General features: G+C 68.8%; 36 protein-coding genes and 1 pseudogene (1 of these 37 only partly in view). 18 read left to right on the forward strand and 19 right to left on the reverse strand.

What is annotated here, in order from left to right; all coding sequences use genetic code 11:
- Both FLL47_RS35650 and FLL47_RS35655 read left to right on the forward strand, forming a co-directional pair.
- Nucleotides 1-234 carry the 3' portion of an aldehyde dehydrogenase family protein gene (locus FLL47_RS35650; protein WP_144127066.1) on the forward strand. It extends 1,263 nt beyond the left edge of the window, so only the last 234 of its 1,497 coding nucleotides appear in the window; the start codon falls outside the window, past its left edge; it ends in the stop codon at nt 232-234.
- Nucleotides 235-747: 513 nt separating this feature from the next.
- The gene (locus tag FLL47_RS35655; protein WP_222106355.1) at nt 748-4,998 is read left to right on the forward strand and encodes a LamG-like jellyroll fold domain-containing protein; all 4,251 of its coding nucleotides are present in this window, start codon (nt 748-750) and stop codon (nt 4,996-4,998) included.
- 161 nt (nt 4,999-5,159) lie between these two features.
- Here the strand turns inward: FLL47_RS35655 and FLL47_RS35660 are convergent, their stop codons facing one another.
- From FLL47_RS35660 to FLL47_RS35685, 6 genes are all read right to left on the reverse strand, one after another.
- Nucleotides 5,160-6,272: an SLC5/6 family protein gene (locus tag FLL47_RS35660; RefSeq protein ID WP_144127068.1), complete on the reverse strand. Its 1,113-nt coding sequence runs from the start codon at nt 6,270-6,272 to the stop codon at nt 5,160-5,162.
- A gap of 95 nt (nt 6,273-6,367) precedes the next feature.
- A complete protein-coding gene (locus tag FLL47_RS35665) occupies nt 6,368-7,156 on the reverse strand; it encodes an ABC transporter ATP-binding protein (protein WP_144127069.1) in 789 nt (262 codons plus the stop codon).
- Between the two features lie 4 nt (nt 7,157-7,160).
- Nucleotides 7,161-8,159: an ABC transporter substrate-binding protein gene (locus FLL47_RS35670; protein WP_144127070.1), complete on the reverse strand. Its 999-nt coding sequence runs from the start codon at nt 8,157-8,159 to the stop codon at nt 7,161-7,163.
- Between the two features lie 42 nt (nt 8,160-8,201).
- Complete coding sequence (locus FLL47_RS35675; RefSeq protein ID WP_246159086.1) at nt 8,202-9,089, reverse strand: ABC transporter permease; 888 nt, start codon at nt 9,087-9,089, stop codon at nt 8,202-8,204.
- A gap of 164 nt (nt 9,090-9,253) precedes the next feature.
- A complete protein-coding gene (locus FLL47_RS35680; protein ID WP_144127071.1) occupies nt 9,254-10,033 on the reverse strand; it encodes a cupin domain-containing protein in 780 nt (259 codons plus the stop codon).
- A complete protein-coding gene (locus FLL47_RS35685) occupies nt 10,017-10,370 on the reverse strand; it encodes a cupin domain-containing protein (RefSeq protein WP_144127072.1) in 354 nt (117 codons plus the stop codon). The genes FLL47_RS35680 and FLL47_RS35685 overlap by 17 nt, the downstream gene beginning before the upstream one ends.
- Before the next feature lie 479 nt (nt 10,371-10,849).
- Here FLL47_RS35685 and FLL47_RS35690 point away from each other — a divergent pair, with 479 nt between their 5' ends.
- Nucleotides 10,850-13,882: a 3-keto-alpha-glucoside-1,2-lyase-like domain-containing protein gene (locus FLL47_RS35690; RefSeq protein ID WP_144127073.1), complete on the forward strand. Its 3,033-nt coding sequence runs from the start codon at nt 10,850-10,852 to the stop codon at nt 13,880-13,882.
- Between the two features lie 199 nt (nt 13,883-14,081).
- On the opposite strand, the gene FLL47_RS35695 is transcribed toward FLL47_RS35690, so the two are convergent.
- Nucleotides 14,082-14,810, reverse strand: a complete 729-nt coding sequence (locus FLL47_RS35695; protein ID WP_144127074.1) for a class I SAM-dependent methyltransferase — start codon at nt 14,808-14,810, stop codon at nt 14,082-14,084.
- A gap of 667 nt (nt 14,811-15,477) precedes the next feature.
- On the opposite strand from FLL47_RS35695, the gene FLL47_RS43310 reads away from it, so the two are divergent.
- Nucleotides 15,478-15,750 (forward strand): hypothetical protein, encoded by a 273-nt coding sequence (locus tag FLL47_RS43310; protein WP_186316108.1) that lies wholly within the window; start codon nt 15,478-15,480, stop codon nt 15,748-15,750.
- Nucleotides 15,751-16,586: 836 nt separating this feature from the next.
- On the opposite strand, the gene FLL47_RS35710 is transcribed toward FLL47_RS43310, so the two are convergent.
- Complete coding sequence (locus FLL47_RS35710; RefSeq protein ID WP_144127076.1) at nt 16,587-17,297, reverse strand: DUF6333 family protein; 711 nt, start codon at nt 17,295-17,297, stop codon at nt 16,587-16,589.
- A gap of 413 nt (nt 17,298-17,710) precedes the next feature.
- Between FLL47_RS35710 and FLL47_RS35715 the strand changes: the two genes are divergently transcribed.
- Complete coding sequence (locus FLL47_RS35715) at nt 17,711-19,798, forward strand: DUF6892 domain-containing protein (protein WP_144127077.1); 2,088 nt, start codon at nt 17,711-17,713, stop codon at nt 19,796-19,798.
- 15 nt (nt 19,799-19,813) lie between these two features.
- On the opposite strand, the gene FLL47_RS35720 is transcribed toward FLL47_RS35715, so the two are convergent.
- Nucleotides 19,814-20,995, reverse strand: coding sequence for a zinc ribbon domain-containing protein (locus FLL47_RS35720; RefSeq protein ID WP_186316109.1), 1,182 nt, complete (start codon nt 20,993-20,995; stop codon nt 19,814-19,816).
- A gap of 73 nt (nt 20,996-21,068) precedes the next feature.
- Between FLL47_RS35720 and FLL47_RS35725 the strand changes: the two genes are divergently transcribed.
- The 6 genes from FLL47_RS35725 to FLL47_RS35750 all read left to right on the forward strand — a co-directional run bounded on the left by FLL47_RS35725 (nt 21,069) and on the right by FLL47_RS35750 (nt 26,350).
- Nucleotides 21,069-22,037: a tetratricopeptide repeat protein gene (locus FLL47_RS35725; RefSeq protein ID WP_144127079.1), complete on the forward strand. Its 969-nt coding sequence runs from the start codon at nt 21,069-21,071 to the stop codon at nt 22,035-22,037.
- A gap of 91 nt (nt 22,038-22,128) precedes the next feature.
- Nucleotides 22,129-22,530, forward strand: a complete 402-nt coding sequence (locus FLL47_RS35730; RefSeq protein WP_246159097.1) for a PRC-barrel domain containing protein — start codon at nt 22,129-22,131, stop codon at nt 22,528-22,530.
- A gap of 544 nt (nt 22,531-23,074) precedes the next feature.
- Entirely contained in the window at nt 23,075-23,728 is a 654-nt protein-coding gene (locus FLL47_RS35735) for a DUF6357 family protein (protein ID WP_144127080.1), read from the forward strand.
- A gap of 94 nt (nt 23,729-23,822) precedes the next feature.
- Nucleotides 23,823-25,085 (forward strand): DUF6357 family protein, encoded by a 1,263-nt coding sequence (locus FLL47_RS35740; RefSeq protein WP_186316110.1) that lies wholly within the window; start codon nt 23,823-23,825, stop codon nt 25,083-25,085.
- Nucleotides 25,086-25,475: 390 nt separating this feature from the next.
- On the forward strand, nt 25,476-25,820 hold the full coding sequence (locus FLL47_RS35745; protein ID WP_144127081.1) for a hypothetical protein: 345 nt from the start codon (nt 25,476-25,478) through the stop codon (nt 25,818-25,820).
- Nucleotides 25,799-26,350 carry a YdeI/OmpD-associated family protein gene (locus FLL47_RS35750; protein WP_144127082.1) on the forward strand — a complete coding sequence of 184 codons (552 nt, stop codon included), beginning with the start codon at nt 25,799-25,801 and terminating at the stop codon, nt 26,348-26,350. Before FLL47_RS35745 ends, FLL47_RS35750 begins: the two co-directional genes overlap by 22 nt.
- A 246-nt stretch (nt 26,351-26,596) precedes the next feature.
- Here FLL47_RS35750 and FLL47_RS35755 read toward each other — a convergent pair whose 3' ends face one another.
- Complete coding sequence (locus FLL47_RS35755; RefSeq protein ID WP_144127083.1) at nt 26,597-29,275, reverse strand: COG1470 family protein; 2,679 nt, start codon at nt 29,273-29,275, stop codon at nt 26,597-26,599.
- A gap of 303 nt (nt 29,276-29,578) precedes the next feature.
- The gene (locus FLL47_RS43315) at nt 29,579-29,734 is read right to left on the reverse strand and encodes a hypothetical protein (protein ID WP_186316111.1); all 156 of its coding nucleotides are present in this window, start codon (nt 29,732-29,734) and stop codon (nt 29,579-29,581) included.
- A gap of 374 nt (nt 29,735-30,108) precedes the next feature.
- Between FLL47_RS43315 and FLL47_RS35760 the strand changes: the two genes are divergently transcribed.
- Nucleotides 30,109-30,771, forward strand: coding sequence for a hypothetical protein (locus tag FLL47_RS35760; protein WP_144127084.1), 663 nt, complete (start codon nt 30,109-30,111; stop codon nt 30,769-30,771).
- 254 nt (nt 30,772-31,025) lie between these two features.
- On the opposite strand, the gene FLL47_RS35765 is transcribed toward FLL47_RS35760, so the two are convergent.
- The 3 genes from FLL47_RS35765 to FLL47_RS35775 form a co-directional block, all read right to left on the reverse strand.
- Nucleotides 31,026-32,177: a lytic polysaccharide monooxygenase gene (locus tag FLL47_RS35765; RefSeq protein WP_144127085.1), complete on the reverse strand. Its 1,152-nt coding sequence runs from the start codon at nt 32,175-32,177 to the stop codon at nt 31,026-31,028.
- 235 nt (nt 32,178-32,412) lie between these two features.
- Nucleotides 32,413-32,934, reverse strand: coding sequence for a hypothetical protein (locus FLL47_RS35770; RefSeq protein ID WP_144127086.1), 522 nt, complete (start codon nt 32,932-32,934; stop codon nt 32,413-32,415).
- Nucleotides 32,935-33,188: 254 nt separating this feature from the next.
- Nucleotides 33,189-34,403, reverse strand: a complete 1,215-nt coding sequence (locus tag FLL47_RS35775; RefSeq protein ID WP_144127087.1) for an MFS transporter — start codon at nt 34,401-34,403, stop codon at nt 33,189-33,191.
- A gap of 92 nt (nt 34,404-34,495) precedes the next feature.
- Between FLL47_RS35775 and FLL47_RS35780 the strand changes: the two genes are divergently transcribed.
- Complete coding sequence (locus tag FLL47_RS35780; RefSeq protein ID WP_186316112.1) at nt 34,496-35,116, forward strand: CGNR zinc finger domain-containing protein; 621 nt, start codon at nt 34,496-34,498, stop codon at nt 35,114-35,116.
- 209 nt (nt 35,117-35,325) lie between these two features.
- On the opposite strand, the gene FLL47_RS35785 is transcribed toward FLL47_RS35780, so the two are convergent.
- The gene (locus tag FLL47_RS35785; protein WP_144127089.1) at nt 35,326-36,228 is read right to left on the reverse strand and encodes a nucleoside hydrolase; all 903 of its coding nucleotides are present in this window, start codon (nt 36,226-36,228) and stop codon (nt 35,326-35,328) included.
- 403 nt (nt 36,229-36,631) lie between these two features.
- Between FLL47_RS35785 and FLL47_RS35790 the strand changes: the two genes are divergently transcribed.
- The 3 genes from FLL47_RS35790 to FLL47_RS35800 all read left to right on the forward strand — a co-directional run bounded on the left by FLL47_RS35790 (nt 36,632) and on the right by FLL47_RS35800 (nt 39,091).
- Nucleotides 36,632-37,363 carry a hypothetical protein gene (locus FLL47_RS35790; protein ID WP_144127090.1) on the forward strand — a complete coding sequence of 244 codons (732 nt, stop codon included), beginning with the start codon at nt 36,632-36,634 and terminating at the stop codon, nt 37,361-37,363.
- 24 nt (nt 37,364-37,387) lie between these two features.
- Complete coding sequence (locus FLL47_RS35795; protein ID WP_144127091.1) at nt 37,388-38,011, forward strand: hypothetical protein; 624 nt, start codon at nt 37,388-37,390, stop codon at nt 38,009-38,011.
- A gap of 255 nt (nt 38,012-38,266) precedes the next feature.
- The gene (locus FLL47_RS35800; protein WP_144127092.1) at nt 38,267-39,091 is read left to right on the forward strand and encodes an alpha/beta fold hydrolase; all 825 of its coding nucleotides are present in this window, start codon (nt 38,267-38,269) and stop codon (nt 39,089-39,091) included.
- Between the two features lie 303 nt (nt 39,092-39,394).
- Here the strand turns inward: FLL47_RS35800 and FLL47_RS35805 are convergent, their stop codons facing one another.
- Nucleotides 39,395-40,030, reverse strand: a complete 636-nt coding sequence (locus FLL47_RS35805; RefSeq protein WP_144127093.1) for a DUF4304 domain-containing protein — start codon at nt 40,028-40,030, stop codon at nt 39,395-39,397.
- 84 nt (nt 40,031-40,114) lie between these two features.
- Here FLL47_RS35805 and FLL47_RS35810 point away from each other — a divergent pair, with 84 nt between their 5' ends.
- The gene (locus tag FLL47_RS35810; protein WP_144127094.1) at nt 40,115-40,315 is read left to right on the forward strand and encodes a hypothetical protein; all 201 of its coding nucleotides are present in this window, start codon (nt 40,115-40,117) and stop codon (nt 40,313-40,315) included.
- 46 nt (nt 40,316-40,361) lie between these two features.
- Here the strand turns inward: FLL47_RS35810 and FLL47_RS35815 are convergent, their stop codons facing one another.
- Nucleotides 40,362-41,024, reverse strand: a complete 663-nt coding sequence (locus tag FLL47_RS35815) for a hypothetical protein (RefSeq protein ID WP_222106356.1) — start codon at nt 41,022-41,024, stop codon at nt 40,362-40,364.
- On the reverse strand, nt 41,008-41,370 hold the full coding sequence (locus FLL47_RS45265; protein ID WP_425457792.1) for a beta-ketoacyl synthase N-terminal-like domain-containing protein: 363 nt from the start codon (nt 41,368-41,370) through the stop codon (nt 41,008-41,010). The genes FLL47_RS35815 and FLL47_RS45265 overlap by 17 nt, the downstream gene beginning before the upstream one ends.
- Nucleotides 41,371-41,962: 592 nt before the next feature.
- On the opposite strand from FLL47_RS45265, the gene FLL47_RS35825 reads away from it, so the two are divergent.
- A complete protein-coding gene (locus FLL47_RS35825) occupies nt 41,963-42,997 on the forward strand; it encodes a hypothetical protein (protein WP_144127097.1) in 1,035 nt (344 codons plus the stop codon).
- Nucleotides 42,998-43,434: 437 nt separating this feature from the next.
- Here the strand turns inward: FLL47_RS35825 and FLL47_RS44460 are convergent.
- A pseudogene (locus FLL47_RS44460) lies at nt 43,435-43,580 on the reverse strand (non-reducing end alpha-L-arabinofuranosidase family hydrolase); the annotation flags it as partial.

Genomic DNA, 43,580 nt, shown 5'->3' on the forward strand with positions numbered 1-43,580 from the left:
GCGAACAACACGGTGTACGGGCTTGCCGCGGGTGTCTGGTCGCAGAACATCGGCACCGCGCACCGCGTCGGTGCCCGCCTGCGGGCCGGCACGGTGTGGCTCAACACGTGGCACGCCGACGACGTCACACTGCCGCGCGGCGGCTTCAAGCAGTCGGGCTGGGGGCGCGAGCTCGGGTCGTTCGGCCTGGACGACTACACCCAGCTCAAGACCGTTATCGCGGAGCTGCGATGAGCATCGCCGGTGCTCGTGGGGACGGGTGCGGGTGAACAGTGCTCCGGTGGACGGCCCGCGCCCACGGGGCGCGGGGTCGATCTGATGCCGGTGGCGGCTGGCCGGTGAAGCGACGTCGGTCGGCGGTCGGCTCACCGTCGAGGCGAGCAATGTGACTGGTCTGACGAGGTAGGCCCCCGGAATGCTTCCGGCGGGCCTACCTGACGTGTCGGCGCTCGCCTGAACGGCGTCGGAGAGTGCGCCTGATTCCTGCGGCGCCACTGTGGCAGGCGTCGGTCGAGGTGCGAACGACGGATGATCGAGTATCGAGTTGCAGTTCGCATATGAGAACTCAAGCGCCTCTAGATTCATATATGCGTATTCGATTCTTGACAGCGTATTCACGTGTGTCTTACCTTCAGGCTTCCGTGGTGGTGTCCGTCCTCGCCGCCACGCCCGCCGAACCTCAAGGGATCTCTTATGAAAGTGCCCCGCAGGTCTGCCCGCTCTCACCTCTTTGCTCAGCTCGATCGAATGTTCGGGGGGCTGTCCGGTCGGGCCGCCGCAACGTTCGCAGCGTTGTCGCTGGTCGCCGGGCTGTTGGCCCCCATCGCGGCGCACGCCGCGGCGCCCGCCGATGACGGCCGGCTCAACGTGCTGTTGTTCTACAAGTCCAATTTCCACGCCTCTCACGTGCAGGCGCGGCAGGCTGTGCGTGACCTGGTCACCCAGCTCGGCACGCAGTACGGCCAGCCGGTGGAGATCCAGGAGACCGAGGACCCGGCGGTGTTCAACACCGCGAACCTCGCCAACCGCGACACGGTGGTCTTCGCACAGACCGGTGGTGTCCTGTTCAACGCGCCACAGCGCAGCGCGCTGGAGGCCTACATCCGCGGCGGCGGCGGCTTCATGGGCATGCACTACACCGGCTGGTCGGCCGGTGAGAGCGAGCACGACGTCAACCCGTTCTACGCCCGCCTCATCGGCGCCGCTTCCGAAGGGCACCCGGAGAACCCCGGTGTGCGGCCGGGCCGCGTGTTCGTGACGAACACCAGCCACCCGCTGACGCAGGGCGTGACGGCGAGCATCACCCGCAGCGACGAGTGGTACGACTGGGTCGTCAACCCGGCGCCCTGGGTGCGCACCCTGATCCAGGCCGACGAGTCCTCGTACGGCATGGGCCGTCAGGGCTCCATGCACCCGCTCACCTGGTGCCAGCAGATCGACTCCGGCCGGTCCTGGTACACCTCCATGGGACACGAGGGCACCGCGTACGCCGAGTCGTACATGCGCGCCCAGATGAAGAACGGCCTCGCCTACGCCGCCAAACTGCTGCCCGCGGACTGCTCACCGCCGACGAAGGACCAGGCCGGCGCATGGAGCGGCGTCACCCCGTGGCCGCTGGTCCCGATCAACATGGCACTGACCTCCGACGGCCGGGTGCAGTCGTTCGGCAGCGTCGGCGGCTGGGGCAACGACACCACGCCGTACGACTGGACCGGCAACGACTCGGTCACCCAGGGCGGCCAGATGGAGGTCGACGTCTGGAACCCCGACCAGCCACGCAACCTGGCGAACCTGCGCAACGGGATCCTGCCGAACACCACGTACACCGACCTGTTCTGCGCCATGCAGGTGCAGTTCCCGCACGACCACTCCACCATGACGGTCGGCGGGGACGACGGACTGGGAGGAAACGCGCCGAATGACGGAGCGATCGGCGTCACCAGCTACACCACGAACAACGGGCTGCAGAACGAGGCGCCCATGAACTTCCCCCGGTGGTACCCGACCGGCACCACCATGCCCAACGGCGACGTCGTCGTGCAGGGTGGAAGCCTCCGCGGCGGGCCCGGCGGGCCCGGTGTCCTCACCCCGGAGATCTACACCCCGGAGCAGGGCTCGGGCTGGAAGAAGCTCGACGGCGCCAGGAGCCCGGCCGCGTACGGTGACGGCGGAGCCGACCACGCCGGCGCGGACGAGAACCGCTGGTGGTACCCCCGCGCGTTCGTGTCCCCGACCACCGGGACGCTGTTCAACATCAGCGGTACGCAGATGTTCGAGCTCAACCCCTACGGCAACGGCGGCACCGGCCAGATGACGCTGCGTGGCACCCTGCCCACCGGCGTCTCCAACCAGGGCGCCAACGGCAACCCGGTCGGCGCCACGTCCACCGCCACGATGTACCGGCCCGGCAAGATCCTCCAGGTCGGCGGCGGCTGGTGGGGCAACGGCGGCGGCCCCGACGGCGCCCGGGCCGGCTTCATCGTCGACATCACCGGCGGCACCGCCAACCCGGTCATCACGGCGACCCAGCCGATGAAGTACCAGCGCCACTGGGCGACCTCGACGCTGCTGCCCGACGGCAGGGTGCTGGTCACCGGCGGCGCCCGGGAGAACAACGGCAACGGCGGATACGTCACCAACCCCGAGATCTGGAACCCGGACACCGGCACCTGGACCGAGGTCGTCCTGCCGCACGAGCGCGCCCGGCTCTACCACTCCACCGCCCTGCTCCTGCCCGACGGCCGGGTCATGATCGGCGGCGGCGGCGCGCCCGGTCCGCGCAACTACACCGACGTGGAGTACTACTCCCCGTCGTACCTGTTCGACGGCAACAACCCCGCCCCGCGCCCCGTGATCTCCGCCGCGCCCGCGAAGATCGGCTACAACGGCACCTTCCAGATCACCGCGACCGGCACGGTCTCGCGCGTCGCGCTGGTCCGCAACGGTTCCGTGACGCACGGGTTCAACAACGACCAGAACTTCCAGAACCTGGCGTTCAGCCAGTCCGGTGGCACGGTGAACATCACGTCGCCGCTCAACGGCAACTACGCACCGCCCGGTGCGTACATGCTGTTCGTCTTCGACGCCGCCGGCACCCCGTCGGTCGCGAAGATCGTGAAGATCGACCCCTCGGTGATCATGACGCAGCTCAACCCGCGGGTCGTCGACCAGTTCGAGTACCCGCGCCTGCCCGCCGAATGGCGCACCAACAACCCTCCCGCGACCGTCGACGTCGCCGCCGGCAACAGCCGGATGGTGCCCTGGTCGGTCGTGAGCCCGGTCCAGCTGGTGCGCGGCACCGCCACCGGTCAGGGCGGCCTGGGCCTCACCGGCTATCAGCTGGCCCTGGGCACCTCGGGCAGCATCAGACGCACCGTCAACGATCTCACTCCCGGAAGCACGTACCGGATATCGCTGCGCTACGCACGCGACGCCCGGTCGACCGGGACCGCCGCGGCGACGGCCACACTGTCGATCGGCAGCCTGAGCACCACGCTCACCGCCACGACAGCGCTGCCGTCGACAGCCGCCTACGGCACCTACTCCGGCACCTTCACGGCCGCGACTGCCTCCCAGACGCTCAGCCTGACGGCTCCGGGCACCGGCGCCAGCCTGATGATCGACGACCTGGTGATCGTCGGCGACAACGCCCCACCGCCGGCCACCGGCATCCCCGTCCGCTACGAGTTCGAGGAAGGCCAGGGCACCACCGCCGCCAACACCGGCCCCGCCAGCGGGGTAGGGGCAGCCGTCCTGACCGGGACCACCGGCTGGTCCACCAACGGTGTCCTCGGCAAGGCCGTCAACCTGCCCGGTGGCAGCACCGCGAACGCGGTGGACCTGCCGGACAACCTGCTGCAGGGCGCGTCGAACTTCTCCACCGGCTTCTGGGTCCGCCCCGACACCAAGTCCAACTGGACCGGCCTGTTCCACATCGGTGACGGACTCGGCTCCGCCGGGAGCTACTTCCAGATCCAGATGCAGACCCAGGCAAGTGGAAGCACCGGCCTCGCCGTCACCTTCAAAGCGAAGACCGGCCCGGAGGAGCGGATCTACGCCACTCCGGCTCAGGACGTGGCCGCCAACCAGTGGAGCCATGTGGCCTTCACCCGCCAAGGCTCGATCGGCACGCTGTACCTCAACGGCGTGGTGATCGCGACCCGTACCGACCTGACCATCGGCATGACCGAGGTCGGTCCGACGGCCAACAACTGGCTCGGTCGCAACGGCTACGGGGACGCGGCATTCGACGGTCTGATGGACGACGTGCGCGTGTACACGTCCACGCTGACCGCCGCGGACGTCGCCGCGATGTACAACGAAGGCGTCGCCGTCCGGTACACCTTCGACGAGAACACGGGCACCACCGCCGCGAACACGGGAGCGAAGTCGTCGATCGGCGCAGCCTCCTTCCTGGGTACGACCGGCTGGAGCGCAGCCGGCCGGTACGGTAGCGCGGTGTCGCTGCCGGGCGGTGCCGCGAGCACGAACAACCAGGTCCGGCTGCCGGACAACATCGAGGCCGGCCTGGACGAACAGTTCACCGTGTCCTTCTGGGCGCGCCCGGACACGCTTCCGAGCTGGGTGCCGCTGTTGCAGATCGGCAGCAGCACGGACACGTTCTTCCTGATCCAGTCGGCCACGAACGGTTCGACCACCGGGTTCGGGGCCACGTTCAAGGCACCGGGGGTGGCCACACAGGAACGGCTCCTGCTCGGTGCGGGCAGAGACCTGCCGCTCAACGAGTGGACGCACGTGGTGTTCACGATGAGCGGATCGACGGGGAAGATCTACTTCAACGGCGTCCTGCAGGCCACCCGTACCGATTTCACCATCGGCATCGGTGACGTGGGCGTGGGCGGCAACACCACGGCCAACTTTGTCGGTGGGACGAGCTGGGGGGATTCGAGGTTCGACGGGTTGATCGACGACCTCCGGTTGTACGGTTACGAGCTCAGCGCCGAGCAGGTAACGCAGCTGCATGCGGGTCGCCGGTGAGCGCGCCGCTGGGGTAAAGGCACCCCGTCGGCTCGGAGTCCGTCCGACGCCTGGCGGCCTGCCGGATGAGGTGACACATCACCGCATCCGGCAGGCCGCCGGGGCGTGGTCCGGGCGAGCACGCGCAGGACAGGTCTACCGCGGGCACGCCGGGTGGCAGCTCACTGAGCTGATCGGGCCGGCGGCGCCGATCGGACGGACCGCCGCTGCCGGTGGACCTGCCAGCCGGTGGCGACCACCGCGATCGCGAGGCCGGCCACCGGCCCGGTCGGCGAGCCGGCGACGGTCAGCGCGGTCGCGGCCAGTCCGGCGGGCAGCCAGGTCCACACCGGCACCAGCCGTGCCGGCCGGCCCTGTCGCCGCCGCCAGCCCTCGACCGCCATCGGGATGATCAGCGGTGGCAGGGTGGCGGCCAGCACGGTCAGCCAGGTCAGTAGCGCCCGGTCGAAGCGCGCCGCGGCCAGCGTGCCGCCGAGGATCGCCACGATCGCCATCCCGGCGGTGGCCGACAGCCGGGGCCAGACCGCCCGCAGCGCGAGCACGCCGGAGAAGGTGGTGGTCAGCGCGGGCGCGAACACCCCGACGGTGACGAAGATGTTGCCGTAGACCGCGATGCCTGGCGCGTTGGCCAGCACCGCGACCACGTCGGCGCTGCCGGTGCGCAGCCAGACCCCGGCGCCGGCCGCGGCGACTCCGATGGCCGGCCCGACCAGCAGCGCCACGCAGATCGCCAGGTCCCGCCGGGTGGCCAGGCCACGGCTGAAGTCCGGGGCGCGCAGGGCGAACACCGCGACGTAGCCGACGATCGCGGCTATGTCGGCGAGGGTGGCCCAGCCGCCCGGGTCGGCGGTCACCGGCGCGGCGTCCGGGCGCAGCAGCAGGATGCACACCGCAACCAGTGCCAGCGCCGCGACCGTGGTCAGTACCGTGATCCGGTTGTTCCATCGGCCTGGCATGAACGACGCGGCCAGCACGGCGCCGGCCAGCAGCAGCGCGCCGGCCGGTCCGGGCAGTCCGGTGACCTTGGCCAGCGATGCGCCGCCAAGGCCGACGTTGAAGCCGTTCCAGCCGATCATCGCGGCGGCGAGCACTGCGCCGAGCAGGACGCCGGCCAGGTCGGGCAGGTAGCGAGGGGCTAGCTCGGTGAGGGCGGCGTTCTCCCCGTACGGCTGGCGCAGCCCCAGTGCGCCCTGCCCGAACAGCAGCGCCGCCATCAGGGCCGCGCCGCCGAGCAGCGCGAGCAGTGGGACGGCGCCGTCGTGCCGGCGGGCCATTCCGGCGCCCAGGATCAGCGCGGCGGGCGCGGCCCCCAGCCCGAGCCAGGCGCCTGCTGCCGCGCTCCATCGGCGGGCCGGCGCCGGTGCCCGGTTCAGTGGTTTGCTCCGGCCCCGAGCAGGCCGCGGATTTCGGTGGCGTACCGGTCGAAGCGCTGGTCGGACATGACCTTGGCGTAGTCGCGCTCGGCCGGCAGGTCGACGTCGATGGTCCGCATGATCCGGCCGGGCCGGGGGCTCATCACCTCGACCCTGGTGCCGAGGAAGACCGCTTCGGCGATGGAGTGCGTGACGAGCAGGATGGTGGTGCCGGTTTCCCGCCAGATCCGGTTGAGTTCGGCGTTGAGCTGTTCGCGGGTCAGCGCGTCCAGTGCGCCGAACGGCTCGTCCATCAGCAGCACTGACGGCTGGTGCAGCAGCGCGCGGCACAGTGCGACCCGCTGCTGCATGCCGCCGGACAGCTCGTGCGGCAGCGCGTCCTCGAAGCCGGTGAGCCCGGTGAGGTCGATCAGTTCGTCGGCGCGCCGGGCTGCCTGCCGCCGGTCCATGCCCCGGATCTCGGCCTGCAGCAGGATGTTCTTGCGCGCGCCCCGCCAGTCCAGCAGGGCGGCGCGCTGGAACACGTACCCGATCTCCTTCTGGGCGCCGGTGACCGGACGTCCCATCAACGAGACCGTGCCGGAGGTCGGCGCCACCAACCCTGCGACGATCTTGAGCAGGGTGGACTTGCCGCAGCCGGACGGGCCGACGATGGTCACGAACTCGCCGGGGGCGACCCGCATCGTGACGTCGTCCACCGCGACGGTCTGGGTGCGCTTGGACTGGAAGCGCACGGTCAGGCCGGTGATGTCCACCGCCGGCGCGGGCGTTGACGGGACGGTCACCGGCTCAGCCCTTCGTCGCGAACGTGCCGGACCAGTACTTGCTCGGCGCGCCCGCGTCCTTCAACTCGGCGTGCTTGGTCATCAGGTTGATGGTCTCGGTCCACTTGGCCTCGGCGTTGACGCCCGGCGACGCCGTGTCGACCAGCGGCAGGCACAGCGTGAGCTGCTTGATCAGCACGTCCTTGGCCGGCTCGTTCTCGGCGAGCTTCTCCATCGCGGCAGCCGCGCCCGGGATGTCCTTGGCTGCCTCGGACCAGGACTTCTGGGTGGCCCGGACGACGGCCTTCACCAGCTCCGGATCCTTGGCCAGTGTGTCGTCGTGCACGACCAGGCCGGTGCCGAGCAGGTTGAGCCCGAAATCGGCGAACAGCAGATGGTTGACCTTCTTGCCGGTCTTGGCCTCGATGGTCGGGGCCTGGTCGTGGAAGAAGCCCTGGATCGCGTCGACCTTGCCTTCGGCCAGCGCGGCGATCTTCCCAGCCGCGTCGACGTTGACGACCTTCACCTCGGCGGGGTCGACGCCGTTGGCCTTGAGCAGCGCGGGGAAGGTCGCATACATCGCGTCTCCCGGCGTGCCGCCGACGGTTTTGCCCTTGAGGTCGCTGATCTTGGTGATGTTCTTGTCGGCCAGGAACTCGACCGACGACGGCCCCTTCTGCAGGAACACCCCGACGCTTTTCACCTTCATCCCGGTGGTGATGGCCTTGAGCAGCGGGGGAGTGTCCGCCCAGCCGAAGTCGGTCTGCTGCTGGGCCACGGCCTGGATGGTCTTGCCGGAGCCGCCGCCTGCCTTGATCACCAGGTCGATGCCCTCGGCCTGGTAGAAACCCTTGTCGAGGCCGTAGTAGAACGGCGCATGCTCGCCGTACGGAACCCAGTTGAGGGTCAGCGTGACCTTCTTGTTCTCGCCGGGCGCGGCGGGCTGGTCGTTGGTGCCCGGAGCGCAGGCGGCGGCGCCCAGCAGCAGCGCGAACGCGGCCGCCAGCACGGGAAGTCTTCTCATTAGGTTGGTCCTCCTAGCGCGGCGACGGGAGGCTAATCCCCGTCAGGATGTGGTGAGCGGAACCCCGGACCGCCTGCTGGCGTGCCACGGGATGAGTGCTGCCTCGGTCACCTCGACGATCGCGAACAGCACGATGCCGATCAGTGACATCAGGAACAGGTCGGCGAACAGCAGGGCCGAGTCGAGGTTGCCGTTGGCAAGCAGGAGCACGTATCCCAGGCCTTCGTTCGCGCCGACGAACTCGCCGACCACGGCGCCCACCACCGCGAGGGTGACGGCCACCTTCACCCCGGCCATCAGGTGCGGCAGGGCATTGGGGAATCTGATCTTCTGAAAGGTCTGCCACGGGCTCGCGCCCATGGTCTTGGACAGGTCCACCAGCTCGGGGTCGGTGGACCGAAGCCCGGCGACCCCGGAGATGACCACCGGGAAGAACGCGATCAGCACCGCGAGAATGATCTTCGGGGCCAGACCGAAGCCGAACCAGACGATCAGCAGCGGAGCGATGGCGATCTTGGGAATGACCTGAGCGAACAGCACTATCGGGTAGAGCGCCCGCTCCATGGTGCGCGAGTAGGCGATCAGGACGGCGGTGAGCAGGCCCAACAGCACGGCCAGCACGAAGCCGATGACGGTCTCGTAGAGCGTGACGTAGGTGTTCAGCCAGAGGAATGCTCGTTTCTCGACCATCGTCTGCCACACCTGCGCCGGGGTCGGCACCAGGTAGTGCGGGACGGTGCCGCTCTCCGACAGCGCCCACCACCCCGCGAACACGATGCCCAGCAGCAGTGCGGGCCGCCACAGCGCATCGCCGAACCGGACCAGCCGCGTCAGCGGCTGGACGGGAGTTCGCTGGGCCAGCGTGGGTTGACCGGCTGCGCGCGCCGCCGCGCTGCCAACGGTTGATCCACTTGCTGATCCATGGTGCACGGGGGCTCCTCCTGGACGGACGGAAAGTTGCCTGGCGATTGCAGGGAAGCGCTTTCCGATGAACGGACACTAGAGAGGATGTCGTCCGTCAGGCAAGGGCTGTCCGGACGGATCTTTATATATTTACATGAAATGTTTGCAGGATCGCGGAACAGCCGGACCCGCTACCGGACCGGGTAGGTGTTCAGCAGCCCGCACATGCCGTGCCGGCCCTGCTCGCCGGGCGCGGCGAAGCCATGCACCGTGGCGTCGGCCAGGTGATCGGACCGTCCGGCGGCCAGCGCGTCCAGCTGGGCGGCGGTGTCCCGCGCCGCCCGCAACGCGCCGGCGGCGAACCGCTCCCGCCAGCGGGGTAGGTGCGGCGCCACCAGGCGAGCGGCCGCTTGGTGGAAGTCGTGCAGCGGCCCGAGGTCGCCGGCGTCGGCCGCCGCCCGTAACTGCTCGAACCCGAGCACCGCGAGATCGCGCCGGGCGTACGCGGCGGCCAACGTCGCGCTGGGCGTGCCATCGGCCGGCGGGGCGTCGTCCGGAGCGCCGCCGCCGGGCAGGGTGGCGGCCGCGGCGTACCGCTCCGGGTCGGCCAGCACCGAGGGTGGAAACGTCAGCACCGCGTCGCCGGCCTCCGGCAGCCCGCTGTTCTGCATCAACACCGTGATCTCCAGGCCGCCGTGGTTGACCAGGCGATGGATGGTGCCCGGGGTGAACCAGGCCACCGCGCCGGGCCGCAACGGCGTCTGTTTGAAGCCGCTCATCGTCAGCGTCTGGACCGCGCCGGCGCCGGCCTGCACCACGTAACCCTCGGTGCAGCACAGATGCAGGTGCGGCGTGCCGCCCACCAGGCCGTCGGGCGCGGTGGTGTCGTACACCCGCAGCTGCGAGACGCCCACGCCGCCGGGCAGCGGCACGATGCCGGCCGGGGAGCCCGGCTCAGTCGAAGTATTCATCGGCATCGTCCGCAGCGGGCAGGCAGACCACCAGGGCCCGCAGGTCACCCAGCGCCCGGTGCCGGGTGCCGGGCGGGATCAGGAACGCCGACATCGGCTTCGCCGGATGGCGTACGCCATCAAGCTCCACCTCGCCGACACCGTCGAGGATCACGTACACCTCGGTCGCGATCCGGTGGTGGTGAGTGACCGCCCGGTCGACCTGCAGCAGGTGGACGCTCACCGCGCCGCCGGACTCCCGCACGAACGCCCGCCGGGTCGTGCCGCAGGAGCACTGCCTGGGGGCGATCTCGCTCAGCACGATCGTGGCGCTGCTGGCCGGTTCCGGGGTTGTCATCCCGCGGCTCCTCATCGTCGGTTGCGCCTGAGGCAAAAATCGGGAAAGGGTTTTCCCAACGGTGGCTAGACGCTAATGTCCCGCGTAGATGAACGTCAACATATCGATGGAATCTCCGAGGAGGCCAGCGCGATGACCACTCTCGCCGATGCCGCGCGGAGCCACCGGCGTCTGGCGGCCATCCGAACCCACCGCAGCGCCACCGGCGTGATCGTGCACGACGTGTCCGAGGCCCCCGCGTCGCCTGCCCCGATCCCGCGCCGGCGTCAGGCCGCCTCGGCCGCTCGACGGCTCACGCTGCTCGCCGATCGTCTCCGTCTGGACCCCCGGAGGTGTTTCACGAAGCGATAGCGGTGAGGTCATTGAGAAGACGACGTGGCGGCGCACGTCCCATCCGCGTCAGGCAACCCGCCTGATCCACCCGTCATCCTGGCCTGCGCGCGCGCTGCTGCCCGGGTGCGATCGCGAGAAGGATCGCCATGAGTTCTCCCACCGTCCCGCAAGTCGCCCGCCGTCGCCACCGGGCCTCAGTCCTCGCTCTGGGGCTGAGTCTGCTGCTGTTGTCCGTGTCTGTGCCTGGGTCCGCACACGCCGCGATCCCAGCGCAGGATCCCGGAGTCACGTTGCGCACCTACAGCCTCGCAACAGATCTAATCGGGCTGTGCACGCTCAAACCCGGGCAGACTCCCAACTTCGACAAGCTGATGCCGGCGGTCAACTGGTCGACCCAGGCCGACTTCGGCATCGCCGACAGATTCCTCACCCAGGTCATCGCGAACATCAACATCACCACCGCCGGCTCGTACGCCTTCCGGCTCACCAGCGACGACGGCTCCCGCCTGCGCGTCGACAAGAGCACGGTCGTCGACAACGACGACTCCAACAGCACCTTCACGACAGTCATCAGCCACGACGGCGTGCACGGCGCGTCGCCGAAAGACGGCTCCGTCGACCTGTCTGCCGGCTATCACAAGCTGCGCATCGAACATTTCGACAATACGGGTGGGCAGGCCCTCAAACTGGAGTGGCAGCCACCGGGCTCCGCGCAGTTCGTCCTCGTGCCGACCACGGCGCTGAGCACCGAATCCGGAGTCACCCGGGTAACCGCGCCGGGGACCAAGGAATGCGTCGAGGGCGCCGACACCCCGGGCGACGGGCTGCCGCTGAACGCGGTGCACCCCAACTACACGCTGACCGATCTGCGTCCCAGCGGGTTCCAGCCGAAAGTCACCGGCATGGACTGGCTGCCCGACAACCGGTTGGCCATCACCACCTGGGGCGGCGACTACGGCACCACCCAGCCGCTCGGCGAGGTCTACCTGCTGGGCAACGTCACCGGCACCACCTCTGCCTCGCAGGTGACGGTGAAGAGGATCGCCTCCGGGATGCAGGACCCGATGGGAATCAAGTACGTGGACGGCAAGCTGTACGTCTCGGAGCGGTCCCGGCTGGTCGAGCTGAACGACACCAACGGCGATGACATCATCGACAACAAGCGAACCGTGGCGACCTGGCCGTTCGGCGGAACCTACCACGAGTTCGCGTTCGGCCTGCTGTACAAGGACGGATTCTTCTACCTCAACCTGTCGGTTCAGATCACTCCCGGCGGGCGCAGCACCAAACCGCAGCTCGCCGCCAACCGCGGCACCGCGATCAAAGTGAACAAGGCAACCGGTCAGGTCGAATACACGGCGAGCGGACTGCGTACTCCGAACGGCATGGGGTGGGGTCCCGAAGGCGGCATCTTCGTCACCGACAACCAGGGCGACTGGCTGTCGGCCAACAAGCTGGTGCAGCTCAAGCCGGGCCGGTTCTTCAACCACTACAACGATCCGGCCGGTCCGTTCGACTCGAACGCCGTCACGCAGCCGGTGCTATGGCTGCCGCACAACGAGATCGCAAACTCGCCGAGCACCCCGATCATGCTCACCCAGGGCCTGTTCGCCGGGCAGATGCTGTTCGGTGATGTCACCTACGGCGGTATCCAGCGCGGGTACCTGGAGAAGGTCAACGGCGAGTATCAGGGCGCGGTCTTCCGCTTCACCCAGGGACTGGAGGCCGGCATCAGCCGGATCACCCTAGGCCCCGACGGCGCGATCTACGCGGGCGGCATCGGCGACGAACGCGCCAGCAGCAACTGGCGCCAGCAGGGCAAGCTCCGCTTCGGGCTGCAAAAGCTGACCCCCGGCAGCAACAACGCCTTCGACATCCTGGCCATGCGGGCGGTAGCCGGCGGCTTCGAACTCGAATACACCCAGCCGTTGTCGGCCGCCACGCTGAGCTCCCTGACGTCGCGGTACGCCGTCCAGCAATGGCGTTACACCCCGACTTCGGCCTATGGCGGGCCGAAGGTCGATCTGGAAACGCTGAGCGTCACGTCGGCTATCCCTTCGGCCGACGGCAGGAGAGTCACGTTGCGCATCAACGGCCTGGAAGCCGGTCGGGTGGTGCATGTGCACTCGCCGCGGCCGTTCAGTTCGGCTTCCGGGCAGTCCCTGTGGAGCACGGAGGCCTGGTACACCCTCAACGCGCTGCCCGGTGGCACCTATGAGGCCGAGCAGGCGGCACTCAGCGGCGCGAACGTGGGGTCCGAACACTCCGGGTACAGCGGATCCGGTTACGCCGACTTCGCCGATACGGCCAACACCGGAGGTTATGTCGAATGGACAGTCAACGTGCCGACTGCCGGAGCCCACTCGCTGGCATTCCGCTACGCCAACGGCAAGACCGTCGACCGGCCGCTGGCCATCGCGGTCAACGGCACGACTGTCAGTCCGGCGTTTTCGTTCCCGCCGACAGGCGCGTGGAGCACCTGGCGAACCGCCTTGCTGACCACGACGCTGCCGGCCGGGCAGGTCAAGATCCGTGCGACCACGACGGGCGCCAACGGCAGCAATCTCGACCACGTGGCCGTCACTCCGGCGGCTCGCATCTCACTGTTCGACGGCACCGGTCTGGCGGCGTGGGAGAACGCGGACGGCAGCCCGGCGGCCTGGCCGGTGGCAGGAGGATCCATGGAATCGCTGGGCGGAAACATCCGTACCAGAGGGAAATTCGGCGATTTCAAGCTGCATGGCGAGTGGCTGGAACCCGCCTACCCGCCGGAGGTCACCGGACAGGCCCGCGGCAACAGCGGGTTCTACCTTCAGGAACGCTACGAGATCCAGGTGCTGGATTCCTACGGTGACACCACCTTGGCGAACAACGAGGCTGGTGCCATCTACCTCAAGCGTGCCCCTGACCGGAACATGGCCACCGCGCCCAACACCTGGCAGACGTTCGACATTACGTTCCGCGCCGCGCGGTTCAATACGACAGGCACGAAACTCGAAGATGCCAGGGTCACCGTGGTGTGGAACGGCGTGGTCGTACACAACAACGTCGCCATCAACGGCCCCACCGGGAACGGCCAGCCCGAAGGGCCGACGCCTGGCTCCATCGGTCTGCAGGACCACGGCGACCCAGGCGCGAACCCCCGCTTCCGCAACATCTGGATCGAACCGCTGAGTTGACGCACACTCTGGTGTCGCCGCCGGTCTCCGTGCGGCGGCACCAAAGTGCTCAGCCCCGTCGTACCGGATCGGGTGAATCCCCCTTTAGCGGGTTTCTGAGTTGAGGACCAGCCTCGCCACCGCTTAGCGCAGGACCTGCTTCGTACGGTAAGCGGGCGTGCGTACGCCGCTGTCCGCGGGACCGCCGGGCGTCCTGGAGTCAGCCGTCGTGGCGGAACAGGGCGGTCCACAGGAACTGCTCGCCGAACCGGGGCGAGTCGGCGGGCTCGTCGCGCATGCGGCGGAGCTCGACCTCGGTCAGGTCGGCGAAGATCCAGCGCAGTGCCTCCGGGGTGTATGCGACGCCGCCCTGCAGCCCGCCGTGCCGGTAGAGCTCGGCGTCGGGCAGTTCGGAGCCCATCGCCCCGGCGGCGAAGCAGCTGAGCCCGAAGTGGCCGCCGGGGGCCAGTGCCCGGGCAAGCAGTGCGCGATAGCTGACGCGCCGGTGCGGTGGCAGGTGGTGGAAGCAGCCCGAGTCGTAGATCAGGTCGTACGGCCCGGACGGGGCCGTCTCGGCGAACGCGTCGCCGCAGTGGAACGCGATGTCGAGTCCGGCCGCGGCGGCCCGATCGCCGGCCCAGGAGATCGCGGCGGGGGACAGGTCGACGGCATCGACCTGAAAGCCCGCGGCGGCCAGGTGCAGCGCGTTGCGGCCGGGGCCGCAGCCGAGGTCCAGGGCCCGGCCGGGGGTGACCAACCCTCGGTCGAGGTACGACACCAGGTTCTCATCGGGTTTATCGGCGAAGAACGGCACGGGCCGGTCCCGGTCTGCGTAGAAGCCGTCCCACCAGTCGGCGGCGCCGTCGGGCGTCCACCGGTCGGCACCGGGCGCGAGCAGCCCGTCCAGCAGTTTCAACACGTCCTCGACGTCGCGGATGTCGCGGTTCATCCGGCCTCCTTCCGGCCGGGTCAGCCTAGCGCTGCCAGCCTGATCGCGCCGCCCGCACGGATTGACTCGTTGTCCCTGCGCGGCAACGGTGGAGACAGTTGAGTTTTGGGCGGCTGGTCTGGAGGACTTCCTTGGCGGGCTCGGTGGCCGGTTCGCGCGGAATGAGTCACGGCTGCGGGCGTTCGCTTACGTGAGAGGGCTGCTGTCGTCGCTGGAACGCAAGAGCGGGTGGACGCTGACCGAGCCGGCCGGGGACACGTCGTTGTACGGCCAGAATTCCCGGGCTGCGTGACTGGCGCATGTTCTCCCAACCTGTGGCGGAGCCCGTGCGACATCCGCTCAGACGGTTACTGTCATCGATGGAACGACTGTCCAATGGGGATGTTGGACGTCGTTGGACACCTGCGCTTTGTCGCGTAGGCCACCGCACTGGCACGGTGGATCGCTACCGGCCGCGGTACGAGCTTGTCCAACATTGCCCTCGTGATCCACAAACGACGCAGTGGACGGGACCTCGGCCAATGGGGGCCTGCGGCAGGTCCGGCCATGCGATGCGCGTCCGGTATGGACTTTCGGACTTCGGCGATGTTCCAGCGATGACGAAAGGCTGAACTACTCGCGGTGTCAGCACATGGGGCTGCCGGGTGGGCCAGCAGGGGGAGGCAGAATGTACGACCAACCGGTGCGTCCCGGTGTGCGGCATGCGTTCCACCAGACACCCGAGGCCTCCCGTTCCGCGCTCGCGGTGGATCGCGACGTGCAGACGGTGCAGGACCTGGCCCTGCCTCTGCGCAAGCTGCGGCACCGCCACGCGCGCCAGCATGGCGGCAACCTATTGACCTACCGGCAGCTGGCAGCGAAGACAGGCTGGTCGCACGGAATCATCGGGGAGTACTTCGCGGGAAACGTCCTGCCCCCACCGAGCGGTTCGACATCCTGATCCGGCTGCTCGGGGCTACCAGCGTTGAGCAAGGGATGTTGGCCACCGCGCGGGACCACGTTGAGGAAGGTCGACGTCGAACCAATCCGGCCGGCGGGCATGCCGGAGCCGGTGCCGCGCGGGCTCAGACGAACGGCATGACGGCAGGTGCTCCCGTGCCGCAGCAGCTGCCACCGGCCCTGACCGCCTTCGTCGGCCGCACGGCGCTGCTCGCCCAAGCTCGACGACGCCACCACCGGTGGGACAGGCGGCTCAGGCGAGCCGGCCGCGACGAGCGTGGTGCTGTCGGGCACCGCCGGGGTCGGCAAGACGAACCCCGGAATCTGACACACTTTCGTGAACATCAACCCGCGATCACCATGCCACCCAACGACGGCGGCCCGCCGGAAACAGTAATCGCTGGTCACCGTCGTGACCCCGCCACCAGGACAGGGCTCAGGTCATGTTCACAGACGCAGCCGCCTGCACCGCTAACTCGAGTCCGTGTACGAACAGCGACGACCGTGCGGGCTAGGCAGCGACTCACCCCCGCTCTGTTCGCGGCAGATCCGGATGCCGGCGCGGCTCGCCCATCTTGCGCTGAAACGTGAACGCACGGGATACGGCCGAACGTCGGCTGGAGCATCAACCGTGGACCTCTGCGCCACCGCTCGCCGATGACCGCGCCTTTACGTCCGCTCCCTCGGCCGTCAGGCTCTCGCCGAGCCTGTTGGCCAGCCGCTGGCTCAGCCGCGCCTGCCACCAGTCGTAGCTGTGTTGGGTAGGGCTTTGGTGGGGCAGTGGCGATGCTCGCAGGCGTTACCGGTGGGCCGATCTCGCTGGAAAGCCGGGCGGAGTCAGTCCCGGATCCATACCTCGGTCATCTCGCTGGCAATCCTTTCCGGGCGGCGTACCTGGAAGACGGACACGATGAGGTCCTGGTCGTGCGGGTAGCCGAGCTTCAGGCCGCCGCGCACCAGCGACGCCAGGTCGGAAAGCGCAAAGTCGTCGAGCGTGTCCGGGTCGTCGAGGTCGACGCCCTCCGGCAGGTGGGCCTGAAGATCGGCCCCGATGGCGGTCAGCAGCGTCGCCAGGTCACCGTCCACCTCCATGCCGTCCCATCCCTCGACGGTCACCACGTCGGTACCCGGGGCGGTGAGCACGTACTGTGACCAGTCGGCGACCATGTCCAGGAACACGGAGCCGGTCAACCTGGCCTGCGGGTGCAGCTTGGCCTGATGCCGCACCTCGTCCTCCAGCGCGCAATGGATGGCGTCGGTGGCCAAGGCCGGCTCGATGACATGCACGACGCCGCCCCAGCAGCCGACCGCGACGATGTCAAGGTCGGCCCGGGTCTGCGGCGCGAGCACGTCCCGCCGGGGGAGCTCGCCCTGCTCGCTCACCACAGCCGCGACGGTGCTGAGGCTCTCCACCACTCGCCGGGCGTGCGCCGGGTCGTGCGGCGGCAGCATGGAGACCACGACGGTCTCACCGGCCGGAGGGAACGGCGGAAACACGATCGTCAACTCGGTACGGCTGTCGCGCACGGTCACTCGGTCTTCGGACACGGTTCAAGACTCTAATATGGATCGCCAGGCGTCATGTGAACGCTTCCCTGAGCTCGGTGGTTCGACCGGCCGTGAGCCGCGTTTCGGCCATCCGCTGCAGCGCCTGTTTCGGCAGGTGTCGGCCGGCTGAGCCCGCAAAGACCCGTCACCCCCGACGACCTGGACGAGGCTTGGGCCCGCTACGCACATTCGCCGTGGCGGGGTGGACAGGCGGACATCGGATTGTGACACTGTTGCCCGAGCACGTCTCGCGTTGAAGAGGTATCTGCTTAGAACACACTCCATGACGGTGTGCCCAGCTGGTGTCCTACGCGACCTGTCCAAGGGCTTGCAGGACGCGTCTTCGACGTGGCCCGTCGGCGCTGGGTGGGGCACCACCCCGTTTTATGGTCATCGTCGGGTAGGTTGCCTGCGTGGATCCCTGCCTGCGCCTGGCCCTGCTTGAGTCCGACTACCTCAACGACGCGGCCTGCGAGATTCGCGAGCGTTCGGTCGAGGAGCTCAAGGCCCGGTATGCCGAGGTGCTCGCGTTGGAGGTGTCGGCGGACGCGGATGGGGCCTGCTGGACCGATGAGTCGGATCTGTGGGGCGCGCTGCCGGACGGCGCCGACGGCACGATCCGGTCGCTGGCCGGCATCGAGGGCTTTCCGGGGGTGAGCAACCTGTACCTGCGCGAGTCCGAGGTCGGTGATCTCGGACCGCTCGCCGCGCTGCCTGCGCTGGAGCTGCTGTGGGTCGGTGTGCCGCCGGACGCGGACTTGACTCCGCTGCTGGCCTGCGATCAGCTCAAGCGGGTGCGCATCGGCTGTGCGGCTGGGCTACTCCCTGCGGGCCACGAGGTGCTCGCGGCGCTGGCCGCGCGCGGAGTCCAGGTGGACAACTTCCTGCCTGACCCGGTCGAGGCTGCGGCGCCGTTCGGCGACCCGATCCTGAAGCTGGCAGTCCTCGACAGATTGCAGGGCTCGGTCGAGCTGCCGCCGATGTACTTCTTCGACGAGTTCGAGTTCGACGAGGGCAACCTGGCCCGGCTGATGGCGGTCGTGATACCCCAGGCGGCGCTCGACACCGTCGACATTCTCGGCTGGTTCGCGGGGGGCGGGTACGACACGGCGCACATGGTGTGGCATCAGTGGGACGGCGAGTCCGACGAGTTCTACATCCGGTCGCTGGCGGGCGTGGAGGCGCTGCGCAACCTGCGCGAGCTGGACCTCACCCCGCTTGCCGTGCTGCCGGAGCATCAGATCGCGCAGCTGCGGGCGCGGGGAATCAAGGTCAGCGAGTACGAGGAAGCAGCGAAGCGGAGAGCGGCGCTCGCTGCCGTCAAGTCGTACGGTGTCGCCGTGATCGACAAAGCGGTGGCGGGCGCGAACGCGCTGACCCGGCGTTGGGTGGACACGCTCGGCTCCGACGCCTCGACGGTCGTGTCCGGGGTCGGGGTGTGGCCGCTGCTGGCCTACCTGGCCCCGGCCGCCGACGGTCCGGGTCGCGACGAGTTGACGGCGGCGATGGGGGTGCCTGCCGACGACGCTGCGACCACAGCGGCGGCGCTGGTCGCGCTGCTGCAATCGACGGACGGTGTGCGAGCCGCGATCGGCGTCTGGGCCCGCCCAGGACTGGATTTGAAAGCTCAGTGGCGAGACAGCCTGCCCACCGGGACCGTCAAGGTGCTCAACAACCAGAGGGTGCTCGACACCTGGGTGCGCAGGCAGACCGACGGCTTGCTCGACCGGATGCCCGTCGAGATCGATCCATCGATAAAGTTGATGCTGGCGTCGGCGCTGGTGGCCCGGACCGGCTGGGTCCACCCGTTCAACGACGGGACGCTGATCGCCGAGGACGGGCCCTGGGCCGGGCAGCGCCTGTGGGGCCTGCACCGCAGCACCGCCGACCGTGATCTGCTGGCCGTGTACGACACCCCGGCCGGACAGGTCACCGTCGTGACCGTAGAGGGCGCCGACGGCTTCGACGTCGACCTGGCCATCGGCCTGCCCGACGCCCCCGCCACCGCGGTCCTCGCCGCCGGACTCGACAGCCGATCGGCAGTGCCGGCACGACGCGGCTCGCAGCTCGCGTTGGGCGACACGGCGCCGGGCGTGTCGGTGGACCTCGGCTGGGCGTACGACGACAGCCCTGGGCTGGTGGTGAGCCTGCCCCGGTTCACCGTGCGGTCGTCACACAACCTGCTCGAACACGCCGGCCTGTTCGGGCTGCGCACGGTGTCGGACCTGAGCGGGGAGCATCTGCCGGGCCTGAGTGACGCCCTGTTGGGCGTCGAAGCGGCAGCGCAGCACCTGACCGCGTCGTTCACCGCGGAAGGGTTCGAGGCAGTCGCGGTGACCGCGACAGGGATCGGGTACATAGGCGCACCGTTGAAGCGCCCGCTGCAGGTGCAACTGCTGCTGGACCGGCCGTTCGGGTTCGTGGCCAGGCACCGCGACTCTGGGCTGGCGCTCGTCGCCGGCTGGGTCGCGCAGGCAGGGACAGCGTCTCTGATTCCCTGAGCTTGTCTGAGTGATTCAGACGTTCCGGGCGGGGCGTGGCCGTGTCGTGCCGGGTCCGAAGTCTCCGCTGAGGGGGATCACGGGGGTGGCACGGACGTGGTGGAAGCCGGTCCGGTGGTGCTGTGGTTTCAGGAGATCGTGTGCAGGACCTGATGCCACCACCTGCTGGTGGTGGTTCTTGGGTTCCTGCCCCGCCGGACGCTGGCCACCTGTGGGTGGGGCGGGGGCCGTGCGCCGGTCGGGCACACGGTGGGAAAGCTTCGACGCGGACGGTCGTTTCGGGGTCGGGCCGGTCTTGGCGACCCTGGCGGCGGCCGTGCGCTGTGTTACTGGGCGAGGGGCGGTGCGTCGTACGGTGGCGACGTTGCCTTCGACCACGGCGGTGGTGGTGTGTCTGCCGGTCTTGCGGTCGGTGCGGACGTTGGCCTGTGCGAGGAGTCCGCGGGCGGTGATCCGCTTGGCGGCGGCGTGGTCGCGGTCGGCCGACAGGCCGCAGCGGGGGCAGGTCGCCCACTTCCAGCCCCGCTGGTGTGTCCGGTCGGGGGCCATGACGTGGGCGAGTTCGGTGCGCCCGGTGCCGCACCGGGGGCAGTGCCTGCTGGTGCTGCGGGCGGGGACGGTCACGACCGCAAGCCCGGCCTTGGCGGCCAGGTGCACGATCGCGTCGACGATGGTGCCGCGGACCTGACCGGACAGGCGGGCGTTGCCTTTGCGCCTGCCGCGGGCTTGCAGCGTGGCCAGATCCTCCACGTAGACGACTGTCGCCTGCACAGCGGTTGCCTGATCGACCGCCCACCGGGCCGCCGACCAGGCCAGGGTCTTGTTCAGGTGGCGGATGCGGGCGCAGACCCGGTCGTGCTCGCCGCTGGTGCGGGCCAGCAGGGCCTGCAGCTTTGCGGTGCGGGGGTCGGTGGCGGGCAGCCCCGACAGCAACGCCGTGTAGCGGTCGCGTCTGGCGGCCAGGTGTTCGCGGTGGCCGCGCAGCCGGTGAAGCTTGGCCGAGATCGGCGTGGCGTCGTAGCGCAGCGCCCGCCCGTCGGTGACGACCCGGCCGTGCTCGGTCAGGCGGCCGATCGTGCCGGTGAGCAGGGTGTTGACGCCCCAGTCCAGGCCGAGCGCCAGCCGGTGCCCGGTTGGTTCGGCGGGGGTGACGGTGATGCGGTGGGGCAGGTCGACGCGTACCCGGTGCCCGGCCACTCCGTCGCAACAGCCAGACGCAACAGAGCCACAGTACAATGGTAGAGAAAATTAGGCACGCTTAGCAAACACAATGGACAGTGTTAACCCTGGCTGGGATCCGATCAGCCTGGCCGACGCCCCACCCGGGGTGGCACCCGAGGAGATCACCGATCACAGCCACGCGCTGGCCTGGTTCACCGCCGAGTACCGCGTGCTGCTGGCTGGGGTCGCCCACGCCGAACGCGCGCAGTTCGAGGGGCACGCCTGGCGGCTGGCACGGACCCTGGTGGACTTCCTGCAACGCCAGGGCCACTGGCCGGGCCTGGTCGCCGCTCAGCGATCCGCCCTCGCCGCGGCGCAGCAGGTGGGCGAGCGGCCCGGGCAGGCGAGCGCTCATCGCGATCTCGCCCGTGCGCTTTCCCGAGTCGGCGAACGGGAGGAGGCGGAGGGCCACTACCGCGCGGCGCTGAAGCTCTTCGGCGAACTCGGTGACCACACCGGGCAGGCACGGACCCACCGGGCGTTCGGCGCGCTGCTGGACCGGCTCGGCCGTCATGCTGATTCCCTGTACCACGCGCACCAAGGCCTGGATCTGTACCGGGTCGCCGGTCACCTGTCCGGAGAGGCCGGCGCACACAATGGGGTGGGGTGGGCGCATGCCCAACTCGGCCAGTACGGGCCGGCGCTCGACCACTGCCGGCGGGCGCTGGTGCTGTTGCGCCAGACCGACGACCGGCACGGCGAGGCGAACACCTGGGACAGCCTCGGCTTCATCCACGACCGTCTCGGCCGCTACCGGCGGGCGGTCTCGTGCTACCACCGGGCCCTTGTCCTTATCATGCAGATCGGTGACCGCTACGACGAAGCGGACACCTTGCACCGGCTCGGTGACAGCCGATGGTCGTTGGGCGACCGAGCAGGCGCTCTGCGGACCTGGCAGCGGGCCCTGCGCATCTTCGACGACCTCGGCCATCCCGATGCGGAGCGAGTGCGCGACCGGCTGGTCCGCGCCACCGGGCCTGCGGCGAGGGCGACGAGTGCTGGACCGGGCCCTGGATAGCCATGGGGTCTGCGTGTTCTCGCCGTTTATGACTGGAGCTACTCGAGGACTGTCAGCACCGCCAGTGGGTATAGGGACGGCGTACGTGACCATGAGTAAGGAGACCGTCGTGACGCTGATGAACCCCACGCCTTGGGATCCATGGAACTACCACGAGACCCTGGACTACAAACCCGTCGTCGAGGGCGGCGAGAGGGACCTGTCCGGTTTCCGGGTGGAGGCCACCGACGGCTCGATCGGCAAGATCGACGAGCAGGCTGGTGAAGCCGGCTCGCGGATCCTCGTGGTCGACACGGGCCCGTGGATCTTCGGCAGCAAGGTGGTGCTTCCGGCCGGTGTCATCAAGACCATCGACCTCGACGACGAGCGCGTCTACATCACCTGCACCAAAGATCAGGTCAAGGACGCGCCCGAGTATGAGGCCGACCGGCACCGGGACGGTGCCTACCTTGACTCGCTGGGCTCGTACTACGGCCAGTTCTGGCAGATCTGATCGAAGCGGCCGCGGGTGGCGGCAGGCACAACGCCTGGCCGCCCGCGGCTTCCGTTTGCCCGGCAGCTCCGTACTGTATTTCGCTCACCTGCCGGCGGCGCCGGGGCGACCTCGGACAGGTAGGCGTCGGCGGGATTGCGCGGTGGCGCTCCGGACCGACGTCAGCCGTTCGCGACGTTCGGATGCGCGTGTTCGAGCAGGCCTGCTGGCACAAGTCGATGAGTCAAAGAAGAGTTCCCGGCGCAACCGCCGCCTCGCCGCTGGAGATCACCGCATGTGCGGAGGTCACTGAGCGAAACCGCCGATCAGAACCGCTCGGCCAGCCGGTCGCATCGAGCGGATGGGCGAGCCGCGGTCGTAGCGGCCGCTGCAGGTACGGCTGCTGCCGGTCCGGCCGTTCGCGGTCGTGGCCAGGCACCGCCCTTCGGGACAGATACTCGTCACGGTTCGGGGCGCGCACAGCGCGCCTATGATCAGGGCCGCGGGCATGTCCGCTCTGATCCACTACACTGGTGGAGCTATCACACGTGAACGAAGGACGCACATGGCCCGCCCCTACAACCCCGGACCGAAACAGTTTGTCTTCGCTGTCGGTGATGGCAACGACCAGCAGGTATCCGTGGGCGACCCGCAGGAGGCCTACGTAGCGTTCTCCGCATTCTTCCGGGATCGAGAGTCTGACACCTACGCCGTCAAGGATGAACCGGCGGGACAGAGTCTGGTGCTCATGCCCCGTGTAGGTGTGATCTCCCGGATCAAAGGTGCGGACCAGCCCCGGACGGAATACCTCCAGGTCGACAGGGTCAATCGCTACCTTCCTAGCGCGATGCTGTTCTTCGAGAACGGATATGCCGGCCTCGACCGCTTCGGCCAGTGGTTCGCCGACCTCGCCGACCTCGACGCGTCACCGGAGACCCGCGGCGCCGCCCGCGCGGCCACGATCACGACGGAGGCGGCGGCGATCGAAGAAGTCGCTCGGATCTGGGCAGATTCGGGCATGGTGGACCCGAGTGACCAGTACTACGTCTTCTTCGACTCGCATGATGCCGACGATGACCGAGCCGAACGAGCCGAACTGCTCCAGCTGATCGAATTCCTCGGTCTCGACCGAGTCGACGCCCCGGCCAAGGCCGCCGGGGGCGAAGTCTGGGTGCGCACCGACCCACGCCTCGACGTCGAATGTGCACGGTGGTCGTGAACAGATGGTGCGGGGGCTGCGACATCTCCGTGATGACCGCCGCGGTTTCGCGGCGACCATGTCCAGCCGGTGCCGTTCTGGGGAAGCCTGACCTGTGAGAGACATCGTTTTCACGCGCCGGAGCGGCTGGATCCCGAACGTGATCCGCGAGGGCGGCGAGCTGAAGCTGATGCTCGCCGCCGGGGCCGACGCCAACCACGAGCCTCGCATGTTCACGTTCCCGATCGGGGCCGCCCATCTTGCGGTGATCCGGGAGGACCTGGCCAGACACCTGCTGCTGTGGAGTGCGGTCCTTCCGCTGTGCGACGCCGCCGGAACCCGGGGCCGGCTCGACGAGGACGCTGCCGTCGCGCTCCTGGACCCGGTCCTGCTCTCCTTGCCCGCGGACGTCGACGCGCTCTTCCAGCGTATCGGGTGGGACAGGAGCCGGCTGGTTGCCCACGGTGCCGACATCGATCTACTTGAACGCGGTCAGGTCTGCGCGGCGATGCGCGCGGCGACGGAGGGGTCGAACGAGAAACGTGCTCAGGAGTATCACGCGAACCGCCGTCGCGCCGAGCGCGGAACAGTCCTCGGGTTGCTCGACGCTGAGATTCTGAGGTACACGGGCCAGTATCTGCATGGCGCGACGGTGCCGAGGCGGATGCCCGATGCCGTCGACCCCGCGCTGCTGCCCCAGGTCATGCTTGTGATCGCCACCGCGGAGCAGGCGTGCGCCGGGATGCGGATCGGCCTCGATCCGCGGCGGGGAAACCGGGCCACGGACAAGCGCGACTGGGATCGGATGGCGACGACGGTCGACGCAGCCGTGCGCCGCGCATACCCCGAACTCGTCGATGACGCAGTGCGTACGGTGAGCTTCCTGATGTGCTCGGAGGCTGCGGACCGCTCCAGGAGCACACCGGTGGAAGACGACGATGAGGCTGCCGACGACCACGCCGACCTCGGTGAGAGTGCGAGAAAGACGGCCCTGTCGTTCACCGATGACAAGGGCGGCGAGAAGAAGTGGCTACGGGACGGTCCTCGCTCTGCCTCCGCCGAGTTCTGGGAGTTCGTCGGCGATCGCTCTGCTGGGGACAACGAAGTGTTCACCATCGAGGACGAGGAGATGGGCGAGGGGATCCAGCTGCACTTCTACGCGGACTCCATTGCCCGGATCACGACGGCGCGGGAGGGGGAAGCCGGGTCGGATTCGGAGTACCGGGTCGAGTACAGCCTGGTCGATGGGATCGGCGGGTACCGGAACCTGGTGAGCGCCTTCGTCCGCGGCGGCTGCGCCGCACTCGAACAGTACGGTCCCTGGATGTCGGATGTCGCCGAGTTCGAGCTCGCGCGTCGTCGGCGCGACGCCCGGTAGTCCCAGCGGGAACCCGCGCCCGCACCGTTCGGTCGGTGATCTTGAGACTTCCGGGACAGGACCGTCGGCGCTCGTGGTGTGCCGCTGACCGCATCCAGTGCCGGCACGCTACGGTGCGCGTCCCACGTCACCAGCTGTCCGGTGCCAGCCGTCACCACCGGAGCACAGCGGCGCATTCGGACCCGCATGACTGCGGTGCGCGTGCAAGAGTCCGCCGACCATGCCGCGGTGATGCATACGGCTCGGCTGCGGTTCACCGGCCTCTACCGTCTACCCGACGACGTCTTCCGGTCCCTGACCGCACACCCGGCCAGAGCCACGGAGATCACTGTATGAGCGCCTCGGCACCACCCACCCGCGCCGCCGAGCGGCGCTGGGGCCCTCGACGACATGGCGACCATGGTTGGGTGCAGCTTGCGGCTGTCCGCCCGCAACCCAGACGCCCTGTTCATGGCGGTGATCCTGCCCGTCGTGCTGATCCTGCTGTTCGTGTGCGTGTTCGGAAGGGCCATCAACACCGGCCACGCCTACATCAACTACGTCGTGCCCGGCATCATCATCCTGTGCGCCGGCCTCGGTGCCTCCACGGCCAGTGCCGCCCATGACCTCCGCGCGATGATCGAGGTACAAGGTCCTGCTCAGGTGCAGCCTGAAGCGGTGTTCGCGTGTGGGACACGAGACCCGATGTCGGTCGGGGGAGGCAGAATGGTGCCGTGGCTGATGACCTGGAGCTGAGGAGCTTTGCTTCGCAGCAGGAGTTTGAGCGCTGGCTGGAGCAGGAACACGCGACCTCTCCCGGCATCCTGATCAAGTTTGCCAAGAAGGGCAGCGGCGTCACTTCGCTTACGTATGCCGAAGCCGTGGAAAGCAGCCTCTGCTTCGGCTGGATCGACGGACAGGCCAAGCGCATCGATGACGACTTCTACCAGCAGCGGTATACGCCGCGCCGGAAACGCAGCATCTGGTCGAAGATCAACACGGCGAAGGCTCTGGCACTGATCGAAAGCGGGCGGATGCGCCCCGCCGGTCAGGAGCAGATCGATCGGGCCAAGGCCGACGGCCGATGGGAGGCCGCTTACCACGGCCCCGCCACCGCACAGGTGCCGGCCGAGATTGCGGCCGATCCGCAGGCGCTGCACGCGATCGAGGCGATGAACAGCGCGAACCGCTATGCCTACATCAGCCGTTTCCATCAGGCCAAGCGAGTCGAGACCAAGGCCAAGCTCATCGAGCAGCTGCGCGCGGGTCACCTGTTCTACCGCTGATGGGGCAGCTCCGCAGCACGCAACCCGGCAGAGGGCGGCGACCCTGGCCGGATGGTTGAGCAGCGGTTGGAGACGTTGCCCTGGTAGAGGGCACCGATGGCGTCGTCGGGATGGACAGATCGCAGCCGGTTCAGTTCAGGCTCGAGATCGGTCAGGTGATTGGCCCGGCTGCGGTCCGTGCGCCGGCCTGACCGGTGACAGCGGAAGGGGCGCCCTCAGGTCGAGGACGCCCCTTCGGTGTTGCGACTACCCGACGGTCAGATTGCCGTTGTCGAGCTCGACCTGGCCCGACTCGTACAGCAGCGCGCCGCCCGCGGCCGCCGTGATGCGCACCGAGAACGCGTCACCGTCGCGGCCCGGGCTACCCGTGTCGAGGGCGGTGCCGCGCAGCACGGCGGGAGCGCCGCCGAACCGCCCGGTGGCCTCGAAGACGGCCCGGTCGCCGGCGACGACCAGCCACCGCACCGTGTCCGCGGTGAACGTGCGCGAGTCCTCGTCGAAGCGCAGCGAGCCGCGCGGCGAGTTGCCCTGGTAGCTCAGTGACGAGGTGATCCGCACCCGACCGCCGTCCTGGTCGTCGCCGCGCCCGGTGCCCTGCACGCTGCCGTCGGGGTCGAACAGCACGAGTTCGGCGTCGGCCGCCGGGCCGGTGAAGTAGTCACCGCGCACCTCGATACGGGCGCGCCACAGGTCGGCGGGAGCGTCGAGGGTCACGGTGGCGCGGCCGGCCGCGTCGAACGTCGCGTCGTACGTCTTGGTCGCACTCGTCAGCGTCGGGGTCAGGGTGACCCGCGCCGCGAGTTTGACGAGATCGCCAGGCCGGCCGTCGGCCTCCTGGGTCGCCTGGAGGGTCAGCTGCCCGGTCCCGGCCGGCTGGTTGAGGCTGCCGGCGACCGCGACGGTGACGTTCTCGGGTTCGACGGTCAATGTCGCGCCGACCGAGGCTGCCTCGTGCGGTCCGCTCTGCGGCGCGCGCACCTGCACCGGGTACGAGCCCGGCGCCTGGTCGGCGGGCCAGCTGGCGGTGGCGACGCCGTCGGCGCCGCTGGTGGCCGTCAGCTCCTGCCCGGCGACGGTGAAGATGACCTGCTTGCCCGCCACCGGCTCGTTGGTGATGCCGTCCCGGACGACGGCCGACAGGGCCGCCGCGTCCGAGTAGTCCACGGCCGTGGCACCGGTGTAGCTCAGCGACAGCGGCCGCCGGACGACGTCGGCCAAAAACTGGTAGTCGGTGAGCACGTCGCTGTCGGTGGTGCTGCGCCCCCGGGCGAAAAGGCTGTGCTGCCCGACCCGCTCGTCGGCGGGCACGGTGACCCGGATCGTGACGGTCGCCTGCTGCTGCGCGGCCAGGGTCAGCCGCTGCGTCGTGGCCGTCCAGGTGGAGGACACCAGCTCGGTGAAGTCGAACGTGTCGGTCGTCTCGCCGGTGTTGCGGACGGTGTAGGTCAGATCGGTGGTGCTGCCCAGCGCGAGCGACGGGCGCGGGGCGTTGCCCTGCGCGTCGGCAGGGTCGACGAGGATGCCGGGGCCGCGCACGTCGAAGTAGACCTGGTTGTAGTAGACGTTGCTGGCGGTGTCGGCGAAGAACGGGCGGCCGATGGCCCGCACCGCGACCTTGGCCGGGGTGCCGTCAGCCCAGGGCCGGTCCATGGTCCGCTGCGGGGTGCGGTTGTCGGTCGGGTCCCACGCGTCGGTGTCGTTGCCGCCGTCGCAGGTGACGGGGTTCTCGGGCGCGTCCTCGTCGGTGCGGCCGTCGCCGTCGTTGTCCATGGTGTCCACCGGGTCCTCGTCGGTCCGGCCGTCGACGTCCTCGTCGATGCAGCCCGGCGAGCGGGTGCCGTCGGGACGCATCAGCTCGACGCCGCGGACGGTCTCCTGTGGGCTGCGTACGTTGCGCTCGTCGACGCGGAAGATGACCACGCCACTGTCGGGCACGTCCTCGTCGTAGGTGCCCGGCCGGGGGTTGCGGGTCTCGACGAGGAAGTAGTCGTCGGTGCCGCGCTCGTAGTCGTAGATCAGGTAGGTGGTGGCGATGGACAGGTCGGAAGGGGTGCGATAGCCGTCCCTGGTGATGACGGCTGGTTTCTGCCCGCCCAGGTGCAGCTTCGTGAACAGGTTCGGCTCGAACCACAGGTCCGGCCCATCGCAGGTCGGCCCCGCGATGTCCCAGCTGCCCACGCCGTAGCCGTAGTGGTCGTACAGGTCGTAGATCTGGTGCATGAGCTCGTGCGCGATCGTGATCTCGTTGGTGCCGGTCGCGCTGTCGGCGGTCCGAAACGCGATGGTCTTGCCGTCGAGCTTGGCACCGGCGGCGACCCCCAGGGTCTGCCCGCAGTTCTCGTTGGCCGGGCCCGAGGTGAAGATCGTGGCCACGGCGAGTTCGGTGTCCTCGACCGACCCGTCCTTGTCGGTGTCGTAACGGGCGAAGTCGACGAACGGGTCTGCGAGGTCCATCATGCGGCGGCGGCGCTGCGTGGCGTCCTGCGCGATGCCGGGGCCGGACGCACCGAGGTCGACGACGACGACGCCGTTGTCCGCGGTGCCGAACGACTCGACGGCGGGGACGAGGATGCCGAGGTCGTGCGAGATGAAGTAGTCGGCGACCGTGCCGAACTGGAAGATCGGGAAGTAGCGGTCGCGGATGTCGTTCTCGGTGACGTTCGTGGTCAGGTCGTTGAACGTCGCGTAGACCACCAGCAGCGGGATCAGCGTGTCGCCGCGGTCGTGGAACAGCGGCGAATGCGGGCTGTCCGGGTGGCTGAAGTTCGGCAGGGGGAACGGGTACGGATCGGGGGCGGCCTGGGCCGGGGCCGCCGGGACGAGCCCGGCGAGCATGACGGCGGCGGACACGGCGGCCAGCACGCGAACGCGTAGGCGGCTGCGGCGTGGCTTGGGACCCCTGGACGGGGCCGGGTTGTCGGTCAAGACGAATCCTCCAGCACAACGGGTGACGGCGTGTGGTGGGGTGGGTTCACCGAGCTCGCGTCACCTGGGCAGCACGAACGTGCCGGCAGAGGGCGCGGGATGGGATCTGTCGAGGTCACACCTGGCAGCAGGATATAGACTCCGACGCCGTTCCCGTCGCAGATTGTCCAGGTCACGACGGACAATTTGGACAGCTGAAACTGAGTCGCTTTTCGGGCCGCGCCGGCCTGCTGGCGGCGCGGGGCGACCGGGCGGACGGCCCGGCGCTGAACAGCCTGCTGTCGACCTCGTTGAGGGACAGTTTCAGCGCGCCGAGGGCGACCGAGTCGGCGCCGAGCGGATCTCCGGCGCGCGCAGGCAGAGCCGCTGCAGCTCGTGGCGCCGGTAGCTGAGCAGCAGGTCCGAGGAGCGGGGGAGGCCGCCGCCGAGAATGACCACCTGCGGGTCGACGGTGACCATCTTCCATGTACTGGCCGGCGTCGATGAGCATGATGCGCTCCTGGGACACCGACTCGACCGACTCGGCATGATCAAAGTGCCGTTCGCGGTGGCGTTGCCTCGATCAACGGCGAGAGCTCCCGTTCATCGAGATCGGGCAGTGGCGGCCGGTCGAGGCGCCGGCGGACCCGTATGAGTGGCGAGTTCGCGTCCGTGATCGGCGGCAGGATATCTGGTGGCCCGCGACAGGCGGGCCGTCAGCATCATGGGCGGTGATCCGTCCGCCCGGGTGGTCGCGTGGCTATGGACGGTGACCGATCGACGTCGTACCGTCGTTGCGGATGATCGTGCGGCGGCGATCGGTGACCTGTCCTGCCTTCGCCAAGGAGCGTCCGATGTCGCGTAAGACCGGTAGACCGTCCTACACCAGGCCCACCGGTTCGCCGCCGTCCCGTCCGGCCGGGCAGGTGCTGCGCATCCTCGCCGGTCTGACAGTGGCGGTGCTGGTCGGGGTGTTGATCGGCACGCAGACCGCAGGCCCGGACACCGCCGACTCCGCCGTGGAGCAGCTGCGTGCGCAGGAGGCTGGCCGTGACAAGACGCAGATCGGCGAGCTGACCACGCGTGCGCGGGCCACCGCTGGGGTGATCACGCCGATCGTCGAAGGGCTCGCCGACCCGGGCAAGGTCGGTGACGGTCAGCTGGCGCAGTGGAAGCAGGCCGTCGGCGCCGAGGTCGCATGGTATGCCACGACCGTGTCGGGGATGACCGCGACCAATGTCGCCCGGGGCGCGCTGCGCAATGCGGTCGAGCAACTGGCCGCCGCGGTGGACACGCTGACGGCGGCACACACGCTGCCCGAGTCGTCGCGTCAGCCGATGCTGGCTGCGGCAACCCGGCAGCGTGAACTGGCGGTCGCGGCGTGGTCGGTGGCCGCGACGCAGCTCGATCAGATCAACGTCGATGCCGGCAACGGCCACCAGCACGTCTACCTCAACACCACCGGGATCGACGGGCTGATGGCCGGCGACGGCCTGCCCGACGGCACAGGGAAGTAGAACTCCAGGCCGATCTCGGTTACGAGGAGCGGGGGTGCGCTGTCGCGCATCCCCGCCCGTTGCTGTTGCTGAGGTGAGATTCAAGGCCGATGACCTGCGCGGCTTGGATCAAGGCGAGGTGTCGGTCGGCCGAAATGTTGATCACATTGTGGACCTCGGCGAGGAGGGCTTCCACGAAAGGGCAGCTAAAGCCTGCACCGGTTGAGGCGGGTGCCCCTCTGATCAAAGGGCACCCGCCGTCCTGCCACTCGTGGTTACGGACTGGAGCACGTGAGACTTGGCGGGGAGTTGCTTCCCGACCAGTTCCCGAGGAAGCCGAGCGATCTCGTACCGCTGGGACTGATGGTCGCGTTGTGGGAGGCGTTGCGGAACGTCACCACGCTGCCGCTCTGGCTATAGGTGCTGTCCCATGACTGCGTGACCGTCTGCCCATTTGCGTATGTCGCTCTGACGGTCCAGCCGTTGACGCTGGTGCTGGAACTGTTGTTTCGCACCGTAATCGCGCCTTGGAATCCGTTGTTCCACTGGTTGACCTGGGAGTACGTCGCCGAGCATGCTCCGCCGGGCGGAGGGGACGACGGCGGCGGGCTCGACGGCGGCGGGCTCGATGGAGGCGGGCTTGACGGTGGCGGCGGGTTCGACGGTGGCGGCGAGCTCGGCGGAGGCTGCGTCTGGTTTGGGCCGACGCCGGTCACCTGACCGTTGCCCCCATCGAAAGTGATGTCGGAGCAGCTGAAGAAGTTCTCGTTGCTGTCCGAGCGCACCCACCGGATGTACAGAATCGCCCGGCCGCTGCGGCCGGTCGGCAACTGTGCGTTCCAGTAGTAGTAGTTCAGCGCGCCGGGCCCGCCGTTCGACGGCGGGTTGGTGACACTCGAGAATTCCTGAAGGTCACTCCAGGCCAGTGGCGAACTGGGGTTCCAGCCTTGGCGGGTGATGGCCAGGTGGAACGTACCCGGGTGGTGTGCCCAGTTACTGTGCCGGAACTGGATATTGGCCCCAGAGGTGAGGTGGGTCAACGGCCAGTCCGTGCGAGTCGCGTTGTAGGCGGCGAAGTTGTACGGCCCGCCGGTCCCGCCGCTGCACAGCTGTCCATCCGGGATGAAGCCGGTCGTGCGGCCTCCGGCGTCGGAGCGGAGCACCGCGAACCAGTTGTACAACGGTGTGGTGCCGCTCGGATCGGATGAGCTCTTGCTTCCCTCGATCGCGGCAGCACATGCCGGGTTGTAGGCGGCGATCGACCCGTTGGGCCGAAGCGCGTCCTGATAGCACAGCCAGGTGCGGCTGCCCGGGAACATCGTTACGCCGTGGGCCTGCGCCGCAGAAGTATTGATCACCGCGAAGCCGACGCTCGCCGTGATCACTGCTGCGGCCAAGCTTGCCAGGAGTTGGCGTCTGCGATTCACCCTGTCGTCCTTTCCTTTTGACGGATAGGCCGACGCCTGCCGGAGGACAGAGCGCACAGGAACATCGGCCTGCAAGGAGTTGCCGACGCATGCCATACACCTCGGCGCACACGAAATAGACCTCTGTGCGCCCGTTGCTCGGCTCCCGACCGGTCTGACAAACTCAGACATCGAAAGCTTGACATGAGATCGCTCCCATGACAATGCCGCGGAGTCGATTTCCAGAGTCCAGCGGCTACACGACCGCCTGTTCGTAGCGCGTGCGCAGTCCGGCCAGCCTGCCCCATTCGTGGAGGCTGGCGGCTGCCTTCTGCTCCAGATCGTCGGGGATCATCGCCCATACCCGGTCCGGATCCACACCAGACTTCGCCGTCTGAACGGCCGGTGGGTCGGTCAGCGTGATGACCGCTGGACCCGAGCTGCGGCTCGCATAGTCCCACGGGGTGCCGGGCTTGACCACCGCACAGAAGTAGATGGCATAGATGACCTGAACGTCCTCGATGCGCTTGGCGGTTGGAGGTTCCGTTCCGAATGACTCGGCGGCGCACAGGACCTTGCCCCCGTGGTCCACGGCATGCCCGCCGGGCGCGTAGAGCTCAAGCGCGGCCGGCGAGAGCTGTTCCAGCGCCGTTTGCGCCCGGGCGGCCAGTTGATCCTGAAAGGGGTTGGGCTGCGCGGTGAGCAGACCGGCAGCGAGGATCGCGACGGCAACCAGCTCAGGTAGGAGCCACCAGCCGTGGCGTCGCAGAAAGAGCACGAGGCACATGCTCGCATTGATGGACGGCACTGTGCAACGAATCGGCAGGGGGCACCGGCCTGAGCCGTTGACCACCGGCCGCAACAGCTCAGCTTCGCGCGGGGAGGCAACCCGTGAACCAGAAGCGACCCCACGGGCCGAAGTACACCTATGCACATTCACGCACACCAGAGTTCACTCAAGCGAGACCAGTTGCGACCCCGGTCAGCATGCGGCGATCGGGCAGGCGAAAGGCCAGTCAGGCCTCGACGACGTCATGCCGTCGCTTTGACCGGCGTCCCCTTGACCGACTCCACACGGTGCTGTCCTTCCGGTGAGCCGGTCGCAGGTGGGATGAATCGTTCGCCGAGAGCCAGCACCAGAGCGACGACGCCGACCAGGGCGCCGATCAGCACCGTACTGCGCACGCCGTGGCTCGGCAGAGTGAGGCCGCCGACGAAGGCGCCAGCGGTGATGCCGACGTTGACCGCGGCGGAGACCGTGGCGGCGGCGAGGTCGGAGCGACCGGGTGCGACCTGCAGTACGAGGCCGCCGAGCGCCGCGGTGAACGCGGCGAACGCCAGTCCGGCCAGCGCGATCAAGCCGACGGACACCGCCGGCCGATGGCCGAAGGTGTAGAGCCCCAGCAGCGCCGCCGATTGCAGCGCGACGGTCGCGACCAGTGCGAGCCACGGGCCCCGGTCCAGTACCGCGCCGATGGCGAGGATGCCGAGCACGCTGGCGATGCCACGCGCCAGCAGGACGGCCCCGACCGACGAGACGGAGAACCCGCTGACCTCGGTGACGAAGAGCGCGACATAGGTGTAGGCGACGATGGCGCCGGCGGTCGCCAGGACGGCCACTGCCACCAGGAGCCCGAAGCGGCGGATGTCGGGCGTCGCGCCCCTGGCGGCATGTCCCTCTTCAGGCCCCGTCGAGAACAGCAGGGTGGCCACCACGACGAGCACGACCGCGCCGAGCCCGGCCACCGCCAGGAACGAGGCCCGCCACCCGGCGCGCTCGCCCAGCCAGGTACCCGCGGGCACCCCCAGGGCCAACGCGACGGTGCCACCGGCGAATACGACCGCGACCACCCGCCCGCGTAGTGCGGGTCGGAACAGCTCGGCGGCGGCCGGCACCACTACCGCCCAGAACAGCGCATGGGTCGTGGCCGTGACCATCCTGGCCGCCAGTAGCAGCGTGAAGGTGCTCGCGAGCACCGTGATCGCGTTGCTGACGACGAAGCCGACCAGCAGCGCCGACAGTAACCGTCGGCGCGGGACCCGGCGGACCAGCGCTGTCAGCGGGACCGAGGCGATCATCACCACCGCGCCGTAGGCGGTGACGAGCATGCCCACCTGCGACGGAGAGACTGCCAGGTCCATCGCCATCGGGACCAGCAGCCCGATCGGCAGCGCCTCGGCGGTGGTGTAGAGGAACGTCCCTCCGGACAAGCCGATCAGCGCTCCCACTGCCCGCCCGTGTCTCATCAGGCCCTCCCGTCGTTACCAGCTAAATTACGTACGCAGGAAACATGTTAACGACGTCCTTCAATGCGGGTCAACTGGTAAAGTCGGTTTCAATGGAAACACTTGCGGACGTGACGCGGATGCGCCTGGTAGGCGGCAACCTCGCACTGGACTTCATCAACACCCGTACCGGTCCGCCCGTCGGGTCCCCGGACGACGACGCGCTGACTGGCTACCCCGAACTGGTCGCCTGGGGCGCGTATGCGGGCGCACTCACCGAGCCGGAGGCGAAGGCGTTGCGCCGGCTGTCCCGCGACGATCCGGATGGCGCTCACGCCGCCCTTACGCGATCGCTGCGTAGCCGCGACGATCTCGACGAGGTGTTCCGGGCAGTGGCTGCCAACCAAAGCTTGAGCACGTCCGTGCTGGACCGGCTGCGAGACGACGAAGCGGACGCACTCGGTCACGCACGGCTCGATCGAGGAAGCACGTTCGGATGGACCTGGCGGGATGACCAGTCTCTCGACCGGCCGCTGCGGCCGGTGGTGCACGCGGCGGTCCAGCTTCTCACCACCGGTGCACTCGACCGGATCAAGGGATGCGGAGGCTGCCGCTTTCTCTTCAACGACGAGAGCAAGAACCGCAGTCGCCGCTGGTGCAGCATGGACGATTGCGGAACTTCCGAGAAGATCCGCCGCTACGTCGCCGCGCGACGCACCCGCGCGACAGGCTGAGCCCGGGTACGCCGGAGTCAGCCGGTCGCCGCCGTCGCCGGGTGATCAGCTACCACGCCGGCGACGAGGTCGCCAAGCCGGACGCCGGCGCTGTCCAGTTGCGGCCGTATGCCCCGCGGTGGATGCACGTCGCCGCGGCATTGACGCACGCTCCAGCCGCAGTGCTCCGACGGGGAGGGCGGCGGCTGCAAATGCCGCCGGAGCCGACATCAGATCGCACCTTTCCCGGACCGCCCGGCGGTAGGGCCACCCAGGAGGGCGCCCAGTGCTCGTTCTGCATCGATTCCCACCGTGATGAATGTTCGCGTGTCCGCTTGTGGGCGGGCACCCCACAGCCCGCGCTCACGAAAGACCTCGACCTCCACCCACCGGAAGGCCGCGGCATCGATTGCGGCCGCCGCGGCCAGCGGGTCGTGCAGCAGCTTGCCCTCAGGTCGTTCCGCCAGGTAGACCGCCATGGCCTCCACTGCCAGTCGGGCACCCGCCGTCAGATCCGGACGCGCCGCGATGCGGCTGTGCAGCGGCTGGTCCCAGGCCACACCGTGCGTGACGTTCTTGGAGACCAGGCGCCGTTCGCCGATCCGCTCGCTCGCGAGCGCGAGCAGGGCGCCCTTGGCATCGTGCCCGAAGTTGAACGACTCGCGGGTAACCGAACCGGCGAACTTGTCCAGCACATCCGCCGCCGGCACGATGTTGTCGCCCGCGAAGCCGCCCTGCGCGACCCAGCGCCGGACAGCCACGGCTGGATGGTTGTTGAGCAGCAGCCGCAGATTGTGCAGGGGCGCGCCGGTGAGCACTACGGTGTCCGGATCGTCGGTCAGCACCCGGGCGAGCACCTCGTGTGCCACGCCGTCCGGCCGGGCGCGCGGTGTGTCCCCCAGCCAGCGGTGGTGGAACGGCGAGACCGCGTCGCCACCGCCGTCCGCGACCCGGGCACCCACCGGCACCTGGACACCGAGCCGATCCAGTACCGTGCGGACCACGCCGAGCTGCGCAGGCGTACCCGGGTTCACGGTGACGGCCGCCAAGCCTACCGCCGGATGGGTCGCCACCAGGCAGAGCGTGAGAACGTCGTCTGGGTCGCGAGTCTCCATGTCGAGGACGAGGCGCACCCTGCGATGGTACGGAGGCACGAGCGCAAGGCGTGGCCCCGATCGTCGCCGGCCGAAGACGCAGGCGAACGGCTCACCCAGCCTCAGCCGGCTCAGCTGCGCGGCCGGGCTGTCGTCGCTCGCTGATCGAGTCCCACAGGTCTGCCGGCCAGTAGAGCGTGCCCGACAGCGGCCGGGCCCACCCGCGTGCGTGAGCCGTCGCAGCGGTTGGCACTACGTCGGTCCGTTTTCCAGGACGAGTTTGCATGCGATCGGTCAGTGCAGCAGTGTCCTGCTCCCACGGCGACGAGCAGGCATGGTCCGCCCAACCCGATGAAGGATTGTTCAGCTACCTCTTGCAAAACTGGCAAACTTCTTCAACCATTGCTAGTTGCCGATGTTCGCGAGGGGCCAGGGAGGTCTGATGGCGACAAGCCAGTCTTCCGGGGAACGGCTTCCGGTCTGGGTGCCGTTGCTGTGGGTGACCGTCTTCGCTGCCGCGGTGCTGATGCCGGCGGGCGCCGTGTACGCCTCGCACCCCAACCCCAGCTCGCTCAAGCACCAGCACAACATGCATTACGCGTCCACCAACGCCGACGGCCCCGGTGCCAACGACGAGCAGTTCTGCGTCGAGTCACATGACACGTCCAAGATCAGCCACAGCTCCGGGCGGTCCTTCGTCAACCAGACCCTGACCCAGATGGGCTCGGGCAAAGTCTGGGACGGGTCGGGCAACTGGCGGATCGATCTGTGGGCCGCCAACAGCAACTGCAGCTCCTATCCCGCCTCGACCCGCGCCACCATCGAGATCGAGGTCCACTACGGCTGGGACTGGAGCGGCACCTGCGGCGGACCGACGGGCTACTACAACTGCGTGGTGCACGACAATCCTGTCTGGAACGCCGACCACGGCCACTACGACAGCAAATGGACCTACGTCTACCTGGTCTTCAGCTCCGGCGGAAGGCTCGACAACGTGGGCCGTGCGTTCATCAACCACGAGTTCGGCCACGTGTTCGGACTGGCAGACGACAACGGCAACTGCAACCTGCCCAGCATCATGCACAGCACGATCGTCGGATACTCCTGCGGGAACTGGACCAACTGGTATCCCAGTGCTGCCGACTACCAGTCCGTCGTCAACCTCATGGGCTGAAGCCCGCAGCAAGGAGATCCTGCCATGGCCCGAGGTGGGCTGCGCGTACGCCTGCTGACCGTGCTGACGGCCGCCGTCGCGGTCGCGATGGCCGCCGCAGGGATCGCCCTGGCGTTGGACCCCGACCACGACAACGGGCACCCGCATCTGGACACCACCAGCGGACTGCTGGTCACCAACCGGTCCGCGCTGCGCTTGTGCGTCGAAGCCGGACCCGAGTCCGCAACCGCAGGGCGGGAGGCCAGCCGGAAGGCGCTCCTCGCTGCGCTGCATCAGATTCGCCAGGACCCGCACTGGCACAGCGCCTACGGCCGAGCGCACTACAGCCCGGCCGGAGTACTCGACTTCGGCTGCCCGGCGCCCCGCCTGCCCCGGCGGTACGAGCCGAAGACGACGGTGGCCGGCCCCGGCCTGACCGACAACCCCAGCATCTACCGCGTCTGGGTGTACGTTCTCGACGAGCCGACCGCCGACCGCATACTCGGCACAGGGGAGTCGACCGGCGTTGCCGCCGCCGAGCTCATGGCGGAGTTCAGGACGGCGTTTCCCGTATCGACAGCCCTGCTCATCAGGCAGAGCCGACTCGCTGACAGCTCCACCGTCATACATGGTCTTCGAACGGCACTCGGACTCGAGCCACGCCCGTAGGACCTGCAGCGGCTTCGCGGCCGCTGAGCCCGCGGCGCCGAGGTCTCGGCTATCGGCTACCGGCACGTGATTCTGCGGCCGAAGCGGCAAACGACCCGCCGCGGGCCGAGGGCACACCCACCGGATGCAGCGCGCCGGATGAGTGGATCGCATGGTCCGGCTGCGCTCCCTGGGTAGGCGTAATTACCACAGGGCACCCCGCCGGCGACTACGCTGAGTAGTTGTTCATGTGCTTTTGGTACCGGGAGGCACCAGGTGGGAACGGTCACGACGAAGGACGGCACGGAGATCTTCTACAAGGACTGGGGCACCGGCCAGCCGATCGTGTTCAGCCACGGCTGGCCCCTGTCGGCCGACGACTGGGACACCCAGATGCTGTTCTTCCTGAACCACGGCTACCGCGTCATCGCACATGACCGCCGGGGACACGGGCGCTCCACCCAGACGTCCGATGGTCACGACATGGATCACTACGCCGACGACCTGGCGGCGCTGACCGCCCACCTCGATCTCCGAGACGCCGTACACGTGGGCCACTCCACCGGCGGTGGTGAAGTCGTGCACTACATCGCCCGACACGGCGAGAGCCGCGTGCAGAAGGCGGCGATCATGTCCGCGGTTCCGCCACTGATGGTGCAGACCGAAGCCAACCCCGGTGGGCTGCCCAAGAGCGTGTTCGACGACCTGCAAGCACAGCTGGCTGCGAACCGGTCCGAGTTCTACCGCGCGCTGCCCTCGGGCCCGTTCTACGGCTTCAACCGTCCCGGCGTGCAGGCTTCCGAGGCGATCATCGAGAACTGGTGGCGCCAAGGCATGATGGGCGGCGCGAAAGCCCACTACGACGGTATCGTCGCGTTCTCCCAGACCGACTTCACCGGGGACCTGAAGAAGATCACGGTTCCGGTGCTGGTGATGCACGGCGACGACGACCAGATCGTGCCCTACGCCGACTCGGCGCCGCTGTCGGCCGACCTCCTGCAGAACGGCACTTTGAAGACGTATCCAGGCTTCCCCCACGGTATGCCGACCACGCATGCCGACACCATCAACGCCGACCTGCTGACTTTCCTGCAGTCCTGACGCAGCCGCGATGTGGCGCCTGCCGGTCGGCACCGGGCTGCGCCGCGGCGCGTCAGCCGCGTTGAAGTGGGACGCGACATCGATCCGGTGATGTCGACACTGCGGGAGGCGCGTCAGCGGGTGGTCGAAGGCGACGGCAGCGCGGTGCGCGAGAAGCGCCCGAAGTCGCCTGACAGCATACGTACCGTCTATCAGCCGCCGTCTGGTCCGCGACGACGGCCGACCCGGCCGGGTACCCGCAGCGTCCACGGCCGCGTTGCCGCGGCTGTGGACCCGTCCCATCTCGGAGCCGCGCCCCAGCGCTCAGCGCGACGCGCGGGCATGCGCCCAGCCGATGAGTTCGTCGACGTATTCGGCCGCCCGGGGCCGCTCGGCGAAAGCCTCGCGTAATCCGGCGCAGGCAGCATCCAGTTCCGGCGATGGTCCTCGCCCGGAGAGCAGGATGACCAACGGTGGCCAATGGCCGATCTGCTTGTCGGGCAATGCGCTCAGCTCGGCCAGGTAGCGGCCTGGCTGCAGCAGTTCGACCAGCCGATCCGCTGCCCGCGTCACGCCGGTGAGGAGATCGGCGCGCAGCCGAGCCACATCGGTGTCGGCTGTCACCTGCCAGCGCTCGCGGTCACTGTCGGCGGGGTGGGGGCACGGCACCCGGGGTTCCATGAGGCCGATGCCGTAGATCTCGCTCGCTTTGTTCATCGGCTGGGTCTGCCCGGTCCTCCACGCCAGCCACTCCCACCACTCCTTCGGGGCCACCGCGGTATCGATGTAGAACCTTTTCGCGGTGGGCTGTGACCGCTCCGACGGCTGTTTGTGAATAACGGCGACACCCTCGGGCGTAATCAGCCGCCACACCGCACCGGAGCCACGAAAGCCCCGTGGATGCAAGGTCACGCCGATGTCATGCAGCAGGCCGCGTGTCACCAGATCGAGTTTCGCCATGACCCGACGATACGGTCGTCCGCCGGAGTCGGTGCAGCGCGCGAAGCCGGCGCAACCGCCCCACCCGAGGCACAGGCCGCACTCATGGCCGCGGGCCTGATCGCCTGGCTGGCTCAGACCGTGCTTGCCGCCGGTGACATGTCGAGCGTGTGCCGCAGCGCGCAGAACGACCTGTTGACCATCGGCGTCACTGCGCACTCCTGGCGCAGACTTGCGGTCGCCGGGAGCGCCGACGCCGCGTCCCGTTCGCCGATCCGTCAGACTCGACGGATGGGGCCCGCCTGATGGGCAGGCCCCATCACGTGGAGGGCGGCAACAGCCACCCGCTCGGTTACCGGCTGAGCCCTGCCTGGTCGATCCGGCGGTGGTAGCGCATTCCGGCGCGACCGCCGAGGACCGCGCCGATCAGCGCCACCGCCGCCAGCACGAGTGCCGTCACGATTCCGGCCGCGGTGAGGTCGCCCTCGTTGACCGGCAGCCGCGGGAACCCGTTGAGCCGCGACAGGACGTCGTACTGGTCACCGAGGATCGCCCCGGCCACCGCCACCACGACCGCGATCAGGATCGACCACAGCCACACCGCGACGCCCTGCTTCACGCCGTCGAAGCGGGCCATCCGGCCGGCCACGTAGCCGCCGCAGTAGTACGACACGAACAGGACCACCAGTAGCGCGATGATGCCGGCGATCCCGATCGACGTGGCGGTGTCGGTGACCGCGGTCGTGGCGTCCTGCACCACGCTGTTGTCCGCGGCCGCGAGCCCGATCGCCGTTCCGGCAGCAGCCAGCAGCGCCGTCAGCAGCACCGCCGTGCCCATCGCGGTCAGCCAGCCGAAAAAGGCCGAGCCGAACTTCATCCCGCCGAAGCGGTCACGTTCGCGGGTGACCACCATCTCCCGCTGCTCGCCGACGCGATACGTTTCGATGGTCTCCGACGGCCGCGGATCACCGACCGGCCCGTCGCGAGCGGGTCCGGCCTCATAATTGGCGCTCATATCTCTCCACCCCCGTATGTGCTGTGTCGCGGATGCCGTACCCGGTATGTGACCGATAAACACCCCCGAATCCATCCGGTCTCACCGCCTGAACAGGCATTTCTCCCGGGGTGGGACCAGCTCCCCGTTCGCCTTCGGCGGTGATGGACGCCTGTTTGTCGCCAGCACCGCACCGGCCGCCCGCCTGGTGAAGGCTTGAGCGACATCCGCCGATGGGAGGGTACGCGCCGGCGGCGGCCCGGTCTGGCGCGCCGTCGGGGGGACAGGGCGTCACTGCGTCGTGTCCGGCGCGCAGCAGCTGCCACAGCGTGTCGGGTGAGTCGGCGCCGGGTGCCCGGCAGCCCATGCCGATGACAGCGCCCTGCACCTGACGCGCTGGCTGCCCGACCTGCTGGCCCCACGCAGTGCGGACGCGCCTGGACCGTGGCAGCGCCGACACCGCGACCCGCTCCGGTCTGGAGTTCACGCTCAACCTGGACCTGTGGCTGAGGTCGATGCATGAGTAAGGGAGCGGGATCGTCCCGCAGCGAGACGGCCAGGCGCACCAGTTGCCCGATCTGCGGGACACCACGGCCGGCGTCGCCCGGTCGTGATGGGAGTCCGGCCGCAGGTCGGGCTCCCATGTCGCGGTTCAATGACAACCCTCAACGGGGCCACTTTGTACTTCTGCGACCGCGACAAACGTTGCCTGGTAGACCGCTGATCCTTGCTCGAACCCAGGTCAACGCGGTGCGACGGCAACCGCGACGGCAGCCTGGTCGCATGAATCTTCTAGGGGGTCGGCTGCGGCGCGACGCCTCTGCAACGACAGCGCCGCCCGCCGAATGGTGTCTTGTCCGCCAGCAGCAAGGTCGACAGACTGACTGTCACGAGAATGCACACCTTGTGGTCTGGAGGCGGCCGTGGTCGGTCGGGTATGGGTCGGGCTCGGTTTGGTCATGCTCGCTGCGGTCGGCCTGTCAGCCGGCTGGCGAATCGACGAGAGCGGCGGTGACGCCGGGGTGGTCGCGGCGCTCGCGTTGCTGGCTCTGGCCGCCGGCTGCCTGCTGGCGGCCTCTGCCGGCGGGGAGGTCGCGGTCCGGGTGACCGGCGGCGCCCTGTTCGTCGCCGGGCTGGGCGTAGTCATCACGCACCATGAGGTGTGGTGGTGGCTACCGAGTTCCTGGGTTACCCCGGTGTCGCTGGTTGCGCTGGTCATCTCGCTGGTGGGTGTCGGCGTCCTGCTGCTGGCGTACGGCTTCCGCCTGGCCGGCCTCAGTGGCGCCCTCGGACTGCTCGCGCTGGCAAGCTTCGCGCTTACGCTTCCGCTGTACATCGGCAGTGACGAGAAGTCGGTGTTCCGGGTGTTGGCGACGGCCTTCGGTGCGGTGGCTCTCGCTGCCGGCACGCGCGCCGCTGCCAACGGGCGGATGCGCGTCGAACGGCGCGCGATCACTGCGGTAGCGGGCGTCCTCGGAGCGGCCGTCACCGTATATGCCGGCTTCGACTCGTACCCCGTGTACGCGCCCGGCAGTTATCACGCCGCGGTGATCGGCGCGACGATCCTCGGAGCAATGGCCTCGCTGGCCCTCGGGGTGGCCGTCTCGAGGCCGAACGTCGTCGACGGGCCGCCGCGGAAGGACCTGAGCACGAGCCGGACGGTCGTATCCGAGACCGTTGTCCAGCCGACGGCGCCAATGCCCAAGCAGACTTACGAACCACCGTCGCACCTCGCCCCGGAGCCGCCGCTTCAGGCACCCGCAGAACCGGCACCGCCTCACCCGCCTGCGGGCCCGGTAACCACGCCGGCGGTGCCGACCGTCGTTGCCATCAAGCCCTCACTGACGACGGCAGGGTCGCCCGCACCGGCGGCCGAACCCGCCTCGCGCACACCTGACCGGCTACAGACCGCCTCGTTGGCGGTTGGCCTCGTGATCGGGCTCATGACCATCGGCAAGGAATTGATTGCTGCGTTCCTAGCCCTGGTCGACTAGCGCGTAGCCAGGCGACGGCCGATGGACGTCGAAAAACGGACCGTCTGCAAACGATGTTCACCGATGCCACGCCGATACTCGCAGCGTCGTTCTGCCGGTTTCAGACGTGCGTCGGCTCTGGCCGAACCCGTGACCGGCGGGACGGTGGGCAACGCGTCCGGTGGACACCCACGCCGTGCATGGCCGCAGCGTCGGTCGATGTGAGCGGCTGTGGGTTTGCCCGACCGACAGGGCGGTGCCCGCAGCGGCGAAAGCCCGTCCGGACAGCAGGACGATCCGGGCTGCTCGGCGGCCCGCTGGGCGGGCTCGGCCTGGTGCCGAGCCCGCCCGGCGCGGACCACCCGATCCCGATCGGGAGGGGTGACGACGTTCGACCGATGCGGTGTGCGCCGATGCCGGTGAACGTCAGAAAGACGCGTGCCGGAACTGCGTCACGCCTAACGTTGCCGTGTCAGTAGGCCGGGCCGGTAGGGCAGCAGGCCGTAGTCGCCGCCGGAGTTGGGTGAGCGGCCCTGGTAGAGCAGCTGCAGGTTGCAGGGGTCGATGGTCATGGTCTGGTCGGCGTTGGTGCGGATGAGTTCGC

Source organism: Catellatospora sichuanensis (assembly GCF_007483665.1).
Lineage (GTDB): Bacteria > Actinomycetota > Actinomycetes > Mycobacteriales > Micromonosporaceae > Catellatospora > Catellatospora sichuanensis.

Excerpts from the sequence above, each read along its gene's own strand:
- FLL47_RS35670 (WP_144127070.1), bottom strand. The coding sequence starts at position 8,159 with ATGAGAAGACTTCCCGTGCTGGCGGCCGCGTTCGCGCTGCTGCTGGGC.
- FLL47_RS35690 (WP_144127073.1), top strand. The coding sequence starts at position 10,850 with ATGAGTTCTCCCACCGTCCCGCAAGTCGCCCGCCGTCGCCACCGGGCC.
- FLL47_RS35775 (WP_144127087.1), bottom strand. The coding sequence starts at position 34,403 with ATGAGACACGGGCGGGCAGTGGGAGCGCTGATCGGCTTGTCCGGAGGG.
- FLL47_RS35730 (WP_246159097.1), top strand. The coding sequence starts at position 22,129 with ATGAGTAAGGAGACCGTCGTGACGCTGATGAACCCCACGCCTTGGGAT.
- FLL47_RS35790 (WP_144127090.1), top strand. The coding sequence starts at position 36,632 with ATGGCGACAAGCCAGTCTTCCGGGGAACGGCTTCCGGTCTGGGTGCCG.
- FLL47_RS43310 (WP_186316108.1), top strand. The coding sequence starts at position 15,478 with ATGTACGACCAACCGGTGCGTCCCGGTGTGCGGCATGCGTTCCACCAG.
- FLL47_RS35780 (WP_186316112.1), top strand. The coding sequence starts at position 34,496 with ATGGAAACACTTGCGGACGTGACGCGGATGCGCCTGGTAGGCGGCAAC.
- FLL47_RS35680 (WP_144127071.1), bottom strand. The coding sequence starts at position 10,033 with ATGAATACTTCGACTGAGCCGGGCTCCCCGGCCGGCATCGTGCCGCTG.
- FLL47_RS35825 (WP_144127097.1), top strand. The coding sequence starts at position 41,963 with ATGCTCGCTGCGGTCGGCCTGTCAGCCGGCTGGCGAATCGACGAGAGC.
- FLL47_RS35695 (WP_144127074.1), bottom strand. The coding sequence starts at position 14,810 with ATGAACCGCGACATCCGCGACGTCGAGGACGTGTTGAAACTGCTGGAC.
- FLL47_RS35660 (WP_144127068.1), bottom strand. The coding sequence starts at position 6,272 with ATGGCCCGCCGGCACGACGGCGCCGTCCCACTGCTCGCGCTGCTCGGC.
- FLL47_RS35805 (WP_144127093.1), bottom strand. The coding sequence starts at position 40,030 with ATGGCGAAACTCGATCTGGTGACACGCGGCCTGCTGCATGACATCGGC.
- FLL47_RS35655 (WP_222106355.1), top strand. The coding sequence starts at position 748 with ATGTTCGGGGGGCTGTCCGGTCGGGCCGCCGCAACGTTCGCAGCGTTG.
- FLL47_RS35815 (WP_222106356.1), bottom strand. The coding sequence starts at position 41,024 with ATGAGCGCCAATTATGAGGCCGGACCCGCTCGCGACGGGCCGGTCGGT.
- FLL47_RS35760 (WP_144127084.1), top strand. The coding sequence starts at position 30,109 with ATGTCGCGTAAGACCGGTAGACCGTCCTACACCAGGCCCACCGGTTCG.
- FLL47_RS35725 (WP_144127079.1), top strand. The coding sequence starts at position 21,069 with ATGGACAGTGTTAACCCTGGCTGGGATCCGATCAGCCTGGCCGACGCC.
- FLL47_RS45265 (WP_425457792.1), bottom strand. The coding sequence starts at position 41,370 with ATGGGCTGCCGGGCACCCGGCGCCGACTCACCCGACACGCTGTGGCAG.
- FLL47_RS43315 (WP_186316111.1), bottom strand. The coding sequence starts at position 29,734 with ATGGTCACCGTCGACCCGCAGGTGGTCATTCTCGGCGGCGGCCTCCCC.
- FLL47_RS35685 (WP_144127072.1), bottom strand. The coding sequence starts at position 10,370 with ATGACAACCCCGGAACCGGCCAGCAGCGCCACGATCGTGCTGAGCGAG.
- FLL47_RS35795 (WP_144127091.1), top strand. The coding sequence starts at position 37,388 with ATGGCCCGAGGTGGGCTGCGCGTACGCCTGCTGACCGTGCTGACGGCC.
- FLL47_RS35810 (WP_144127094.1), top strand. The coding sequence starts at position 40,115 with ATGGCCGCGGGCCTGATCGCCTGGCTGGCTCAGACCGTGCTTGCCGCC.
- FLL47_RS35745 (WP_144127081.1), top strand. The coding sequence starts at position 25,476 with ATGGCGACCATGGTTGGGTGCAGCTTGCGGCTGTCCGCCCGCAACCCA.
- FLL47_RS35735 (WP_144127080.1), top strand. The coding sequence starts at position 23,075 with ATGGCCCGCCCCTACAACCCCGGACCGAAACAGTTTGTCTTCGCTGTC.